This is a genomic window from Streptomyces xylophagus (genome assembly GCF_000716435.1).
In the GTDB taxonomy this organism is placed as follows: Bacteria; Actinomycetota; Actinomycetes; order Streptomycetales; family Streptomycetaceae; genus Streptomyces; species Streptomyces xylophagus.
In genome coordinates this window covers 1-57671 of record NZ_JNWO01000026.1, presented here as the reverse complement: position 1 = coordinate 57671, position 57671 = coordinate 1, and the positions used below count along the sequence as shown (strand labels likewise).

Here is a 57671-nt window from a genome sequence, read left to right as displayed (position 1 = left end):
CGACCCGGCGGACGCCGAGGTCCTCAGTCACAAGCTGCTCGTCCGCGCCGGCTACGTCCGTCGCACGGCCGCCGGCATCTGGTCCTGGCTGCCCCTCGGCAAGAAGGTCCTCTCCAACGTCGAGCGGATCGTGCGTGAGGAGATGGACGCGATCGGCGCCCAGGAGGTGCTGCTCCCCGCGATCCTGCCCCGCGAGCCGTACGAGGCGACCGGCCGCTGGGAGGAGTACGGCCCCGAGCTGTTCCGCCTCCAGGACCGCAAGGGCGGCGACTACCTCCTCGGCCCCACCCACGAGGAGATCTTCACGCTGATCGTGAAGGACCAGGCGTCCTCCTACAAGGACCTGCCGGTCATCCTCTACCAGATCCAGAACAAGTACCGCGACGAGGCCCGCCCCCGCGCCGGCATCCTCCGCGGCCGCGAGTTCCTGATGAAGGACTCGTACTCCTTCGACACGGAGGACGAGGGCCTCGCCAAGTCGTACGCCCTGCACCGCGAGGCCTACCAGAAGGTCTTCGCGCGCCTGGGCCTCGACTACCGCATCTGCGCTGCCACCGCGGGCGCGATGGGCGGCTCCAAGTCGGAGGAGTTCCTGGCCCCTGCCGAGGCCGGCGAGGACACCTTCGCGGACTGCCCGAACTGTGACTTCGCGGCCAACACCGAAGCGATCACGTACGAGTTGAAGCCCGTGGACGCCACCGGCGTGCCCGCGCTCGAAGAGATCCCGACCCCCGACACCCCCACCATCGAGACCCTCGCCGCCCACCTGGGCGTCGAGGCCTCCGCCACCCTGAAGAACCTCCTCGTGAAGGTCGACGGCGAGATCGTGGCCGTGGGTGTCCCCGGCGACCGCGAGGTCGACCTGGGCAAGGTCGAGGCCCATTTCGCCCCCGCCGCAGTGGAGTTGGTGACGGCGGAGGACTTCACCGGCCGCCCCGACCTGGTGCGCGGGTACGTCGGTCCGCAGGGCCTGGGCGAGAAGGTCACGTACATCGCCGACCTGCGCGTGGCCCCCGGCACGGCATGGATCACCGGCGCCAACAAGCAGGGCACGCACGCGAAGAACGTCGTCGCGGGCCGTGACTTCGAGGTCGGCGAGTACGTCGACGTGGTGGTCGTGCAGGAGGGCGACCCCTGCCCCAAGTGCGGCACCGGCCTCAAGCTGGACCGTGCCATCGAGATCGGCCACATCTTCCAGCTCGGCCGCAAGTACGCCGACGCCCTCAAGCTCGACGTCCTCGGCCAGCACGGCAAGCCGGTCCGCGTGACCATGGGTTCCTACGGCATTGGGGTCTCCCGCGCGGTCGCCGCCCTGGCCGAGCAGACCGCCGACGACAAGGGCCTGTGCTGGCCCGCCGAGGTCGCTCCGGCCGACGTCCACGTCGTAGCCGCGGGCAAGGCCCTCCAGACCGAACTCGCCCTGGACGTCTCGGAGAAGCTGCGCGCGGCCGGTCTGCGCGTCCTGGTCGACGACCGTGCCGGGGTCTCCCCGGGCGTGAAGTTCACCGACTCCGAGCTGATCGGCGTACCGAAGATCCTGGTCGCGGGCCGCCGCTCCGCCGAGGGCGTCCTGGAACTGAAGGACCGCAGGACGGGCGAGCGCGAGGAGCTGACCGTAGACGAGGCGATCGCCCGCCTCACCGCGTAAGCAAGCGCCGCGTAAGCAAGTGCCGCGTGAGCGGGGTCGATGGGGGCTTGTTGAAGCCTCAAGCAATTTAAGATTCCTCTCAGAGAGTTCTCGGGAGGCGTATGGGCGCCTCACAGACTTCTCTCAGGCTGTTCCCCGACCGTAGTGAGTGACAGAGCGTCACTGCGGAGGGGAACGGTCATGACAGTCAAGGAGCGTGGGGCCGCTGCGGCGGTCCGCAGAGGCAAGCGGCGCATCGCGGCGGCCACGGCAGCGGTCACGCTGGCGGCGGCGGCCGGGGTGTTCGCCCTGGTCGGCACGATGCAGTCGGCCGCGGACGCGGACACGACGGCGAGCAGCACCGGCACGACCAGTTCGTCGTCGCCGTCACCGTCGGCCTCTGCTTCCAGTTCATCCACGACGGACAGCTCGTCCTCGTCTTCTTCATCCTCTTCCTCCTCCTCATCTTCGTCGGACCTCCAGTCGTCCTCGTCCGGCGTGACGTCGTCCTCCGGCAGCTCCACCGACTCCACGTCGGGAGCGTCGTGATGAGTGCGATGACCACAGCGACCCCGCGCACGACGGCCGCCGCCGACTGGCACGCCCTGGGGACCAGCGTCCGGCTGGTCGTCACCGACCCGGCCCTGCTGGACTCCTGCAACCTGCTCCTCGCCCGGCACCTCGCCGAGGTCGACGCGGCCTGCAGCAGGTTCCGTACCGACTCCGAACTGGCCGCGCTCGACGCGTCGTTGGGCCGCCCGATCACCGTCAGCCCCCTCCTCGCCGAGGCCCTCGCGGTCGCCCTGCGCGCCGCCGAGGCGACGGACGGCGCGGTCGACCCGACGGTCGGCTCGGCGATGAACGCGATCGGCTACGACCGTGACTTCACCCTCGTCCGTGAGGACGACCGCCCGATCCGGCTCACCGTGAAGCGCGCCCCGGGCTGGCGCAAGATCGACCTGGACCGCGCGACGGGCACGGTCACCGTCCCGGCCGGCATCCAGCTGGACCTCGGCGCCACGGCGAAGGCCTGGGCCGCCGACAAGGCCGCCGCGATGCTCGCCGAAGTGGCCGGCTGCGGAGTCCTGGTGAGCCTGGGCGGCGACACGGCCGTGGCGGGGGAGCCCCCGGCCGGCGGCTGGAACATCCGCGTCCAGGACGTCACCGGCTCCGTCGACGAGACGCCCGCGCACGGCACGTACGCCACGATCGGCCTGCGCTCCGGCGGCCTCGCCACTTCCGGCACGGCCGCTCGCCGCTGGCGCCGGGGCGGCTACGAACTGCACCACATCGTCGACCCGCGCACCGGCCTCCCCGTCCGCAGCCCCTGGCGCACGGTCTCGGTCGCCGCGGCGACGAGCGCCGACGCCAACGCGGCGAGCACGGCGTGCCTGGTCAAGGGCGCGGGCGCGGAACGCTGGCTGACCCGCCTGGGCCTCCCCGCGCGCCTGGTCGCACAGGACGGCACGGTCGTCACGACCCCGGGCTGGCCGACCTCTCAGGCGGCCGCCGCATGAGCTCCGAGATCCTCTGGTACGCCAACCGCGCCACCGGTGCCGTCTGCCTCGTCCTGTTCACGGTCGTGGTCCTGCTCGGCATCGCGGTCCGCCTGCGCACCCGGCTCCCCGGCCTGCCCCGCTTCGGCACGGTGAACCTGCACCGCACCCTGTCCCTCTCCGCGACGGCCTTCCTGGCCCTGCACATCGCGATGGCGGTGATCGACGGATACGTGAACATCACCGTCGTCGACGCGATCGTCCCCTTCGTCTCCGACTACGAACCTTTCTGGCTCGGCCTCGGCACGGTCGCCTTCGACCTGATGCTCGCGGTCCTGGTGACCAGCCTCCTCCGCGAACGCATCGGCCACCGCACCTGGCGGGCCCTCCACTGGCTCGCATACGCCTCCTGGCCGGTAGCCCTGATCCACGGCATCGGCATCGGCACGGACACCGGCACCGACTGGATGACCTGGCTGACCCTGTCCTGCGTGGCAGCGGTGGTCGCCGCCTTCGGCATCCGCCTGGCCCACTCCGCCCGCGCCTCCCGCCGCACCCCCGCAGCCCTGCTCCGCACCGCCGAAGGAGCCCGCTCATGACCACCACGACCTTCACCGACGTCTACATGTCCCCCCGCCTCCTCGCCCCCGGCGGCACCGCGGCCGACCTCGCCACCCACGAACAGCGCTACGGCCCACTGTCCTACGGCGATCCCGACGGCCTCCTGAGAACCGTCGCCGAATCCGGCCTCACCGGACGCGGAGGCGCCGCCTTCCCGACGTACCGCAAACTGGTCGCGGTGGCCGACGCGAGCCGCCGCACGGGCCGCGCAGCCGTGGTCGTAGCGAACGGCGCGGAGGGCGAACCGGCCAGCCGCAAGGACAAGACGCTCCTTCGCCTCTCCCCCCATCTGGTCCTGGACGGCCTGCAGTTGGCGGCGCAGGCAGTCGGCGCGGGTGAGGCCCACCTGGCGGTGGAGGACGGCGCGTCCTACCTGGAATCGGCCCTGTCCCAACGCAACGACCCACTACCCGTACGAGTCGTCCGCCTACCCAAACGCTTCCTGTCCGGCCAGGCCTCGGCCCTCGCGCAATACGTCTCCGGGAACGCCCCGCTGCCCCGCCACCAACGCCCTCCGGTCCGCGAACGCGGGGTACACAAGGCCCCCACCCTCGTCCAGAACGTGGAAACCCTGGCCCACCTCGCCCTGGTCGCCCGCTACGGCGCCGACTGGTTCCGCACCGCTGGCACCCCCACGCAACCGGGCAGCACCCTGTGCACGTTGCACGTGCCGGACCGCGAAGTCCGGGTGGTGGAAGCCCCGTTCGGACTCCCCCTGAACAGACTGCTGCCTCTCCAGGGGATGTCCGCAGTCCTAGTCGGCGGCTACCACGGCACCTGGATCCCGGCCGCCGATGCAGCCCAACGCACCCTGAACGCGGCCGACTTGGGGGCGGGCGTCCTGGCCGCACTCCCCGCCAACCGCTGCGGAGTGGCGGAAACCGCCCGCGTACTGCGCTACTTGGCCCTCCAGTCGGCCGGCCAGTGCGGCCCCTGCCTCAACGGCCTCCCGCGCATTGCCTCCGCCTTCCAGACCCTGGCCACCCCGGGCTCCCAGGGCAACACCCGCCAGGACGTGGCCCGTTGGTCGGGCCTGGTCGAGGGCCGAGGCGCCTGCCACCACCCCGACGGCACGGTCCGCCTGGTCCGCAGCGCGCTGACCACGTTCGCCAGTGAACTCGACGCCCACGCAAGGGGCTTGTGCACGGCGACGGACCCCACCCCCCTGCTCCCGATCCCGAACGAGGCCCACTGACCATGGACCAACAGCAGATCGACATCGACTGGACCGCGTGCCAGGGACATGGCCTGTGCGCGGAACTGCTCCCCGACCACATCACCCTGGACGAGTGGGGCTACCCGCTGCTGGACGGCGCCCCAATCCCGCCCCGAACCCTGAAACGGGCCCGCAGAGCAGCATCGGACTGCCCAGTCCTAGCCTTGAAACTAAGTCCAGCTGCAGCGCCCCGATAGGGGCGCGGGGAACTGCGCGACCAGCCCCCACGCACCCGCAGAAGAAACACGACCTATAGCCACCCGGCAAATTCCAGCAACAACTCAGCATCCCGAGGCCGCCCCACCCGAAGCGCCCTCACCCCCGACTCAACAGCCCGGAACAACGTCCACCCCCGCAACCGCTCCTGATCCACATCCAAGGACTCAGCAAGCCGCTTAACCCGCCGCCGAGTCGTGGACGCCCCCGACGGCGTAGCGATCAGATCCTCCACCCGATCCCGCACCAACCGAGCCAGATCAAACGCACACTCACCCACCACCGGATCCGGCCCCACGGCCAACCACGGCACCCGATCCCCGGCCAACACCTTGCTCTGCCGAAACGTCCCATGCAGCAACCGCTGCTCCGGCGGCGCAGCCAACAACGCCTCACGCGCCTCGAGAGCCGCGCTCACCAGTGACGCCACCTCCGCGGACGCGCCCCGCATCGCCGCCGCCTGCCGTCCGGTCCGCTCGCTCACGGTCTCAAAAACATGGTCCGTCGGCGGCTCCACCCACAGCCGCCGCAACGTCCCAGCCGCCTCCAGCAACGCCTTAGCCTCCGGCAACGACCGCACAGACACATCGGGATGCAACCGCTCCAGCACCAGCACACCCTCACCGGCCGACGCCTCGATCAGCTGCACGGCACCCCGCCCGCCCCAGTGGGCGAGCGCGGCCCGCTCGCTCTCCGGCCGGGCCCGGCGCGGGGCCAGCTTCAGTACCGCCGGGGTCCCGTCAGGCCTCCGCACCAGCACGACCAGGCTGCTGCGCCCGCCCGGCACCTGCACCCGCTCCACAGTCAACTCGCGTAGATCAACGGCCTGTTGGGCCACCTCGGGCAGCTTCTCCAACCAGTCGTCACCGCTCGGTGCCGTCTCACCGAGCGCCCTCACCAGACGCTGCGGCGGTTCGAAAGCCATGCGCGAGTTGTTCCCTTCCTGCGGTCCTGCCGTCCTGCGTCCCCGTGCGGATCACGCTGTGGGTGTCACCGAGGCCGTGGGGGTCGCGGCCCGCTCGGCGAGACCTGGGAAGGGTACGCTCCCGCCGCGCCAGCGCACCGCCCGGACCGCCGCTTCGCGCAGCGCCTCGGTGGCCGTACCGCGCAGCCCGTCCGTCGAGGCCCGCACCAGGTCCGAGTAGACCCCGGCCACGCGGTCCTCCAGCTCCGCGGCGAGCCGTACGGCCGCGGTCGAGTCCGGCACCGGGAACGGCAGCGCGTACGCGGCGGACGCGGCCACGGGCTTGCCGCCCAGGTCCCGTACCTCGCGGACCAGTGCGTCCCGCCGGGCGCGGTGGGCGTCGTAGGCCGCCTTGGCCTCCGTGCGCCGGCCCTCGCGGATACGGCCGCCGACCACGCCGTAGCCGTACACCGCCGCGTGCTCGGCGGCCAGCGCCGCCTGCAGCGCGGTCAGTTCCGCGATCTTCTCCTCGCTCACTTGGCACCCTCCGTCAGCAGATACGCGTGCGCGGCGCCGGCGGCGGCCACCGAGGCCAGCAGCCGGGCCAGCTCACCGGGCAGGTCGAGCAGCGCCTTGGCCCGCCGGTCGGCGAGGGTCCGCTCGGCGGCGGCCAGCCCGGTCAGGGCGTCGCTCTCGGTCGCGGGCACGGCGGAAGCCGACGGCGAGGCAGTGGCCGTAGCGGACGTCGTGGCCGTAGGGCCACTGCTTCCGCCCCCGAAGGCCGTCGCATGCCGCACGACCTCCGCGCGGAGCGGGGTCAGGCGGTCCGTCAGTGTGGGGTGGGCGGCGATGACCGCGTCGTAGTGCCCGAGCAGGGTCTCGCTGTCGGTGGCCGCACGCGCGCGTGCGCGTTCGGCGGCCGACGGGCTGCCCGCGGTGTTCTCGGAGTCGTCCGCGTCGGTGGAGCAGCCCGCCAGAAGGGCGGCTCCGGCAGCCGAGGCGAGCAGGCTCCTTCTGCGCAGCCCCGGGAGGGTGCGCGGAGGTGGGGGGAACGGCACGGCAGATCGTCCTCGGGGGGCTCGTACGAACGAAAAGGCGGGCGAAAAGACGGGAGGGGCGGCATGCCCGTGATCACGGTACCCGCGCGCCTGCCCGACGGCAGTCACCGGCACCGGTCCGTCCGCAGGTGGACGGCAACACACCCTGGGACCGGATACCCTTTGACCAGACACGCGCCCTACCCACAACAGCACACGCGGCCGAGGAGTCACCCGGATGAGCACGACCCAGAGCGAGAGGCTGCGAGAACTGCTGGAACCGCTCGTCAGCTCCCAGGGACTCGATCTCGAAGAGGTCGAAGTGGACTCGGTCGGACGCAAGCGGGTGCTGCGCGTGGTCGTCGATTCCGACACGGGTGCCGATCTGGACCAGATCGCGGATGTGAGCCGCGCGCTCTCCGCGAAGCTCGACGAGACCGACGCGATGGGCGCGGGGGAGTACACCCTGGAAGTCGGGACTCCCGGTGCCGAGCGCGAGCTCACCGAGCACCGTCACTACGTACGTGCCACCGACCGGCTGGTGAAGTTCCAGCTGGCCGAGAGCGGCGAGCTGGTCGCCCGGATCATCGAGGTGGACGACGACGGCATCGACGTCGAGGTGCCCGGCGTGAAGGGGCGCAAGCCCACCGCCAGACGGCTCGCCCTCGCGGATGTCGTCAAGGCCCGCGTCCAGGTCGAGTTCAACCGCAAGAGCAAGAACGAAGAGCACGCAGAAGACACTGAGAACGAAGAGGAGGCGTAGCCGTGGACATCGACATGAGTGCCCTGCGGGGCTTGGTGCGGGAGAAGGAGATCTCCTTCAGCCTGTTGGTCGAGGCGATCGAGTCGGCCCTCCTCATCGCCTACCGCCGTACCGAGGGAAGCCGCCACCACGCGCGCGTGGAGCTCAACCGGGAGACCGGCCATGTGACGGTGTGGGCGAAGGAGGACCCCGAGGACCTGGAGGAGGGGCAGGAGCCGCGCGAGTTCGACGACACCCCGTCCGACTTCGGCCGTATCGCCGCCACCACCGCCAAGCAGGTCATCCTGCAGCGGCTGCGCGACGCCCAGGACGACGCGACGCTCGGCGAGTACGCGGGCCGCGAGGGCGACATCGTCACCGGCGTGGTCCAGCAGGGCCGCGACCCGAAGAACGTGCTCGTCGACATCGGCAAGCTGGAGGCCATCCTGCCGGTGCAGGAGCAGGTCCCCGGCGAGACGTACCCGCACGGCCTGCGCCTCCGGTCGTACGTCGTCCGGGTGGCGAAGGGTGTGCGCGGGCCGTCCGTGACGCTGTCCCGTACGCATCCCAATCTGGTGAAGAAGCTGTTCGCCATGGAGGTGCCGGAGATCGCCGACGGGTCGGTCGAGATCGCCGCCATCGCGCGCGAGGCCGGCCACCGCACGAAGATCGCCGTCCGCTCCACCCGCAGCGGCCTGAACGCCAAGGGCGCCTGCATCGGCCCCATGGGCGGCCGGGTGCGCGCGGTGATGGGCGAGCTGAACGGCGAGAAGATCGACATCGTCGACTGGTCGGACGACCCGGCCGACATGGTGGCCAACGCGCTGTCCCCGGCCCGGGTCTCCCGGGTCGAGGTGGTGGACCTCGCGGCCCGCTCCGCGCGCGTGACGGTGCCGGACTACCAGCTGTCGCTGGCGATCGGCAAGGAAGGGCAGAATGCCCGACTTGCGGCCCGGCTGACGGGCTGGCGGATCGACATCCGTCCGGACACCGAACAGCCGTCCGACCAGGGCGGGGAATAGATCTCGGCCGCGAGTGGCTGAGATCACGACAACAACCGTTCGATTCTTGCCCCAAAGGGGTGAGGTCGGTGCGGGGAGGTAGACTTAGCAGTGTCTGGCCGGACGCGAGCCCGCGCATGCCCTGAGCGCACCTGTGTGGGGTGCCGGGAGCGAGCGGCCAAGAAGGAACTGCTGCGCATCGTGGCGGTCGAGGGTGAATGCGTCCCCGATCATCGCGGTACGCTGCCCGGCCGGGGTGCGTATCTGCATCCCGCCCTGGTCTGTCTCGACCTGGCGGTACGCCGCCGGGCGTTCCCGCGGGCGCTGCGTGCCCAGGGATCGCTCGACACAAAGGCGTTGCGCCTCTACGTCGAGCAGGCAACACCGTAAGAGCGAGTCGTACGGAACCTCCGTGCGGCCCGGTATTCCGCGAGTTGGAAGTAGGTCGAGATTGCGATGAGCACTCGATGAGCACGCGATGAGTACGCCCATGAAGTAGCGACGGTCCGGACGCAACCCGGACCTAAAAGGAGCGAAGTGGCTAAGGTCCGGGTATACGAACTCGCCAAGGAGTTCGGGGTGGAGAGCAAGGTCGTCATGGCCAAGCTCCAAGAACTCGGTGAATTTGTCCGTTCGGCGTCCTCGACGATCGAGGCGCCCGTTGTACGCAAGCTGACAGACGCCCTCCAGCAGGGCAGCGGAGGCGGCAAGCCCGCCCCCGCTCGTAAGGCTGCCCCGGCACGTCCGGGCGCCCCCTCTCCGGCGCAGGGTGCCCGTCCGGGTCCTGCCGCCCCGCGTCCGCCGGCCCCGAAGCCGGTCGTCGCCGAGAGCGCCGCCGCGGCTCCCGCAGCCCCGGTCGCGCCCGCCGCACCGGCCTCCGTCGGTGGCTCCGGCCCCCGTCCGGGCCCGCGGCCCGCGCCGCGTCCGGCCCCGGCCTCGCCGGCGCCGACCACGCCCGAGTTCACCGCGCCTCCGGCGGCTCCCGCGGCTCCGGCCGCGCCTGCCTCCACCGGCGGTTCCGCTCCCCGTCCGGGCGCCCCGCGTCCGGCGAGCCAGGCTCCCCGTCCGGGCGGTGCCCGTCCGGCCGGTCCCGGTCAGGGCGGCCAGGGTCGTGGCGACCGTCCCGAGCGCAGTGACCGCGGCGACCGTCCCGGCGCACCGCGTCCGGCCGGTCAGGGCGCGCGTCCCGGTGCTCGTCCGGCCGGTCCCCGTCCGGGCAACAACCCGTTCACCTCCGGTGGTTCCACCGGCATGGCGCGCCCCGGTGCGCCCCGTCCCGGTGCCCCGCGTCCCGGCGGTCAGGACCGCCCGGGTGGTGCTCCCGGCGGCGCTCCGCGTCCGCAGGGTGCCGGTCAGGGCGGTCCCCGTCCCCAGGGTGCTGCGGGCGGTGCCCGTCCCGGCGCTCCCGGTGGCGCGCGTCCGTCTCCGGGCGGCATGCCCCGCCCGCAGGGCGGCGCTCCGCGTCCGGGCGGTGGCCCCGGTGGCAACCGTCCCAACCCCGGCATGATGCCGCAGCGTCCCGCCGCGGGCAGCAGCCCCCGTCCCGGTGGCGGCCCCGGTGGCCGTGGTCCCGGTGCCGGTGGCGGTCGTCCCGGCGGTCCCGGTGGCGGCGGCGGTCGTCCCGGTGGTGGCGGCGGCTTCGCCGGTCGTCCCGGTGGCGGCGGTGGCGGTTTCGCCGGTCGTCCCGCGGGTCCCGGTGGCGGTGGCGGCGGTTTCGCCGGCCGTCCGGGTGCTCCCGCCGGTGGCGGCGGTGGCCGTCCCGGCTTCGGTGGTCGTCCCGGTGGTCCCGGTGGCCGTGGTGGCACACAGGGCGCCTTCGGTCGTCCCGGTGGTCCCGCGCGTCGTGGTCGCAAGTCGAAGCGGCAGAGGCGCCAGGAGTACGAGGCCATGCAGGCCCCGTCGGTCGGCGGTGTGATGCTGCCTCGTGGCAACGGACAGTCCGTCCGTCTGTCGCGCGGTGCGTCCCTCACCGACTTCGCCGAGAAGATCAACGCCAACCCGGCGTCGCTCGTCGGCGTGATGATGAACCTCGGCGAGATGGTCACTGCCACGCAGTCCGTCTCCGACGAGACGCTGAAGCTCCTCGCGGACGAGATGAACTTCGTCCTCGAGATCGTCAGCCCCGAGGAGGAGGACCGCGAGCTGCTCGAGTCCTTCGACATCGAGTTCGGCGAGGACGAGGGTGGCGAGGAGTTCCTCGTCGCGCGTCCGCCGGTCGTGACCGTCATGGGTCACGTCGACCACGGTAAGACCCGACTGCTGGACACCATCCGCAAGACGAACGTCGTCGCGGGCGAGGCCGGCGGTATCACGCAGCACATCGGTGCGTACCAGGTCGCGACCGAGGTCAACGGCGAAGAGCGTCGCATCACCTTCATCGACACCCCGGGTCACGAGGCGTTCACCGCCATGCGTGCCCGTGGTGCCAAGTCGACCGACATCGCGATCCTCGTGGTGGCGGCCAACGACGGTGTGATGCCCCAGACGATCGAGGCGTTGAACCACGCCAAGGCGGCCGACGTGCCGATCGTGGTCGCGGTCAACAAGATCGACGTCGAGGGCGCCGACCCGACCAAGGTGCGCGGTCAGCTCACCGAGTTCGGTCTGGTGGCCGAGGAGTACGGCGGCGACACGATGTTCGTCGACATCTCCGCCAAGCAGGGTCTGAACATCGACGCCCTGCTCGAGGCCGTGGTCCTGACCGCGGACGCCTCGCTCGACCTGCGGGCCAACCCGGAGCAGGACGCGCAGGGCATCGCGATCGAGTCCCACCTCGACCGCGGCCGCGGCGCCGTCGCGACCGTCCTGGTCCAGCGAGGCACCCTGCGGGTCGGCGACACCATGGTGGTCGGCGACGCGTACGGCCGTGTCCGCGCGATGCTCGACGACAAGGGCGACAACGTGGAAGAGGCGGGTCCCTCGACCCCGGTCCTCGTCCTCGGACTCACCAACGTCCCGGGCGCCGGCGACAACTTCCTCGTCGTCGACGAGGACCGCACGGCACGTCAGATCGCCGAGAAGCGCGCGGCGCGCGAGCGCAACGCCAACTTCGCCCGGCGCGGAGTCCGGTTCTCCCTGGAGAACCTGGACGAGGCCCTCAAGGCCGGTCTGGTGCAGGAACTCAACCTCATCATCAAGGGCGACGCGTCCGGTTCGGTGGAGGCTCTCGAGTCCTCGCTGCTCCAGCTCGACGTCGGCGAAGAGGTCGACATCCGCGTCCTGCACCGCGGCGTGGGTGCGGTCACCGAGTCGGACATCGACCTGGCGACCGGCTCCGACGCGATCGTCATCGGCTTCAACGTCCGCGCTGCGGGCCGCGCGGCGCAGATGGCGGAGCGCGAGGGCGTCGACGTCCGGTACTACTCGGTGATCTACCAGGCCATCGAGGAGATCGAGGCGGCCCTGAAGGGCATGCTCAAGCCGGAGTACGAGGAGGTCGAGCTCGGCACGGCGGAGATCCGCGAGGTCTTCAAGTCGTCCAAGCTGGGCAACATCGCCGGTGTCCTGGTCCGCTCCGGAGAGGTCAAGCGCAACACCAAGGCGCGCCTCGTCCGCGACGGCAAGGTCATCGCCGAGAGCCTCAACATCTCCGGTCTGCGTCGCTTCAAGGACGACGTCACCGAGATCCGCGAAGGGTTCGAGGGCGGTATCAACCTCGGCAACTTCAACGACATCAAGGTCGACGACGTCATCGCGACGTACGAGATGCGCGAGAAGCCTCGCGGCTGATCGTCACAGCACGCGATCGGGGCCGGTCGGCGGGAGCAGAATTTCCGTCGATCGGCCCCGGCCGTTGCGTGTACGGTTCCTGTATCGGCGTCCGAGACCGGCGCCCATACCCCGAACCGGCGGGACATCCGGACACACATGTATGTGGGGACTCTGTCCTTCGATCTGCTCCTCGGCGACGTCCACTCGCTGAAGGAGAAACGCTCTCTCGTCCGTCCGATCGTGGCCGAACTCCAGCGCAAGTACGCGGTGAGCGCGGCCGAGACGGGCAGTCAGGACCTCCATCGCAGGGCCGAGATCGGGCTCGCGGTGGTCTCCGGGGACACGGGACACCTCACCGACGTACTGGACCGCTGCGAGCGACTCGTCGCCGCGCGGCCCGAGGTGGAACTGCTCTCCGTTCGACGCAGACTCCACAGCGACGAAGACTGAAGCCAGACGAAGACCGAAGCCGGACGAAGACCGAAGCAAGCAGCAAGACGTAGTTGCAGCAAGACGTAGTTACTAAGGAGACGGACCAGTGGCCGACAACGCGCGTGCCAAGAGGCTGGCGGACCTCATCCGAGAGGTGGTGGCCCAGAAGCTGCAGCGCGGCATCAAGGACCCCCGGCTCGGCACCCACGTCACCATCACGGACACCCGCGTCACGGGCGACCTGCGGGAGGCGACCGTCTTCTACACGGTCTACGGCGACGACGAGGTGCGGGCCGAGGCGGCCGCCGGTCTGGAGAGCGCCAGGGGCGTCCTGCGCTCCGCCGTCGGCGCGGCGGCCGGCGTGAAGTTCACGCCGACCCTCACCTTCGTCGCGGACGCCCTCCCGGACACCGCCAAGACCATCGAGGACCTCCTCGACAAGGCCCGGCAGTCCGACGAGAAGGTCCGCGAGGTCTCGGCGGGCGCCGCCTACGCCGGTGACGCGGACCCGTACAAGAAGCCCGGCGAGGACGACGAGGACGACGCCTCCGAATGACCGAGAAAACCCCGACGCCCGACGGCCTTGTCATCGTGGACAAGCCGTCGGGCTTCACCTCTCACGACGTGGTCGCCAAGATGCGCGGCATCGCCCGCACCCGCCGCGTGGGCCACGCGGGCACCCTCGACCCCATGGCGACGGGCGTGCTCGTCCTCGGAGTCGAGAAGGCGACAAAGCTCCTCGGCCATCTCGCGCTGACGGAGAAGGAGTACCTGGGCACGATCCGCCTGGGCCAGAGCACCCTGACCGACGACGCCGAGGGCGAGATCACGGGGTCGGTCGACGCCTCGAAGGTCACCCGGGACGCCGTCGACGCCGGGATCGCCAAGCTCAGCGGCGCGATCATGCAGGTCCCCTCCAAGGTCAGCGCCATCAAGATCAACGGCGTGCGCTCGTACAAACGGGCCCGCGACGGCGAGGACTTCGAGATCCCCGCCCGCCCCGTCACCATCTCCTCCTTCGCGGTCTACGACGTCCGGGACGCCGTAGCCGAGGACGGCACCCCCGTCCTGGACCTGGTGGTCTCGGTGGTCTGCTCGTCCGGCACCTACATCCGGGCGCTCGCCCGCGACCTGGGCGCGGACCTCGGCGTGGGCGGCCATCTGACCGCCCTGCGCCGCACCCGCGTCGGCCCGTACAAGCTGGACGCGGCCAGGACCCTGGACCAGCTCCAGGAGGAGCTGACGGTGATGCCGATCGCCGAGGCCGCGGAAGCCGCGTTCCCGCGCTGGTCCGTGGACTCCCGGCGGGCGAAGCTCCTGCTCAACGGAGTCCGTCTGGAGATCCCCGAGGAGTACACGGGCGTCGGCGCGGTCGGCGTCTTCGACCCCGAGGGCCGTTTCCTGGCCCTGGTCGAGGAACAGAAGGGCAAGGCCAAGAGCCTCGCGGTCTTCGCCTGAGTGACACCCCCGGAGACTTCTCCGGGGGTCCAACTCCCGCCCGTGGAGCGGCGGTCACGGGGTCCACGTTCCCGCCGCTCCACGGTCCCCCCTCGGTTCCCCCACCCCTAGGGTGTATCCAACCCTCCGCGTCTATTCACCCACCTGGGCAGGCGCTCGGAGTGAACCGAGGGAGCGGAAGGGGGCGCGTTCACCACGCGATCTGTCCCGCCGATCACGCCACGCCTACCGTCGAACACAGGGCATGGGTACGGCGGGGAGGTTCGACCATGGCGGGACGTGGCCCGCGGACGGGCGCCGGCCGTCGTACGCGGGAAGACACACGAGAAGGTACGCGGGCAGAACGGTCAACGCAGGTCGCCGCACCCGCTGTTGGCGACGCGACCGGCGCGGCGCCTGCTGCCGGTGACGGCGCCTGCGCTGCGCCCTCTGCCGGCGACGGGTCCCTGGTGCGCATCCGTGACCTGGCCGGGCGCCCGCGCGGCACCGGGTTCGTCGCCGATCACCACGGCACGGTGATCACCAGCCACGAGGCGGTCGACGGACTGCCCCGCCTGGTGCTACACGCCGCCGGCGACCGCACCTGCCTGGTGACCGCCGACGCGGTGACTCCACTGCCCGCCCTGGACCTGGCCCTCGTCCGCACCGAGGGCTTGGGCGTCGACCCCCTCCCCGTCACCGTCCGGAACCGTGTCGAGACCGGCACATACGTACGCATCGCCGCGGGCTGCTGGCGCGAGGCCCGTGTCCTGGGCGCGACCTCCGTGACCTACACGGCCACCGACCGTTTCCATCTCCTCGACGACGCCCTGGAGTTGGCGATCGGCACGGCGGGCCGGGACGCGCTGCGGCTGGGCGGGGGAGCGGCCGGCGGCCCGGTCCTCGACGCGGTGACCGGAGCGGTGGTCGGCGTCCTCGGCACGGCGCTGCAGTCCGGGCAACGGGACACGGGGTTCGCGGTGCCCCTACGCCAAGTCCGGGATGTCTGGCCCCCGTTGGGTGAACTCCTCGCCCGCAACGCGGCGACCGTGCCCGCGTACGGCGCCGACCTCAATCTGGCGGGAGTGCTGGAGCTGACGGCCACCTCGGTGGGGTCGGACGGACCGCCGGGGGCGCTCGCGGGGTTCGTCGGCCCCAGCCGTGACGCCGACGGCTCGTGCGTGGTGGAGCCCGTCGAACGCCCCTCGGTGGCACGGGAGTTCACCGAGTTCACTGCGAGCTCGGCCGCCGTACTCGGCCTCGTCGGGTCCCCGGGCAGTGGCCGTACGACCGAACTCGCGGCGCTCGCCGCGCGGCGCAACGGGGGTGCGGAACCGGCGCCCACGCTGTGGTTGCGCGGCGCCGATCTGCGGGACGGTGACATGTCGGTGGCGGACGCGGTGCGCAGGACGGTGGAGCGGGCGGCACGCATCGTCGCGGCGTCGGTCTCGCTGCCGGGAGCCTCCGGAGACCTCGGTGACGTGAGCCCCGAGCGACTGGCGCGGGTGGCGTGCGACGCCGGGCGGCCGTTGCTGCTGCTGCTCGACGGGCCGGAGGAGATGCCGCCGGTGCTGGCGCATCGGCTGGGTGAGTGGACTCGGGGGACGGGGGAGTGGTTGCGGGAGAGTGGGGCGCGGTTGGTGGTGGGGTGTCGGGCGGAGTACTGGGAAGGGGCGGGGTTTCCGAGGGAGTTGCTGTATGGCGGGGTTCCTTCTGGGGGGCTTGCGGCTGAGGAGGCAGGTCCGGATTGCTCTGCGGTGCCTGCGGCTGGAGAGGCTGGTCGGGGTCAATTCGGGGTGCCTGCGGCTGACGGTGGCGGTCTGGGTTGCTTTGGGGCGGCTGCGGCTGCGGCTGCAGGGGCTGGGCACGGTCAATTCAGGGTGCCTGCGGCTGACGGTGCCGGTCCGGCATTCTTCGGGGCTCCCGCACCCAACGCGGCCGGTCCGGCTTGCTCTGGGGCGCCCGCGCCTATCGACGCCGGTCCGCATCATTCAGCCCGTCCGGCGTTTGAGGACGAGGCCCCTTCAGGGCCGAAGCGGGGGTCTGGGGGCGCAGCCCCCAGGACGGTGCCCCCGGCATGCGTCCACCTCGGAGACCTGCGGCCCGACGAAGCCCGCCGAGCCCGCGCAGCGTACGGCGTTCCGGAGAGCGCCCTCGCCGACCCCGACGCCCGGCACCCCCTCACCCTCCGGCTCCTCTCCGACGTGCTCGCCGCGCTGCCGCCGCCCGCCGCACAGGGTGTCCAACTCGACCGTGACGATGTGTTCTCCGCCTACCTCGACCTCATGTGCCTCCGGATCGCCGTCCGCCTCGCCGCCGAGAACGGGCTGCGCGGCACCGCCGTACAGCGGCTCGCGGCGAAGGTGTCCGGGCAGGTGCACGAGGCGGCGCGGCGCAGTCTCGGGCCGGGGCAGGGGGAGTTGGACAGGGAGTCGTTCGAGGCGGTGTTCCCGTGGGGACCCGCACCGGCACGGCTCGGCGGTGGTACCGGGTGGGCGTCCGCCGTCCTCACCGAGGGACTCCTCGTGCCGGCCGGCAACGGATACCGCTTCGCCCACGAGGAGTTGGCCGACTGGATCCAGGGCATGCACCTCGACCTGGACGAGGCCCTGCGAGCGCTGGTGCACCGGTCCAGGACTCCAGGGGCCGGACATCCGCTCCCCGTACCGCACCACCGCATCGGCCCCGTCGTACAGGCGCTGCTGCTCCTCGCCCGGCAGCACGGCACCCGCCAACTGGCCGCGCGGCTGGAGGAGTTGGCGGAGGCTCTGAACGCCGACCCGCACTCATGGTGGGCGGCGCGGCTGCTGGCCGGGGTGCTGCTGCGGGTACCGGACGCGACGCCGTACCGCGGGGCGCTGCGGCTGCTCGCCGACCAGTTGGTGGCGCGGCGGGAGCAACAGGGCGGCGTACCAAGGGAGTTCGCACCGGAGTTCTGGTCCGCGCTGCACATCCAGGAGGCGGAGCGGTTCGCGTTGCTGCGGCGGCTCGTGCTCGCCGACGGTGCTCCGCAGGGCGGGACGATCGGGGCCCGATTCCTGGACACCGCCGCCGAGTTGCTCGTCGCCGACCCCACCGCCGTACAGCCGTTGCTGACGCGGTGGTTCGACGACGAGCGGCCGTTGCCCGCGACGCCGGACGCGACCGTGGCGACGGCCGCGCAGGCGCTGCTGCACACGCATCGGCGGCGGGCGTTGGACGATCTGACGGAGGTGCTCGTCGGCTGTGCGCACGGGCGGGCCGACGAACTCCTCGCCGTACTGGCCGAGGAGGAGCCGTCGGCCGTGTGCCGGGCCGTGGACCGGTGGGCGCACGACGAGCGGCCGGCCCGGCGGGTGGCGGCGGTGGCGTACGGACTGCGCACCGCCCCGCACGTACGGACCGAGGCCGACCGTGAACTCCTGCGCTACGCCGCCCAGTTCCTCCTCGCCCGCCCCGCCGACTCCACGCTGCACGGCGGCGCGCTCGCCCTCCTCGTCCGCGATCCGCACACCCGCGCCCGCCATCTCCCGCAGGCGCTACGGCACTTCGCGTCCGGCGACCCGCAGTTCCCGCCGAGCGCGCTGGCCGCCGCGCTGACCACCCACCCCGAACCGGTCCTCGACGCCTTCCGCGCCCGCCTGCACGGACCGCACGCGGGCGAGGCGATCCGCACCCTCGCCGACGTCACCACCCCCGCTCTCGCCCGCCGGGCCGCAGCCCTGGTGCGCGAGACCGTCGTACGGTGGCCGGAGACGGCCGCGCATCTCGGTGTCTACGTCGACCGGCGCCTCGACCACGGCCCCACCGCCCGGGCCGTCCTCCACCCCCTGGTCACCGGCCTCCTCGACGGCGGCCCGGAACCGGTCCGGACGGCCCTCGCGGGCGTGCTCGCCGCACCCGGCACTCCCGCCTCCCGCCCGCTGCGCCGCGAACTCCTGGAGTTCCTGCTCGCGCACGAGCACGACCCCGCCGTACTGGACGCACTGCTGCACGCGGCGGCGCAGCGCGACGACGACCAGATCCGCGACCTCGTCCATCGCACCGGCCGGCTGCTGGTCCGCACCCCCGCCGGCGCGACCCGCTTCGACCGCGGCCTCGTCGACCTGGGCCGCCACGTCCCCGGCTTCGCCATCCTGATGGCCCGCTGGCTGGCGGACACCCCGGAGGACTGGGCGGCGGTGGTCGGACCCAGCACGCGGCGCATGATCGAGAACCTGGCGGGGGTGGGGGTTCCCGCATAGCGGCCCTGGCACGTGCGCCCGGTCACAGCCTCCATGCCGATGCGGGGCGGAGGCCCCCGGCATGGCACCCTTAGACCTGCGTAAGAGGTCAATGACACAGGTCTACATACGGACACGGGTTCGATGAGGAGCGGTCACAGTGCAGCGCTGGCGTGGCTTGGAGGACATCCCTGAGGACTGGGGGCGCAGTGTCGTCACCATCGGTTCTTATGACGGGGTCCACCGCGGGCACCAGCTGATCATCCGGCACGCCGTGGAACGCGCGCGTGAGCTGGGCGTTCCCTCGGTCGTCGTCACCTTCGACCCGCACCCCAGCGAGGTCGTGCGCCCCGGCAGCCACCCCCCGCTGCTGGCCCCGCACCACCGCCGTGCCGAGTTGATGGCCGAGCTGGGGGTGGACGCGGCGCTGATCCTGCCCTTCACCAAGGAGTTCTCGAAGCTTTCCCCGGCCGACTTCGTGGTCAAGGTCCTGGTGGACAAGCTGCACGCGAAAGCGGTCGTCGAGGGCCCCAACTTCCGCTTCGGCCACAAGGCCGCGGGCAATGTGGCCTTCTTGATCGAGCAGGGCAGGACATACGACTTCGAGGTAGAGGTGGTGGATCTTTACGTGAGCGGTGCGGCGGGCGGCGGCGAGCCCTTCTCCTCCACACTGACCAGGCGGCTGGTCGCCGAGGGCGACGTCGAGGGCGCCCGCGAGATTCTCGGCCGCCCGCACCGGGTGGAGGGTGTCGTGGTGCGCGGCGCCCAGCGCGGTCGCGAGATGGGCTTCCCGACGGCCAACGTCGAGACCCTGCCCCATACGGCGATCCCGGCGGACGGCGTCTACGCCGGTTACCTCCACGTCGAGGGAGAGGCCATGCCGGCCGCGATCTCCGTCGGCACGAACCCGCAGTTCGACGGCACCGAGCGCACGGTCGAGGCGTACGCCATCGACCGCGTCGGCCTCGACCTGTACGGCCTGCATGTCGCCGTCGACTTCCTCGCGTTCGTGCGCGGCCAGGCGAAGTTCGAATCGCTGGAGGGCCTGCTGGAGCAGATCGCGCAGGACGTGAAGCGCTGCCGGGAACTGATCTCGGCGGACGCGGGAGACGCGGGCGACGCGGGGTAACTGGTCTCGTTCTCGTTTTTGTTTCTACGACGCCGAAGGGCGGCCGGTACCCACAGGTACCGGCCGCCCTTCGCGTGTGCCTGAGCCCGCTTACTGCTGCGGGGGTGCGGGCGGATAGGGAGGGGGAGTCCGGCCGTCGTCGGGCTGGGCGTAGCCGGGGTGTTGCGGGTACGGCTGCTGCTGCGGGGGGTAGGGCTGCTGGCCGTACGGCTGGCCGGGCTGGCTCGGCGGATACGGCTGGTTGGGCGCGGGCTGGCCGGGAGGCGGGCCCGTATACGGCTGCTGGCCGGCGGGGTACTGCTGCTGTCCCGGGTAACCCTGCTGTCCGGGGTACCCCTGCTGGCCAGGCATCGGCGGGGCCGCCACCGGCGGGGGGTTGCCGTCGCTCGTCCACAGGCCGTGCATCTGCTGGTGCCGTACGAAGTCCTCGGCGACCAGCGCCGCCAGGTTGAAGTACGACTCCCGCACCTTCGGCCGCATCATGTCGAGGTCGACCTCGGCGCCGGCGGCGAGATGCTCGTCGAAGGGCACGACCACGACACCCCGGCAGCGCGTCTCGAAGTGGCTGACGATGTCCTCCACCTTGATCATCTTTCCGGTCTCGCGCACCCCCGAGATGACCGTGAGCGAGCGCGAGACGAGATCCGCGTACCCGTGCGCCGACAGCCAGTCCAGTGTCGTACTCGCACTGCTCGCACCGTCCACGGACGGCGTCGAGATGATGATGAGCTGGTCGGCGAGGTCGAGCACACCGCGCATGGCGCTGTAGAGCAGACCGGTACCGGAGTCGGTGAGGATGATCGGGTACTGCTTGCCGAGGACGTCGAGCGCGCGCCGGTAGTCCTCGTCGTTGAAGGTGGTGGAGACGGCCGGGTCGACGTCGTTGGCGATGATCTCCAGGCCGGAGGCCGCCTGGGAGGTGAACCGGCGGATGTCCATGTACGAGTTGAGGTACGGGATCGCCTGGACCAGGTCGCGGATGGTGGCGCCGGTCTCGCGGCGCACACGGCGGCCGAGGGTGCCGGCGTCCGGGTTGGCGTCGATCGCGAGGATCTTGTCCTGGCGCTCGGTGGCGAGCGTGGAGCCGAGCGCGGTGGTGGTCGTGGTCTTGCCGACACCGCCCTTGAGGCTGATGACCGCGATCCGGTAGCAGGACAGCACCGGCGTCCGGATCAGCTCCAACTTCCGCTGCCGCTCGGCCTCTTCCTTCTTCCCGCCGAGCTTGAACCGCGAGGACGCGGCACCCGGCCGCCCGCTCTTCGCCTTCTGCTTCTTGTTGTTGAGCAGCCGGTCCGACGACAGCTCCACGGCAGCGGTGTAACCCAGTGGCGCGGCACCGGGGTTGATCGGCGCGCGCTGGTCGTGCTGCATGGGCTGCGGCCAGGCGGCGCCGGTGCGGGGGTCGATCGGGGGCTGGGGGTGGGGCTGTTGAGGGTGCGACTGGGACTGAGGGTGAGGCTGCGGTTGGGGGGTCTGCGGGGGGTGACCGGGGTAGCCGGGAGCGCCGGGGTGCTGGGCCTGCGCGGGGATGCCGGGCACGTCGGCCTGGGGAGCGGGGGCGGGCGGGAAGCCGTAGCCGCTCTGTGGGTCGGGTGCTGCGGGCGTGGGTTGGGCTTGAGGCGTCCCGGGCCCGGCCTGTCCCTGTTGCGGCGTCGCCAGGGGGAAGCCGTAGCCGCCGCCCTGCTGGTGCGGCGGGGCGGGGTTGGGCTGGGCCTGTTGTGCGGGCTGCGAGGGGAAGCCGTAGCCGCCCTGCTGGTTGGGAGGCGCGGGGTTGGGCTGGCCCTGTTGCGCGGGTGCGGGCGGGAAGCCATAACTACCTTGCTGGTCGGCCGTGTTGGGGGTGGGCCGGCCCTGCTGAGGCGGGGGCGGGGGGAAGCCGTAGCCACCCTGTTCGTTCGGTGCGCCTGGGGTGGGCTGGGCCTGCTGTGCCGGTGGGAAGCCGTAGCCGTCCTGGGGGTTCGGGGTGGGCGGTGCGTTCCAGGCGGCCGCCGGGGCGGGCTGCGGGGCCTGCGGCTGGAACGCGGGTTGCTGCTGGGGCGGCAACGGCGGCTGGGCCGGGGGTGCGACGGGCTGCTGCGGCACGGGTGGCATGGGCGGCTGAGGTGCTGCCATATCCGCCGCCGGCTGCGGCTGAGCTTGGGGCTGTTGCTGTTGCTGGGGCTGCGCGGGCCACTGGTCGGCCGGGGCTGGGGCGGCGGGCTGGTAGGAGGGCGGCAGGGGCGGGACCCCGGTCGGCGGGGTCGGCGGGCGGGACCAGGCCGGCGGAAGGTCCGGTACGTCAACGGCGGCATCCGTGGACGGAGCGGCTCCCTGGGGGGAGTCGGCCTCCGGCGCGGACGTGGGCGTCGTAGCGTCGGCGTTGTTCGACTCGTCGTCCGGGGCGTCGGCCGAGTCGGCGGGGTCTGCGGCAGGCGCCGGCGCGGAGGCTTCGGCACCGCTGTCGTCGCCGGTGGGCTCCGCGCTGTCCTCGTCCTGCGCGCTCACCTCGGCGGCGTCGGTGCCCTGGGTGCCCTCGGGGTCACCGTCCTCCGGCACTCCACCGTCGGGCGGAAGCACCTCACCGGCCGCCTCGCCCGCCAACTCCTGTTCCCCGGGACCCGATTCCGCACTTTCGGCACCTTCTACGATGCCCTCGGCGGGAGTCGGCTCCGGTGCGGCCGGAATCTCGGCGGGCTCCGACACCGCTTCCGGCACCGCAGCCCCCTCCGCGATCTCCCGCTTCAGCGCGCCGGAGGAGATCCGCATGGTCGCGCCGCCGACGAGGTCGCCGTGGTCGGAGTCCTCGTCGTCGTCCTCCTCGTCGGGGAGCGCGGGAGCCCAGCCGGTCGGGAAACCGGCGTTCGCAGGCGGGGCCGGCACCGAGAACGGGAGGCCGATCGGGGGCGCCGGAGGCGGCGGTGTGGCCGTACTGCCCGGCGGAGTCGGTGTCGGCGAGGCCTGTGCGGACGCGCCCGACGAGTTCTGCGTGTACCAGGCGGGCGGTGCGTAGTCGATCGTGAACTCGCCCGTCATCTCGATGGCGGACTCGTCGTCGGGCTGGTCATCGCCGGGTGTGGCCCAGCCCCCGCGGATCCCGTCCCGATCGCTGCTCACAATTCCTCCTGGTGTGGTCGAGCACCCTCGTGCCGTGCTGGGGCGACCGTTCGCACCATCCGATGCGCCGGGTTGTCCCCCTGGGGCCCCTGGGCGACGCACCATCCGCTCGCGGATACTCGTGACGTGCCCAGTCCCAGCCTAATCACGAAAACCGTGGACTCGGCAGGCCTGCCCGCCCCTTCGTGCACCACCGCACAACCGAGACCGGCGATAGCGGACCAAATCCCCCTGGGGATTGGCCGAATGGGATATTTGGGGCGCCGGTTTCCGTGCGGTCAGTCCATGCGGCGGGCCACGCCCAGCAGACCGACCTCCGCGTCCGTCGGCTGGGTCATCACGTACTGCCGGTCCCGCTCCGTGCACCACAGCGTGACACCGTCGGGCAGCGTCGGCAGGGTGTCGAGGTCGGCGCGCGGCAGGCCGATCACGCGCCCGATCTCCGCCGCCTCGTCCGGCGACACCCGCTGCACGCCGACCAGCCGCGCCTGACGCATCAACCGCGGTGCGACCGGGCTGAGATACGGCAGCAGCGTGAGCACGGACTGCCAGGGCGCCGACGTCACCCGCCCGCGCGGCGGCCGCATACCGCAATCCCGCACCACCAGCACCGGCGTACCGGCGGAGGCGCCCTGCGGGGGGACCCGGCCGACGTCGTACACCGCGAGGCCGTTCTGTCCGCCGCCCATCGCGTGCACCATCTGCATCCAGGCCTGCGGCCGCCCCGTCTCCACGGCGACGCGCGCGCCCGTGGCCGCCGCGCGCAGCGCCAGCACCTGCGCCGTCCACAGGCCGCTGATCAGCAGGATGTCGTACGGCGTCGGGCGGTTGACCCCGAGCACGGCCGGTTGGCCCTCGGGGTCTATGCCGACGACCACGCCGTCGTCCCCGATGGGCAGCGACAGCGCCTCCACCTGGTCGACGGGCAGTGCGTGCCGGGGATGGCGGGGGCCGAGCAGGCCGAAGCCGGCGCGGAGCCGGGAGGAGATGCTGACGGCCTGCGTGCCCTGAGGCTCCGTGGGTGTCATGGTCATCAGCGGGCACCTCCGAGGGGCAACGTGGCGAGAACGCCGGGGAGTTGTTCACGGTCCAGGCGGGCGAGGCCGGTGCGCTCACGCCGTGCCGCCTGCTCCAACTCGCGCCGGGCGTCGGTCAGTTCCTGGTTGCTGCGGCCGGTGATCCGCAGGTGCCCGGTGAGTGCCACATCCTGCCGCTCACCGCGGGCCAGCGTCAGACTGAAGGTCGTCGCCAGCGCGGGCACCGCCGTCAGTCGCGCCACCAGCTGCGCCAACGAGGTTCCGTTGTCGCCGAGTTGGGGCCAGCGGCGCACCCAGTAGGTGGTGTGCCGGCGGTTGTCGCAGCGCCAACTGCGGCTGGACTCCTCGGTCCGCCGCTGCGGCGCCTCGCTCCGCCCGGCCTGCGCGGTCACCATCGGGTTGGCGCAGGCGGAGGTGGCGATCGCGGCCGTCAACTCCTCCTCCGAGAGCACGTTGGCCCGCAGACCGGCACCGGACAGCCGGCTCGACAGGTGCTCCGCCGACCGCGCCAGACACTTCTGCGCGCCGACAAGACCGCCTCCGCGCGCGGCCACCGCTTCGGGGCACAGCTCGGGGTCGAGCTTCAGCGCGATCCAGGTGATGCGCACCGCGGGGGAGCCCGTCTGGGCCTGCAGCGGCGCGTAGTTGCTCACCACGACCGACTGCTGCGGCAGGTGCAGCGCGGGCGCGGGCTGCGTGTGCACCACGATCTGCGCCGACTCGAGACGGATTCCGTCGACGTCGAGGGTGTCCCGTACGAGGCCCACGGGCAACGGTCTGCGACCGCGCTCGGCACGCAACGCGCCCGCGTCCGACTCCACTTGGAGGACCGCGGTGAGGAAGTCGCCGTCGCCGACCATCCCGACCGGCCGCCGGTCGCGGTCGTCGCCGCGGTGGTAGCTGTACGTCCGCAGGTTCGGGTCGCACTCCACGGCGGGCGCGAGACCGGCGTCGGTCCCCGGGGGCACCGGGGTGCTCGCGGCCCGCCGGACCCGGGACCGCAGCGCCAGCAGCGTGCCCAGCCACTCCGGCAGGGAGCGCCCCCGGCGTCGTACGACAGCGAGGACCACGAGAAGCGCGGCGAGCACGCCCGCCGGCACGAGCGCCATCGGGCCGACGAGCCAGCCGGACACCACGAGGGCGGCGGCGAGCTCCAGCAGCACCAGCCGCTGCGTAGTGAACGAACCCCCGCGCCCCGAGCGCGACTTCAGATGCGGCGTGAAGGACCCCGATCCCGATCCGGAACCCGATCCGGATCCGGACATCGAACCCGATCCGGAACCCGGCATGGAACCTGATCCGGATCCCGATTGCGATCGCGACCGGTTCCGCGTTGCGGAAGCCATCACTCCAAACCCCCCGAACTCTCCCGAACTTCCCTGCGCTCCGGTCCCCTCAAGGCCAGAGCACCCTACCCGTGACACAAGCACACCCACGCAACAGGCATAGTAGGGGGCGGGTCTGACACCTGAGGTATCAGAGGCAATCGGGGGCTGTGGACGTATCTCCACAGGTCCTCCACGGCTCCGCACGGGGAGAGAGCGGACACAGATGGCATCACGGCGCGACGAACTCAACGCCTACACCTTCGCGAAGCGCCGCACGCTGGCGTCCTTCCTGCAGCCGTCGCCGACGGGCTCGGAAGAAGGTGCGCCGAAACCGCTGAGCGCGCTGGTGCCCGGAATCGTCGTCGGCGTGGTGATCCTCGCGGTGTTCGGCGGTATCGGCATGTTCAAGCCGACGGCTCCCCAGGGCTGGTCCGACGTCGAGTCGCACGTCATCGTGGCCAGCAAGTCGACCACGCGGTACGTGGTGCTGAAGACCGGCAAGGAGGCCCAGCTCCACCCGGTCCTCAACATGGCCTCCGCCAAGCTCCTCCTGGACCCCGGCAAGGACAGCGTGATCACCGTCGACGAGGACGTCCTCGACGGCGGCAAGCTCCCGCACGGCGCCACCATCGGCATCCCGTACGCCCCCGACCGCCTGCCCTCCCCCGACGAGGCCGAGGCGGCGAAGCGCTGGGCGGTCTGCGAGAGCCCCTCCGCAGGCGGCCGTTCCATCCAGAAGGCCGCGTTCGTGTTGGCCAAGAAGGACTGGTCGAAGACCGAGGGCGGCGGCAAGCTCTCCGGCGGCGACCTCATGTACGTCGTCGCCCCGGACGGCAAGACCCGGTATGTCGTCGACGCCAAGGGCACCGCCTACCCGCTGGCCGACCCCTCCGACAAGGAACTCCTCAAGGCCCTCGACACCCAGGGCCGCGCCCCGCAACGCGTCTCCCAGGAGTGGCTCGACACCCTCCACAAGGGCGACGCGATCGAGATCCCGAAGATCACCGGGACCCCTGGCACGAAGGCGAACGCCTTCGCCGCGGCGGAACTGCGGCCGTACGACAAGGTCGGTGAGGTCATCAAGGCCAACGACGGTCAGGCGCTGAAGTACTACGTGGTGCTGCCCGGCAAGGTCGCCCGCATCACGGAGTTCGTCGCCACGCTGCTGCTCAACAGCGGTGACCTCGTCCCGGCCGGACAGACGGGCGAGGCGCAGCCGGTCAGCCCGGGCGCGGTCGCCGACAGCACGACGTTCGAGGCCGACAAGAACTGGCCGACGTACATGCCGAAGACGGTCAACGACGGCACCAGCGCCACCGGCGGCCGCAACACGGTCTGCAATGTGCTGCGTTCGGTGGGCAGCGGCAACAGGACGACACTCTCCACCTGGGTGGGCACCACCTTCCCCGCCTCCCTCCCCACCGGCTCCTCCAGCGCGTACGTCACCGCCGGCTCCGGTCAGCTCTACCGCCAGGTCATGGGCACCGAGGAGGACGCGGGCCCGGTCTTCCTGGTCACCGACACGGGCCTGCGCTACGCCCTGCAGTCCAACAGCGACAGCACCACCGACGACAGCGGCATCGGTACGACGGCCAAGCAGCGCAAGGAAGAACTGAACGAGGCCAAGATCGCCCAGACCCGCCTCGGCTACGAGAAGGTCACCCCCGCCCGCGTCCCCGCCGAGTGGTCGACGTTCCTGCCGACGGGCCCACGCCTGTCGGAGGCGGCGGCACGGCAGCCGCAGGGTTCGTAGCGCGACGGGGGAGGACACCAACTCATGCTGATCACAGGGATGTTGAGGACCGGTACTGGTACCGGTACCCGTGGGCCGGCCCGCGCGGCGACTGGGCTGGCGACGGTCACGCTCACGGTGACGAGTGCGATGCTGGCCGTACCACTGTCGTTGTCCCTGGTGACCCCGGCGTGGGCGGACGACGGCCAGTGCACGTTCCCGTCGACCCTCTACGCGGGCCGCCCCTGGGCGCTGCAACGGGTCAACCTGGACGAGTTGTGGGCCCAGTCCACCGGCAAGGGCGTCAAGGTGGCCGTCATCGACACCGGGGTGGACGTCAAGAACCCGCAGTTGACGAAGGCGGTGGACGCGTCGGCGGGAGAGAACCTCCTGCCACCCAAGAACTCCAAAGGCGAGACGATCGACCGCGGCAACAACCAAGGCACCACCGACACGGTCGGCCACGGCACGCGCGTGGCGGGCATCATCGCGGCGCGCCCCGCCAAGGGGACGGGTTTCGTGGGCCTGGCACCCGACGCGACGATCATCCCGATCAAGCAGAACGACGCGGAGGGCGACGGCACGGCCGAGACCCTGGCGACGGCGATCCGTCACGCGGTCGACAAGGGCGCCGGCGTCATCAACATCTCCCAGGACACGGCGAACGCGGTGGCACCGGCCGACAGCCTCCAACAGGCCGTGGACTACGCCCTGTCCAGGAAAGTCGTGGTCGTCGCCTCGGCCGGCAACGACGGCCTCGGCGGCAACGTCCAGATCACCTATCCGGCCTCGTACCAGGGCGTCCTCGCCGTAGCGGCCTCCGACCGCAACAACGAACGCGCCTCCTTCTCCCAGTCCGGCGAGTTCGTCGGCGTGGCCGCCCCCGGCGTCGACATGATCTCCACGGTCCCGGGCAAGGGCCACTGCTCCGACAACGGTACGAGCTTCTCGGCGCCGTATGTCGCGGGCGTGGCGGCCCTGTTGAAGGCCAAGTACCCCCAGTGGACGGCCCAGCAGATCGTCGCCCAGATCGAACAGACCGCGGAACGCACGATCTCCGGCCACGACCGCCTCGTCGGCTGGGGCGTCGTCGACCCGGTCAAGGCCCTCACGGACGTCGACCCGGAACACCCCGTGGAAACCCCCAAGCCCGAGGGCGGCGTCGCGAAGGGCGAGGCGCCATCAGTGGCCCCCCTCCACTTCGGCGAAACGGCGGACGAACGGAACACGCGGCTGGGGACGTACGTGGTGGTGGGTGGGCTGGTTGTGGTGGCGGGGCTTGGGGGGAGCGCGGTGGCGGTGCGGGATGCGCGTCGGCGGAGGGGGCGGGTGACGGGTGCTGGTGGGGCGGGGAGTTGACGGGGGTAGAGGAGCGTGACCCCAGTTGTCAGCCCCGACACCCGCTCAGAGGGAGCTCCGCTTCTTGCAGGGCCCCTGTTTCTTGACCTTTGCCGTGTAGTCGGTGATCAGGCTCTTCATGGCCGACTCGTCCGACCGCGCAGGCTTCAGAACCTTGATGAGGGTGCTGATGTCCTCCTTCTGCACATCCGCTGCACGGCACTTGAGCAGTGAGACAGCGGCGTCGTCGACGTACGCGATGCTGGTGCCTTCCGTGAACTTCGGCTGTGTGACGCGGAGTTGGGTGTACAGGATGTGCCGCGCCGAGTCACCGGCGACGATGCGCTCCCTGCTCAAGGCCAGCACCATGACGTCGTCGACGTCGACTGTGCAGAGCAGCGCACCGTCGGTCGACCCCTCCGCCTGAGTGGTGAGCGTTTTGCCGGAGGCGGGCAGGAGCCGGGACAGCGCGTCGACCGGCACGGACACCCCGCACAGGGCTTTGGGCACCGTGAAGTCCCGGCTCGGCTTGTCCGCCGAGCAGCCGGCCGCGGTGACGGCGACGACAGCGGCGACGACTGTGGAGACACCCCGCAGGATGTATGTCTTGTGCCTCACTTCGCGTGACTCTCCGAGTTCCACAGAGCACCGTCCGAGTGGCTGACACCTGCGGCCGTGCGAATGGCACGCCTCAGATCGTCGGCTGTGTCGGAGTTGATGTGCTGATTGTTCACCAATGCGTTATTGAGCGCGGATTCGGCCGAATCGATGGCCGCTTCACGACCATTGCTGTATTGTTTTCCGGCCGCTAGTTCCGCTTCGGTCGTCGTGTCATGCTCAATGCTCTTCATGATGGACTCCTGGATGTCCTCGGAGGCCCATTCGAGAGGGGCGCCGGCAATGGGAATGCGTTCACCGACCTTCTCGATACCCATACCGAGGATGCGGTTCACCCATTTCTGCTTTTCGGCCGCTGCCTCGTTGAACGCAGTGTCCGACGCCGCGTGATACTCGTAGATCGCGTCGGCCCTGGAGTCGCTCATGATGCCCGCGATCGCCGAACCGGGCGCGACCACATCGCCCAGGCGTCCGTCCAGCGAGGCCGTCGAGTTGCTGCTGCCGTTGACGACGTGGTCCACGACCTCGGCGGTGTACGCCTGCTGCGCGCTCGTGATCGCCGAATATGCGTCTGGATCCTGCCCCACGACGCTCAGGAAACGAGCGGCGTGACCGCTGTCCAGACCGGCGGCGGCACCGAACGTCGGGAACAGGTCGCTGTTGGGGTCCTCCTTGTACATGGCCCGCTGGAAATCGCCCATGTACTCGGCGGTGATGTCTCCGAGGCTGTCGCGCATTCCGTACAGGGGACCCGATTCCTCGTCGTCCAGGTTGCCGTTCTCGTTGTGCCGAAGAAGTTCCGGATGCTCACCGAATTTGTCGACGATCTCACTGACCAGATGCGACCGGGCTTCCGTGTGCTTGATGGCATCACCGGAATCGTCGTCGTACGGTCGCCCGGTCGTCGCCGATTCCAGTGCATGCCCGAGCGCCTCGGGGCCGAAGGTGAGCGCGTTCTTCGTCTTGTCCTCGTCGGCGAGGATGTTCGCGTCGTTGGTGTCGACCGTCCAGTCGAAGTCCTCGTCCGTGAACAGATCGAGATACGAACTGAACCCCGGGTTGCCGGCCTTCACCGTGCCGTCCTCGTTGTACGCGGTCGGCGGCTGCGTGAAGAACTTCTCCGAGGCTTCGGGACTGTGACCGAGTGCTTCCAGAACGCTGTTGAGCGGGTCGTTCCCGGAGCCCAGTTGGCCTGACGGATTGAAGCCGTAGATGTCCCCCTGGCCGATGGCCTTGTTGTTGAGGAAGAAATACGGGTCCTTCTTGTGCAGTTGGGTGACGTGCTCGGCGATCGGGTCGAGGAACCGGGGGTCGTAGTTGCCGTAGCGCAGCAGTCCGCCGAGGACTTGGTAGCCGTACGGCTTGTTCCACTGGCCCTGCTCCCAGCCGATCTGCTGGGTGCCCAGCCGGCGGAACTCGGATCCCCAACTCGCGGGCAGATGCTGCCTGGTGTCCGGGTCCGTGGCGTTGGCCAGCGCGAACCCCATGTTCTGCTGCAGATCCTTCATGGCGTTCAGGCGGACCTTGCCGGCGTCGGGGCTCGTCCCGTCGATCGACATCTCGGCGTAGAACTCAAGTGTCTTCTCCGGCCCACCCAACCCCTGGTAGAACTCGGTCGCGAACTCCCCGTCCTTCTCCCGGCCGTTGAAGCGCATCAGCCGGTTGAACTCCTGGAGTTCCGCGTCGCTCATCTTGTCGCCCTTGTGGGCGAGTTCCAGGGCGCGTTCGGCCTGGGCGTCGTTCAGGGACTCGTATGTGCTGTGCCCCGCGTTGTGGGCGTCGCCGCCGTGGCTCTTGCGAAGCGCCCGGGCGACCGAGGCGTCGATCTCCGCGGCATGGGAGAGGAGCCGGTTGATCCGGTTCTCCAACTCCCGCTTGGCGTCGAGCTGTTCCTGCGTGCGTTCATCCGTGTCGCCACGGATGTGGGGGAAGATGCAGACGACCTTTCCGTCCCCGATGTCATTGACGCGTACCCCGAGAGCGCTCGCGTCCTTCCCCGCAGCGTCCTTGACCTGCTTCTGGAGCGAGACAAGTTCTGGATGCCCGTCGGCGAGCACCTGATAGATGCTGTTGGCCTCGGCGTGGAGATCCGAGACCTCCTTCGCCGTCTTCGCGATGAAGTCGCGGGTCACTGTCGCGTTGACGCCGGCCCACTGCGCGGATTCCGACTTCGCCTGCATTCCCTTGCGGGCGTTCTCCGCCGACGTCTTGAGGCTGTCGACGGTCTTCTTCCAGTCCGACACCGCGGTACCGAGCTTGTCGAGGTCGACCTCAACGAGGTCCGTGAAGGTGAGAGCCACAGCTGGTTCCCCTACTTGAAGTACTCGTTGAGTTTCGACACCGACACTGCCGAGCCGTCGCTGTTGCGAAGGACGGTGCCGATCTCGATGTCGTCCTCGGAATGACGCTTCTGGCTGTAGTCCAGGTGGTCGGAGATGTGAGCACAGGCCTGCAGCACGGACTTGACCTGGGACGTCCACACCTCGACGGTCGTCGCCAGGGCGCCGCCCGTCTCGAAACCACGTGACTTGAGGGTCGTGGCGGCCTGCGTCGTCGAGCCGGCACCGTCCTTGCCGGCCCCCGCGGTGGCGATGTCGGCGCCGGCATGGATGTCGTCGTACAGGATGCGAGCCTCATGCCCTACGGCCCCGAGGTCGTCCTGGTGCACGACGAGGTCCCCGGTGCCTCCGCCTCCGCCGTCCGGTGCCAGCTGATTGAGGCGCATGTGGGTCGGCTGCCGCTCAGCCGCTTGCGACTTGAGCTGCTCCCACTCTTCCCACGCCATGCATGGACCCCTTCCCCGTTTCCCCGTGTGCTCTGCCGCAGGTGCTTCCGCTCGGCGAACGTGACCGTCTCGACACCACCGCGCGGTCAAGTTAGCAACCAGGTCCGGGCAAAGTCCGGGTCATATCCGTAATGCCGTGATTGTTATCGCGTGAAGTTCTGGAGGAGATGGCTCGGTTGGCTGCGTCGGGCTGTGCCATCACCCGTCGGGCGACCGAACTGTTCAGCCTGGGGCGGAGGTTGCTGTGCGGACCGCCCACGCGATCGCCCCGTTCCGCTTGGCCCCGCAGTTTGCTCTTCACCCAATGGAAGTGCATGCGGTGGAGCGCATTGGCGTCAACGTGACAGCCGAAGTCTCAGGCTCCGGTTCATGGACCCGAGGCTCGTCCGGTCCGATCCAGGGGTGGCTCGGGTCGTGGAGGGTGAGCCCTCTGGTCCCCGCTGTCGCCCACTTGGCGGCGAGGGGGTGGTAGCGGTTCGTCGCGGCATCCGAAGGGGGTGGATGCAACGAGTCAGCGACTCAAGGGAGTTGCCCAGGTCGCGCATCGATCGCGTGTGGAAATTTGATGGAGATCGCGAGGGGTGAAGCTTTCGCGGGAGTCGGCCGCGGTCACGATTGGTCGGCCGGTGGCTGGGTACTGACCAGAGGTTGCGTGACTGGTGGGACCAAAACCGGTAAATCGGGCGAAGCGTGGCGTCTGGCCCGGTGTCGTAACTGAGTTGGCGCACGGGCCGGTTGGACCCGATGTGCACGTTGACTACAGTGGTAAACGCGTTGTCAGGCGTGGCTCGGTTTGCGATCGTACGGTGAGTGGACGAGATCGGCTCCGCCTGACCGCAGCCGATGGACGTACGGGGAAACGGGGAGGAGCGTCGTGCTTCCGGCAGACATGGTGGGGGGCGTGTCGGCTACCAGGGCGGCGAACCTGGAGGCCAGTAACGAGGCGTTGACCACCTTTATGAAGCGGGTGGACACGGTTCTGCGCGATCTTGAATCGTCGGCGGGTAACCCGACGCGGGTCGGTGCCCAGACGATCAACGCCGCGTCACTTGGTAGAGGGAAGGAGAGCATCTTCCCCGAACCGCACGACCTCTATCAGCAGTACAACAGCGTCCACCAACAGCTCACCTCACTGTCCAAGACCCTTCATCTACAGATTGAGGCGATCGGCATCGCAGTTCAGGGGGCGCATCGCGGCTTCGACAACCTTGAGGAGGAGCAGCGCCGGAGGTTCTGGGAGATCCAGACGGAGATCAAGGAGATCCGCGCTCCGGAGAAGGATGCCGACGGTCCGAAGACTGGTGCGAGGCTCTGACGATGACCGACAAGCACAAGGGCGATTTGGATCGGGTCTCCACGCAGAATTCCGTCACGGACTTCGCGCGGGGAGTCGAGGAGCGTCCGAAGGGCGGGCTCGTCAACAAGATCTTCCGTTCTGCGGTCGAGGCCACTCCGTTTGGCCAAGCAGTGCGGGATCGTACGGACTTCGACGGTCTGGACCTCGACCTCAATGAGATGCTTGACCTCGTCCGGCAGACCAACCCGGAAGACCTGGAGTCCTCGGGCAAGGCACTGTGGGACGCGCGTGATGCCATCAAGGCGGCTGCCGAGGAGCTCAGTGGACATATCGACAACGTCCACTGGGTGGGAGAATCGGGCAACGCCTTCCGCGATTGGGGTAGTTCGCTCGTTGTCGCGACGCACAGCCTGAGTGCCTTCGCTGGAGGGGCGGGCGATCAGATCACCGCCGCCGCTGTGGGACTGGCATCCGTGCGTGGCGCGATGCCGCCGCGTGATACGCGAGCGAATCCGAAGCGACCCACCGCCTTCACCGAAGTCGAGAAGACCGCGAGCAAACACGAGTACACCGCTGCGGTGCAGGTGGAGAAGCACCGCCAAGAGGCGATCAACCAGATGAATCGGTTGTCGTCCTACTACTCGGTGTCGAAAGAGCAGCTGCAAGTCTTGCAGAAGCAGGCTCCGACGTTCACTGACATGCCGGATGTAGGTGTACCCAAACCGTCTGGTTCTGACTACTTCACTCCTGTCGGCCATAACTCGAACGGGACGGAGCGGACCGTTACATCGGCGGTCGGTAGTCATCATGTGACGTCACCCGCCTCGGTCCACGCCAGTGTGCACAGCACTCGCGAAACACCAGCACTGTCGAAGGACGCCACCGGAACGACTACACCCGCCGATGTCCCTGTCCGGACCCATATCGACAGCGTCGGCACACTGCCACAGCCATCCCCGGTCGTACCCGTAACCGGCCACGCTCCGCCCGTCATGGGCACACCTGCGGTTGGCGGTGGCCCAGGGGGTGTGTTCGAGGGCGGCTACGGTACTTCGATTCCCAGTGGCATCTCAGGTAGAGGCGCTGGCGGAGCGGGTGGTTTCCGGTCACCTGCGTCCGCTCAGGGGCGAGCTGGTACGTCCAGCTCGGGCAACGTCGGCTCAGCGCGTTCCACAGGGCGAGGGCCCACGAGCCAGATGGGCCGCGCTACAGAGACCGGTCGGCCGTTGGCCAAAGGCACTCCCTCCGAGTCGAAGTCATCCCCCGTGGGCCGGGGTGTCACCGGCGGTACCCCGCGAGCGGAGGGAAGGGCAACGCCTCGGGCCAACGGTGGACCGACCACTGGTGCCGGTCGGGCGAACGGCGTGGTCGGGGGACGGCCTACGGCCACTGGTGACACTTCGGGGAGGAGCGGTTCGAGGATCCCTCGCGGCACCGTTGTCGGCGCCGAGGACGCGAGCAACTCTAGGACTGGAACCGGTCGGCCCGGACAGCGTGGCGTCATCGGAGCACCCGAGTCCACAGCCAGGACTGGATCGGGTAGGACCGCCACTCGTGGCGGACCGGGATCGTCCGAGGCGGTCACTGGCCAGCCCGCCGCACGTAACTCCGCCACTCGGGCTGAGCGCAACGGCATGACTCGTGGAGGCGCCGGCCTAGTACGGGGGTCCGGCAACCACGGGACGACTGGTGACAGAGAGAACGCGGAGGGCGCTGCGCGCCCCGACTGCCTTGTCGAAAACGAAGAAACACGCATGCCCACCAAGCCGCGGCACGATATGCCGCCGGCCGCCAACTGAGCGCGAGCGATGACATACAACGCTATGAAGTCAGGGACCAGCCGACGAGCCGAGCGGGCTGCGCTCCTCAAGACGCTATACGCGCAACGCGCGCGTGTCATGGGCGTGGCCGTCGGCGCCCTGGCTGTCGTGGGTGTGGGCTTCGTCCCAGGTGCCGCAGCCTCCGACGAGCAGTCGAAGCAGTGGTATCTGGATCCGATGAAAGCCGACCAGATGTGGAAGGTCAGCACCGGCAAGGGTGTCAAAGTCGCTGTCATCGACACCGGGGTGAACCCTGATACGGCGTCGTTGAAGGGACAGGTCTTGGCCGACGAGGTCCCCAAGGCGGTTTCGTACCACGCCACTATTGACTACGAGGGCCATGGAACGAGTATGGCCGAGTTGATCGCGGGCACCGGAGCGGACGGTGGCGTGAAAGGGCTGGCTCCAGGAGCGAAGATCGTCCCTTATCGCATCAAGCTTGAGGGATTGAAGGGCGCGGAAGAGAAGCAGAAGACGCCCGAGCCTGCGGACGCGATCAGGGCGGCTGCTGACACCGATGTAAAGATCATCAACATGTCCTTCGGTTCGGACTATGTCGATCCGGATGAGGAAGCGGCGATCAAATACGCTGCTTCGAAGGGCAAGTTGATGATTGCCGCAGTCGGCAATGCCGGTGAGGCGAAGGGGCACGTCGGTTATCCCGCGGCCTACCCCTATGTGCTCGGCGTATCGGCGATGGATAAAACCGGAACGGTGTCGAAGTTCTCCTCGTATGGGGGTTATGTCGACCTCACTGCCCCAGGTGAGGCGATTCCGGGATGGTGCGACGCCAACTTCCGCTCGTATTGCGATGGTCGGCAGGGCACGAGCCCGGCCGCCGCTATTGCTTCAGCGGCAGCCGCCCTGGTGTGGTCCGCTCATCCTGACTGGACGGTGAATCAGGTCACCCGTGCCTTGATCGACACGGCTGGGCGTGATTGGCCCAAGGACGATCCGAGTTCATACCTGGGCTATGGGGCCGTTCGTCCGCGCGAGGTTCTTGACAACGCTGGCTACGATGCCGGCCCAGCGAATATTGACCCACTCGCCAAGGAGAACGGTGGGGATCTGCTGGCGAAGTCCTCGACCGTATCCTCCTCCTCGTCCACCCCGTCCCCATCACCCTCGTCCCAAGCCCCTCAAAAGACCTCAACCGGCGGCACCTCAGCCGCCGAGTCCTCCAGCAACAGCGACAGCAACTCGCTCTGGATCGCCATCACCGCCGCAGCCGCAGTCATTCTCATCGGCGGCGCGGCCGCAGCCGTAGTGCGCGCACGACGGGCCAGGTAACCGGATATCCAGCCAGACCGCGAATCAGTCAACACAAGAAGGGTGAGCTGACCATGTCCAACAAGCAGAAGCTCGAAGATGCCGCAGTAGTCGATATCCAGAAGCAGATGCTCGACAAGTACGACGGCATCGCCAAGCGCGTGCACGGGCTTCAGGGTGTGATCGACGGGCTCGAAGGCCAGTGGCACGGTATCGGGCGCGCGGCGTTCGACAAGAAGCAGTACGAGATCAACGAGTCGCTGCAGAAGATCGGCACCATTCTCGGTGACGTCATCGAGGCGATGACCGCGACGCGCAACATCAAGGACAGCAAGGAAGACGAGGTGCGCGCGGCGGTCAACAAGATCGACCTCCAGGACGGCGCGCCGACCGTGCCCTCGTCCTCGCTGAGCTCCTACTGAGCCGCGCGTCATCACGTACGACCACGCCCACCAGCCCCATACGAACGAGACGAGGTAAACACGCATGAGCCGTAACTCCGACGGCCTTTCCGTCACTTATGACGGGCTGGACTTCGCGGCCACCAAGATCGGCAACGAGGCGAAGCAGCTGGAGCAGGATCTTCAGGAGCTCCGCGCGCTGGTCGTGAAGAGCCTGCAGTACTGGGAGGGTGACGCGCAGAACACCTTCAACGAGAAGCTGCACAGGTGGGACAAGGAAGCCAACGACATCCACACGGCGCTGACCGGCATCGGCCACGTCGTGTACACGTCGGGCGGTACCTACATGGAAGGCGACAAGAAGGCCGCCAGCTACTTCCAGTAGGGCGAGGATCGCAGCGGAAACCGGGGTGGGCGCGCGCGGGAGGCGCCCACCCCGTCGTTGGTCAACAAGAGACCGTATGGGCCGAGAATTCCATTGCGGGGACAGGTATCGCCGACGAAGTAACCCGCGACGGCACCACGGCCCTGCGTCTGATCGGGCCATATGCATCGATCACCGCGCCGGATGATCTCCGCAGTGGTATCTCAGTTGGTCCCGTAGCGCGGAAGCTCACCGGCGAATGTCCGAGTCGGCTGACACTCGCCCAGTTCGTAGGCCCGCTGGGTGATCTGATAGGCGAAGTCAGTAAGGGCCTGACGTAGTGCCAGCCCGTTGGTCCGGCTCTTCCCGATCACGCGCACTTCGGTGACGAGGGCGTAGGACTGTGAAGCTTCGGCCGCCTTGACGCCTCGTGGGACGCAAGGGGTGTATACGCTGGACATATGCGTCTTGGACAGCGCCTGGACGTCTTTGAGGGAAACACGCTCCACCTCCCCCTCATCTGCGCCGCCGTACCCCCGGTAGTAATCAGTCCACGCTTTTGCCGAGGAATCCTGAACCTGCACTTCGCCGGACAGGATTGAATCGCCACTGGTATAAATATGGCAGTAGAAAGAAAAATTCTTGCCAGGATTCTCTTGCTTCGCCCCCTCCTTTGCTGACCGGGTGTCAGGAAGCACGCGAATCACTGTCTCCCGATTTGCTGCGTTATCGCATACTTTACTCGGGAGGTGGTCGAGGCCTTTCGTGAAAACCTGCTGGTATCCGAACCAGCCTCCGCCCAGTAGGCCGAGGGCTGCGATGCCAAGGATGGTTCCTCTTGCTCTCTTCTTCATGGGGGGCAATATCCTCTTCCTTAACCGGTAGGGCGTTGCTTGAAATCATGCAGGATGGAATCGCTCGATTCCCAGCCCTCATTGACGGAATTCCGGATAAGATCGTCGGTCCCCTGTTTGGGTAGATCGACATGGTGGCGTTTCAGAGCATCATCGACCGACCACTGCGTCTGCTGGCTGACGGAGTCCTGTGTCTGGCTGAGATCCCGGCCCGTTCGGTACAAGGCCTCGTCCATCGCCTGGCCCACGTCAAGTTCCTTGCCGCTGACCATTCGATCGACGGCCATGCTGGCGACACCGCCGAAGAAGCCTCCACCGGCGGCTCCGGCCAGCGCACCGCCACCGGTCGCGGGTACGAGCGCGACGGATCCGATTCCGACGCCGGCGGACATTGCTGATTTAAAGAACTCGCCCTGCTGTGCAATAGCGTCGTTTTCATCCTTCGTGGACCCGATATCACTGCTGATATCTGCGTCTGCGACAGAACGTCCGACGATGCCTTCAATGATCCCAGCGTTTCGGCCGATGTCATGAAGAACTTGTTCGCGGCTTCCGTCGAACAAAGAAGGGTCGGAGAGGTGTGCGTCCAGGAGGCTGCCGGTGTAGATGCTCTCGCCGTAGCGAATTGCAGCCCTGCCTGCGGCATCTTGGGAAACCGCGGAAAGGAACCGCGTTGTGTCCCAGCGATTGAGGCCCGAGGGAGCGTCACTGTTCGTGACGAACACTGTTCCGGAGTTCGGGCCTCCAAATGCTTGGCTGATTTCAGGCATATAGGCTGCCGCCATATGTCCGAAACTGGCACCCATCTGCTTGCTCACAAGGCCTGCACCGCCGTCCGGGTCAGCCACGGCTTGCATGATGTTCGCCATGATCTTGACCTGCGCTGTGCTGTGCGGTGCAGCCTGCTGCGTCGGGTCCCCAGCCGGTACTCCGGTCACCGCAGCCTCCAGGGCGTGCCCCAGTGAAGTTCCTCGATCCGTGTACTTCGTGGTGCCGAACATGTGGTCGAGATCCGACTTGGAGTCGAAGGCGTGGGTTGCTGCCTCCGGATTGTGTGATAGGGCATCGAAAAGCCCTTCCAGAGGATCGCGACCGTTTCCCTTCCCGAATTCCAGATCGATCTGGTCGTAACCCTTGGTCCATAGGTTGTTGGTGCCAGACTCCCCTGCTCCCTTATCGGCCTTGAAAAGTTCGCTACGGTAGTCGTCAAGGAATTTGGTGTCGAAATGCCCTTGTCGCATCAGGCTGCTAAGCACCTGGGAGCCGAGAGCTCCGACCGGGCTCTTCATCGGGTTTGAAGGGTCGGTTACGAAGTTGGTGTTCCTTTCTTTGAGGACTTCCTTCTTCCAATTTTGCATGTCGTCGGAATCTGAGAACGATGCCGTGGCCAAGGTGAGGCCCAAGTTCTTTTGAAGGGTTTCCATGCGTGTGAGTTCTGTACCCCTGGCACCGGCGTGAAGTTCTGCCATGTCCGCCCAGAACTGAAGAGTTCCCTTTGCGCCTAGCCGCTTCGTGAACTGCTCTGAGAAAAGAGCGTCATTGTGGTAGTTCTCCAGGTACAGATTGAACTTGGTGATGTCGTCGAGCGACATCTTCTTCGGATCCTTGGCCATTTTGGCCATTTTGTCGGCGGCTTCAACGGCCTTGGCGGCGGAGTCGCGGTCCGCGTACGCGGCGTCGGAGAAGCCGTACTCGGCCTGGTCGACGAGGAGTTGGAGAACCTTGGCGGCGCTGTTGTCGCTCTCGGTGGCCTTGCTCAGGATGTGAGCGATCTCGGTGCGGAGTGCGTCGATGTCCTGCTGGCTGGTGGTGTCCGTCTTGCTGCTGGGGTCGGATGCCCAGTCGGGGCGGGTGTTCTGGGTGACCACGAAGGTGCCGTCGCCGGTGTCCACCACCGTCAGGTGCTTCTTGGCACAGCGGTCGATCGCACCGTTCAACTGGGTGCGGTAGTCGACGAGTTCACCGTGCGTGTCACTCAGGATCTTCGAGATCGAGTCGGCCTGCGTGTGCGCGTCGCCGAACTCGGTGGCGGTCTTGTCCACGAACTGACGGGTGACGGTGGCGTTGAGACCGGCCCAATTCGCTTTGTCCGCCTTGGCCTTGAGGTTGTTCTCAGCATCCTTCTTGAGATCGGCGAGTTTCTTCGTCATCTGCTGCCAGTCGGTGATGGCCTCACCGAGTTGCTGGAAGTTGCCGTACCGGAGTGTGTCGAGGTCCATCAGCTCTGCCCGTTCCGGTGGTCGAAGCCGTCGTCGAGGGTGGAGATGCTGCTGATGGAGTCGGCGATGTAGACCTCGTCCCTGGCGTGTGCGCCCTTGGTGTAGTCGAGGTGATTCGAGATGTGGGCGGTGGCGTCGAGCAGGGACCGGGTCTGTTCCGCCCAGCGTTCGGCGACGTGGTTGAGCGCGGCGCCGAGCGCGAAGCCCTGCTTCTTGAGACCGCCCGCCGCGGTGAGGGAGGCGGAACGGGCGTAGGTGCTGAAGTGGGCGAAGTCCTGGTGCAGCTGGTATGCGGCATCACCGACCGCGGCCAAGTCCTTCTGACTCACCCGCAGATCACCTTGCGGACTGTCCCCGCTCCCGCTGCCGCCCGGGTCCGCCGGCAACTGGTTGAGCTCCATCTTCGCCGAGTGCCGCTCCGCCGCCTGGGTTTTGAGCTGCTCCCACTCGTCCCACGCCATGCGTGGATACCTCCCCGTTTGTCTGCGTAAACCCCGCTAGTAAGGGGAGACGCTCCGTGAACCTGCCAACCCGCTGAACACAGATTTCAAGAGAGCCACAGATCTGGCCACGGCTCTTACGCCCGTCTATTGGCTGCGATGAGCGGTGAACAGCCTGGCTGGCTCACGACCGCCTGCGGTCGATCTTCTGACACGCAGCACCCGACGTGAGCCAGTGACGAGCCGACCTCTCAGAGTTCCGAGTCCACCAACCCCACCTGAACCAACGGCTTCCCCCGCTTCCGCGACACGAACACGCCCCGCCCGGCAGGCATCGGCCGCGGCCGCACCCCGCCCAGCAGGTCGCCCTCGGCCGGATCACCCGCCAACACCACGCCCTGGGCGCCGAGTTCCTTCATGCGTTGCATGAACGACTCGTACCCGGCACGCCCCGCGCCCGCCGTCGACCGGGCGATGATGAACCGCACGCCCACGTCCCGGGCGAACGGAAGCAGCTCCGTCAGGCCCGACAGCGGGTTGCCGCTCGACGTGGACACCAGGTCGTAGTCGTCGATGATCACGAACACCTGCGGGCCCCGCCACCAACTGCGGTCGCGGAGTTGCTGCGGCGTGACGTCCGACGTCGGCGTCCGGCGCTGCATCAGGTCGGCCAGCGCGTCCATGTGGTGCTGCATCTGGTTCGACATGGGGATGTACTCGGCCAGGTGCGAGGGCGGGGTCACGCCCAGCAGGGAACGCCGGTTGTCGACGACGAAGAGCTTGCAGGCGTCGCCGTCGTAGCGTTCGCCGAGGCGTTTGATGAGGAGCTTGAGCAGGTTCGACTTGCCGGACTCGCTCTCGCCGAAGACGAGGAAGAACGGGTCCTGGTCGAAGTCGACGAACACCGGCTCCAGGTTGTCCTCGTCGAGGGCGAAGGAGATACCGCGGTTCGGGAAGCGGTCGGCCGGCGGAAGCTGCGCGGCCGCGAACTCCCTTGGCAGCAGGCGCACTTCGGGCGCGCCCGGCTCCGGCCAGTGGCGGGCGACCTCGGCTGTGAGAGCCGTCGTCGCCTCCGCGAGATCCGTGTCGGAGGACAGGCCGTCGATGCGCGGGACCGCCGCCATGAAGTGCTGCTTCTGCGGGGTCTGACCCCGACCGGGCACGCCCGTGGGCACGTTGGCCGCGACCTTGCGGTCGAACTCGGAGTCCATCGGGTCGCCGAGCCGCAGCTCCAGGCGGTTCATCAGGTGGTCCTTCATGTTCGCGCGGACCTCCATGGAGCGCGAAGCGGTGAGGATCACGTGGATGCCGTATCCGAGGCCGCGTGCCGCGATGTCCAGCACGATCGGTTCCAACGCCTCGTAGTCCGTACGGAAGTTGCCCCAGCCGTCGATGACGAGGAAGACGTCGCCCCAGGGCTGGTCCGTGACCGAGATGTCGCCGCGCGCGCGGCGGGTGCGGAACTCCGCGATCGAGGAGATGCCCGCCGTGCGGAAGTACTCCTCGCGGCGGGTCATCACGCCGTAGACCTCGGCCGCCGTACGCCGGACCTTCTCGGGGTCGAGGCGGGAGGCCACCCCGCCCACGTGCGGCAGGCCGGCCACCGCGGACAGGCCGCCACCGCCGAAGTCCAGTGCGTAGAACTGCACTTCGTGCGGGGTGTGGGTGAGCGCGAACGACGCGATGAGCGAGCGCAGCAGCGTCGACTTGCCGGACTGCGGGCCGCCGAGGATCTGCATATGGCCGGCCGCGCCGCCGAAGTCGGTCCACAGCGGGTCGCGCCGCTGCTCGTACGGCTTGTCGACGAGGCCGACCGGGACGACGAGCCGCCCCGCGCCCTCGTAGCCGGGCTGCGTCATGCCCCGGCCGGGCACCGCGGCGAGCCCGGGCAGCAGCGAGTCGAGCGACGGCGGGCTGTCCAGCGGGGGCAGCCACACCTGGTGGGCGGCCGGCCCCTGCGCCTCCAGGCGCCGTACGATCACGTCGAGCACGGTGTCGGCGAGCGCGTCGTCCTTCTCCTCGGCCGCCTCGCTGTCCTGGCGCTGACGCGGCACGGGCGCGTACTGCACCGGCACCTGCGCCGCCGTGAACAGCACGGGCCTGCGATCGACGGGGAGCGGGCCACCGAGGGCGGCGGACTGCTGCGAACTCGTGCGGTACACCCCGGAGACGTACGCCGCCTTGAAGCGGACCATCTCGTCGGTTCCGTACTTCAGGAAGCCGGAACCCGGCACGTTCGGCAGTTCGTACGCGTCCGGCACCCCGAGCGCCGCCCGCGACTCGGCCGCCGAGAACGTGCGCAGACCGATCCGATAGGAGAGGTAGGTCTCCAGGCCGCGCAGCCGGCCTTCCTCCAGGCGCTGCGAGGCGAGCAGCAGATGTACGCCCAGCGAACGGCCGATGCGGCCGATCTGCACGAACATCTCGATGAAGTCCGGCTTGGCGGTGAGGAGTTCGCTGAACTCGTCGATCACAAGGACGAGGGACGGGACGGGCTGCAGGGGTGCGCCCGCTGCGCGCGCCTTCTCGTAGTCGTGGATGTTGGCGTAGTTGCCCGCGTCGCGGAGCATCTCCTGGCGGCGGTTCAGCTCGCCGCGGATCGAATCACCCATACGGTCGACGAGGGTCAGGTCGTCGGCAAGGTTGGTGATCACGGCGGCCACGTGCGGCATCTGCGCCATACCGGCGAAGGTCGCACCGCCCTTGAAGTCCGCGAGGACGAAGTTCAGAGTCTCCGAGGAGTGCGTCACCGCGAGGCCGAGGACCAGGGTGCGCAGCAGCTCCGACTTGCCGGAACCGGTGGCGCCGACGCACAGACCGTGCGGGCCCATGCCCTCCTGGGCCGCCTCCTTGAGGTCGAGCATCACGGGCCGGCCGTCCTCACCGAGCCCGATCGGCACCCGCAGCCGCTCCGCCGTCGAGCGCGGTCGCCAGGTCCGCTTCGGGTCGACGGAGGCCGCGTCGCCCAGGTTCAGCAGATCGGTGAACTCCAGGTTGGCGAGCAGCGGTTCGTCATCGTCACCGCCCGACACCATGCGCAGCGGCGCCAGTTGCCGCGCCAGTGCCTCGGCGGCCGCGTACGACAGCACGTCCGGCGTGCCCTCGTAGACCATGCCGTGCCCCGACTCCAGGCGGAGTTCCTTCGGGTGTACGACGATCGAGAGGTCGCCGCGTCCGCTGTTGAGGTCGCCGGGTACGACCTCGATGATCGTCACGCCCTGCAGGCCCTCGGGGCTGGCCAGGAACGAGGTCGGCGGCAGGGAGACACCGTCCAACACGACCACCAGGTGCGGCTGTTCGGGCACCGGCGCTCCGGCGGGGTGGAAACGCGGGCGGCCCTGGAGGCGGTCGGCCAGCATCTCCTCCAGCTCCATCGGGTCGGTCGAGATCAGCCGCCTGCTGCCGGCACCGTCCGCGAGACCCTGCGCCTGCGCGTGCGGCAGCCACTTGGCCCACTCCCACTCGGGCACCGACTCGCGCCCGGTGGCGACGGCGAGGACCAGGTCCTCGGGGGAGTGCAGGGAGGCGAGCGAGGCGGCGACGGCGCGGGCGGTACCGCGCACGGTGGCCGGTTCGCCGCTGATCGTCACGTGGTAGAAGGCGCGCAGCGAGACCGCCATCGGCAGGTCCTCGAGGGTGCCGTGCGTGGCCAGGAAGCGCTGCATGGCGCCCGCGGTCAGCGGCTCCAGCTGGTCGACCGGCGCGGTCTCCGGCGGGACCAGGGGAGTGGCCAGACCCTGGGGGCCGAGGCCCACCCGCACCTGTCCGAAGTCCTCGTCGTTCGTGCGGCGTTCCCACACGCGGCTGCCCTCGGCGACCAGCGCCCACAGTTGCTCCGGCGAAGGGTGCAGGTAGTACTGGGCGTCACGCTGGCCCCGCGCGGTCTCCAGGGCCGTACGACGGGTCTGCGACAGATAGCGCAGATAGTCGCGGCGCATGTCGGCCATCTGCCCCTGGGTTCCCCGGCGGTAGCGCACCAGCATCGAGACGCCCATCGCGACCGTCGACGCGATCATCACCATGCCCATGATCTTCATGAAGGGCCCGGCGTTGGAGTTGAAGAAGAACACCACGGATCCACCCATGCCGAGCATGGGCAGGAGCTGCATCAGCGCGCCCTCCTGCTGGCCGCGCGGAAGCTCCGGCGGAGCCTGCAACAGGACCTCGTCCGTGGGCACTTCCTTCGGCAGCGACCTCGGCGGGCGCTTGACGACGATCTGGCTCACTACGCACCAATTCCCTTGCCGGACCGAGTTGTTTCGTCCGCCGCCCCGTGTCGGGCGGACGCCGATCCGCACTGCGCGATCCTACTGACAACCACTGACAACGGCGGGCGGTAGGGTGCCCGTGAGACGTGTGAGCAGTTGCGAATCGTTCCGGGAAAACCGGGCAAATCCGCAGCGTTCGAAGCAGGCGAATCCCGTGGAGTCCCGGGCGCGACGGCGCCGTTGGCCGACGAGCCGGGTGGCACGGCACGATCTGCACAGCATCTTTACGGCGGATTCTTCACGACGGATGCGCGCGGGAGCTTCGCGGACCGTCCGTCATTGACGAGGGGGAACAGCAGGTGAGCATCACGGCCTCCGCGCCGACCGGCGCGACCGGCGGAACGGGCACCGGAGCCCCTTCCGCAGCGGGCATGGGCTTCGGCTTCTGCCGGGTCACCATCGTGGCGCCCGACAGCCGGATCGACGTGGCCCTGCCCGACGACGTACCGGTCGCCGACCTGTACCCGGAGATCCTGCGGCTGTCCCAGCAGAGCCTCGCCGAGGGCGCCCCCGTCGGCTACCACCTCGTGCGCCGCGACGGCACCGTCCTCGACGGCGCGCGCTCCTTCGCCGCACAGCGCATCCTCGACGGCGAACTGCTCACCCTGCGCCCCTTCGCCGACTCGCTGCCGCCCGCCGTCTACGACGACGTCTCCGAGGCGGTCGCCGCCGCCGTCACCCGTGACCGTGCCCTGTGGAACGGCGAGTTGACGCGCGCGGCCGGTCTTGTCGCGGCCGGCATCCTGCCCGCACTGCTCGCGTTCGTGGCCTGGAGCTCCCAGATCCACCACGACATGAACAGCCTCCAGGGCATCGTCGCCGCCCTCGCCGGCATTTTCCTCGTCACCATCGCCTGCGTACGCGCGCGTGTCTACGACGACCGGGGCTCGGCGGTCGCCCTGGGCCTGGGCGCGCTCCCGAACATCGCCGTGGCGGGCTCCGGACTCCTTCCCTTCTCCGAAGGAGAAGGCATCGGACGGCTCCAGTTCCTGCTCGCCTGCGCGGCCGTCCTCGTCGCCGCCGTCGTCCTCACCCTGGTGTCGCCCGGCGGCGACGGCCCCTTCGTGGCCTTCGTCTTCGCCTCCGCCATCGGCCTGTTGACGACGTTCGTCGCGATGCTCGCCCACCTGAAGCCCATCGAGACGGCCGCCGTCTGCGCCCCGCTCTCCGTGTGCGCGCTCGCCTTCCTGCCGGGCCTGTCCATGCGCTTCGCCCGCCTGCCCATCGGCTTCGAACCGCCCAACCCCAACCGCGGCTACGGCGACGGCGAACCCGTGACCCAGGAGCCCGTCGACGCCGAGCGCATCGCGGCCCGTGCCCGGCGCGGCCACGAACTCCTCGTCGGTCTGGTCGGCGGCTGCGCCCTCGTCTCCGTGGGCGCGTCGATCGTCCTCGGCTTCTCCAGCAACGTGTGGGCACAGCTCCTCGCCCTCGCCACCGGCGTCGCGATGCTGATGCGCGCCCACCTGTTCCGCTACACCGCCCAGGTCGGCGCCACCCTCGCCGCAGGCCTGGCCGCCCTCGTCTTCCTGGGCCTCGGCCTCGCCCTGAACCCGCCGCACGCGTACGTGCGGGACGCGTTCCTGGGTGACCCGAACTCCCTCGACATCCGCAGCGTCTGGCTCGCCGCGGCGGTCGCCGCGTCCACCGTTCTGGTCACCGCGATCGGCCTGATCACCCCGAAGCGCGGAGTCACCCCCTTCTGGGGCCGCTTCCTGGAGATCGCCGAGAGCTTCGTCCTGCTCACGCTCATCCCACTGTCCCTGGCCGTCTTCGACGTGTACGCGCAGGCACGGGCGATGACCAGCTAAGAGCCGTAGGCATGCGAATGGGGCGGCACACACGCGTGCCGCCCCTTTTTCCACGCCTACGACTACTGCTGCTCCTCCGGAGCCGGCTCCAGATCGAACTCGCCGTCCCGGGCGCCCAGCACGAAGGCCGTCCACTCCGCCTCCGTGTAGCGCAGCACGGTGTCCGGGTCGAGCGACGAGCGCATGGCCATCCCTCCGTCGGGCAGGTCGGCGATCTCGACGCGCTCCTCGTGATCCTCCGTGCCCGGCGCGCTGCGCCACTCGACGCCCGAGATGTCGAGGGCGTACAGCTCGTCCCGCTCCCGCTCCTTGCGTGCCTTGATCTCCTGCTCCGTCTCCGCCATGGCGAAGCGACCCCTTCCGGACGAACCGACGTGATCCACGATCCACATGTGGATGCGGATCACCCTAGTGGCCGTATCCGTGCCGGTCGGGGCCCTTCGTGGACCTTCACGGACCTGGACAGACGCATCCCCCCAGGCTGGTACGCTGTGTAGCGGCCGTTTGTGTACGCACCCCCGGAGCTCACCGCTCTGGAGGCAGCGCCCAGCGGATCCCCGCCTCCCGAGTTACGGAAGCTCCCCTGAGAAGTGGACCAGGGGCACTCGGTGGCACATCTCAGACTACGAGGAGTACGCGTGTCGCTCGACGCCGCTACGAAGAAGCAGCTCATCAGTGAGTTCGGTCAGAAGGAGGGCGACACCGGCTCCCCCGAGGTCCAGGTCGCCATGCTCTCGCGCCGCATCTCGGACCTGACCGAGCACCTCAAGACCCACAAGCACGACCACCACTCCCGTCGTGGTCTGCTGATCCTGGTCGGCCAGCGCCGCCGGCTGCTCCAGTACCTGGCCAAGAAGGACATCCAGCGCTTCCGTGCGCTGGTGGACCGCCTGGGCATCCGCCGCGGTGCGGCGGGCGCCAAGTAAGACGCCGTGAGGGGAGCGGGTCCCGAAACGATCGGGAGCCGCTCCCTTTGCCGTATGTGCGGAAACGTGCGGAGTGTCACTGCCGCTTTGTAGTGTGGTGGCACAACGCAATACGCACGACACAGCACGACAACGCACGACAGCACGACAACGTACGAAACGAACGAGGAGAAGCGCGCCTCGCAGCCGCCGGTCCTCGGTAGTGGCCCCCGGGCAAGACACCCCGGGTGCTTCGATCGAAGACCGGCCCGCACCAGACAGCGCTTCTCCGCCACCGTCCCCCCGCCACACGGGCGGGGAGGGACGAAAGACGACAAGTAACGGAGAAAACGCTAGTGGAGAACGAGACCCACTACGCCGAGGCCGTCATTGACAACGGCTCCTTCGGCACCCGCACCATCCGCTTCGAGACGGGCCGCCTGGCCAAGCAGGCCGCCGGCTCCGCCGTGGCGTACCTGGACGACGACACCATGGTGCTGTCGGCCACCACCGCCTCCAAGAACCCCAAGGACCAGCTCGACTTCTTCCCCCTCACGGTGGACGTCGAGGAGCGGATGTACGCCGCCGGCAAGATCCCCGGCAGCTTCTTCCGCCGTGAGGGCCGGCCGTCCGAGGACGCGATCCTCACCTGCCGCCTGATCGACCGCCCGCTGCGCCCGTCCTTCAAGAAGGGCCTGCGCAACGAGATCCAGGTCGTCGCGACGATCATGGCGCTCAACCCCGACCACCTGTACGACGTCGTGGCGATCAACGCCGCCTCCGCGTCCACGCAGCTGGCCGGTCTGCCCTTCTCCGGCCCGGTCGGCGGCGTCCGCGTCGCGCTGATCAACGGCCAGTGGGTCGCGTTCCCGACGCACACCGAGCTCGAGGACGCCGTCTTCGACATGGTCGTCGCCGGTCGCGTCCTGGAGGACGGCGACGTCGCGATCATGATGGTCGAGGCCGAGGCCACCGAGAAGACCATCCAGCTGGTCGCGGGCGGCGCCGAGGCGCCGACCGAGGAGGTCGTCGCCTCCGGTCTGGACGCCGCGAAGCCCTTCATCAAGGTGCTCTGCAAGGCCCAGTCCGACCTCGCCGCGAAGGCCGCCAAGCCGACCGGCGAGTTCCCGATCTTCCTCGACTACCAGGACGACGTCCTGGAGGCCCTCACCGCCGCCGTCCGCCCGGAGCTCGCCTCCGCGCTGACGATCCCCGGCAAGCAGGACCGCGAGGCCGAGCTGGACCGCGTCAAGGGTCTCGCCGCCGAGAAGCTCCTCCCGGAGTTCGAAGGCCGCGAGAAGGAGATCTCCGCCGCGTACCGCTCGCTGACCAAGTCCCTGGTCCGTGAGCGCGTCATCAAGGAGAAGAAGCGCATCGACGGCCGTGGGGTGACGGACATCCGTACCCTCGCCGCCGAGGTCGAGGCCATCCCGCGCGTGCACGGTTCCGCGCTGTTCGAGCGTGGCGAGACCCAGATCCTGGGCGTCACCACCCTCAACATGCTCCGCATGGAGCAGCAGCTGGACACCCTCTCCCCGGTGACCCGCAAGCGCTACATGCACAACTACAACTTCCCGCCGTACTCCGTCGGCGAGACCGGCCGCGTCGGCTCCCCGAAGCGCCGCGAGATCGGCCACGGAGCGCTCGCCGAGCGCGCCCTGGTCCCGGTCCTCCCGACGCGCGAGGAGTTCCCCTACGCGATCCGTCAGGTCTCCGAGGCCCTCGGCTCGAACGGCTCGACGTCCATGGGCTCGGTCTGCGCCTCCACCATGTCGCTGCTGAACGCCGGTGTGCCCCTCAAGGCCCCCGTCGCCGGTATCGCCATGGGCCTGATCTCCCAGGAGATCAACGGCGAGACGCACTACGTCGCCCTCACCGACATCCTCGGTGCGGAGGACGCCTTCGGTGACATGGACTTCAAGGTCGCCGGCACCAAGGAGTTCGTCACCGCCCTCCAGCTCGACACCAAGCTGGACGGCATCCCCGCCTCCGTCCTGGCCGCCGCTCTCAAGCAGGCCCGTGACGCCCGCCTCCACATCCTCGACGTGATGATGGAAGCGATCGACACGCCGGACGAGATGTCCCCGAACGCCCCGCGGATCATCACCGTCAAGATCCCCGTGGACAAGATCGGCGAGGTCATCGGCCCGAAGGGCAAGATGATCAACCAGATCCAGGAGGACACCGGCGCCGAGATCACGATCGAGGACGACGGCACCATCTACATCGGTGCCCAGGTCGGCTCGCAGGCCGAGGCCGCCCGCGCCACGATCAACGGCATCGCCAACCCGACCATGCCGGAGGTCGGCGAGCGCTACCTGGGTACGGTCGTCAAGACCACCACCTTCGGCGCGTTCGTGTCGCTGCTCCCGGGCAAGGACGGTCTGCTGCACATCTCGCAGATCCGCAAGCTCGCCGGTGGCAAGCGCGTGGAGAACGTCGAGGACGTGGTCGGCGTGGGCCAGAAGGTCCAGGTCGAGATCGCCGAGATCGACTCCCGCGGCAAGCTCTCCCTCATCCCCGTCATCGAGGGTGAAGAGAGCGGCGACGACAAGAAGGACGACGACGACAAGTGACGTCGACCAGCTCCACGACGACGGCCCGCACCTCCTCGGAGGCGCGGGCCGTCGCCCGTACCCAAACCCTCATCCAGGGCACCAACGGCATCGGCACGGTCCGTAAGACCACCCTCCCGGGCGGCCTGCGCATCGTCACCGAGACGCTGCCCTCGGTCCGCTCCGCGACCTTCGGCATCTGGGCACACGTGGGCTCCCGCGACGAGACGCCGTCCCTGAACGGCGCCACGCACTACCTGGAGCACCTCCTCTTCAAGGGCACGCACAAGCGCAGCGCGCTGGACATCTCCTCCGCGATCGACGCGGTCGGCGGCGAGATGAACGCGTTCACGGCGAAGGAGTACACGTGCTACTACGCGCGCGTGCTCGACACCGACCTGCCGCTCGCCATCGACGTGGTCTGCGACATGCTGACCGGCTCCCTGATCCGTGAGGAGGACGTCAACGTCGAGCGCGGCGCCATCCTCGAAGAGATCGCCATGACGGAGGACGACCCGGGCGACTGCGTGCACGACCTGTTCGCGCGCACGATGTTCGGCGACAACCCCCTCGGCCGCCCCGTCCTCGGCACGGTCGACACCGTCAACGCCCTCACCGCGGACCGCATCCGCCGCTTCTACAAGAAGCACTACGACCCGACCCACCTCGTGGTCGCGGCCGCCGGCAACATCGACCACGACAAGGTCGTACGACAGGTTCGTGCCGCCTTCGACAAGGCCGGCGCCTTCAAGAACGCCCAGGCCGCGCCCATCGCCCCGCGCGACGGCCGCCGCGCCCTGCGCACCACGGGCCGCGTCGAGCTGATCGGCCGCAAGACCGAGCAGGCGCACGTCGTCCTCGGCATGCCCGGCCTGGCCCGCACCGACGAGCGCCGCTGGGCCCTGGGGGTCCTCAACACGGCCCTCGGCGGCGGCATGTCGTCCCGCCTCTTCCAGGAGGTCCGGGAGAAGCGCGGCCTGGCCTACAGCGTGTACTCGTACACCTCCGGCTTCGCCGACTGCGGCCTCTTCGGCGTCTACGCCGGCTGCCGGCCCTCGCAGGTCCACGACGTGCTGAAGATCTGCCGCGACGAACTCGACCAGGTCGCCGAACACGGCCTGTCCGACGACGAGATCGGCCGCGCCGTCGGCCAGCTCCAGGGCTCCACCGTCCTCGGTCTCGAGGACACCGGCGCGCTGATGAACCGCATCGGCAAGAGCGAGCTGTGCTGGGGCGAGCAGATGTCCGTCGACGACCTGCTCGCCAGGATCGCGTCGGTCACCCCGGACGAGGTCCGCGCGGTCGCCCGCGAGATCCTGGGACAGCGTCCCTCGCTGGCCGTCATCGGCCCGCTCAAGGACAAGCAGGCGGCCCGACTGCACGACGCCGTCGCCTAACACCCGTCGTAAGGAAGCAAGAACGATGAGCAAGCTGCGCGTGGCGGTCCTCGGTGCCAAGGGCCGGATCGGCGCCGAGGCGGTACGAGCCGTCGAGGCCGCCGAGGACATGGAACTGGTCGCCGCCCTGGGCCGGGGCGACACCCTGGAGACGCTCACGGCGAGCGGCGCCCAGGTGGCGGTCGAACTGACCACCCCCGCCTCGGTGATGGACAACCTCGACTTCTGCGTCCGGAACGGCATCCACGCGGTCGTCGGCACCACCGGCTGGACCGACGAACGCCTCGCGCAACTGAACGGCTGGCTGGACGCCTCCCCACAGACGGGCGTCCTCATCGCGCCCAACTTCTCCATCGGGGCCGTACTCACCATGAAGTTCGCGCAGATCGCCGCGCCCTACTTCGAGTCGGTCGAGGTCATCGAACTGCACCACCCGAAGAAGGTCGACGCCCCGAGCGGTACGGCCACGCGCACGGCCCAGCTCATCGCCGAGGCGCGCGCGAAGGCGGGCACGGCCGCGGCACCGGACGCCACGGAGACGGCCCTGGACGGCGCGCGGGGCGCGGACGTCGACGGGATCCCCGTCCACTCCGTCCGGCTGCGCGGTCTGCTGGCCCACCAGGAGGTCCTGCTGGGCGGCGAGGGCGAGACCCTGACCGTCCGCCACGACTCCCTGCACCACAGCAGCTTCATGCCGGGCATCCTGCTCGGCGCCCGCCGCGTGGTGACGACCCCGGGCCTCACCTTCGGCCTGGAACACTTCCTGGACCTGGGCTGAGGCTCACGACATGCGCGCCAAACTCACCTACGCCGTCACGGCCGCCGTCCTGGTCTTCTACTTCGTCCTGGTCGGCAGCCGCGGCGTCATGCTCATACAGTCGGGCACGGTCATCACCGTCACCTTCGGGATCGCGGTCCTGATCCTGCCGGTGATCGGCATCTGGTTCCTCTGGAAGAACACCCAGTTCGTCCGCAGCGCCAACCGCCTCGCCGCCCTCCTCGACGCCGAAGGCGGCCTCCCCGTCGACGAGTTGAGGCGTACGCCTGGCGGCCGTATCGACCGCGACTCCGCCGACGAGGTCTTCGCCAAGCGCAAGGCCGAGACGGAGGCGGCCCCCGACGACTGGCGCAGCTGGTTCCGCCTGGCCGTCGCCTACCACGACGCCCGCGACACCCCCCGCGCCCGCAAGGCGATGCAACGCGCGATCGCCCTGCACGACGGCAGACCCGTCCAGGCCTGAACACCCGTACGCCGAAGGGGCCGCCCCGCACTCACTGCGGACCGGCCCCTTCGGCGTACGGGTGTTGTCGGCCGGTCAGCTCCGCCGATATTCGTCGGACCACACCTCGATGGAGTCCGCGGCCCGGTCGAAGGAGGAGGCACGCGCCAGGAAGTCGATGTCGTGCGTGGTCAGCAGCACGGGCACGTCCTCGGGAGCACGATCCTTCCGTACGAGGACCAGCGCCTGCCCCTGCACCGTGCGCGGCAGCCCGAGCCAGCGCACCGGCTGCTGCACCGTCCGCACCGCGACGATCCGATCCCACCGCACCGTACGAGTGAAGAAGAACCGCACCCTGCGCAGCCCGCGCGCGCTCACCCACACGCCCATGCGCAGCAGCCGCAGGGCGCAGAGGATGACGACCGCCGCGATACCGAGGATCACTCCGGCCTCGGACGGCGAGCCGGTCAACGCGATGATGACCGCCGCGAACAGTACGTACGACGCGAGCAGCAGCACGAGTGCCGCCACCGCCACCCGCCACGGTCCGGGCCGGTAGGGGCGCCGCCAGCGGTCGCGGTCGTCGAACGGCAGCGCGAGCTCGTCCGCGGCCTCGAATGCGCGGTCGGCCGTAAGGAAGGGCAGGGGCACGGCTGGTGTCCTCACTGAATCCATGCGTGGGCTGTGCCCGGTGAGGCTATCCGGCCGAGTTCCCGCTCACCACCATTGGGGGTCCGGATGAGTCATGGTCACCTCGGCGGCGGGTAATTGCCAGGTCAGCGGTTGTCGGCGGCCTGCGACTGTTGGTTCTGTGTCGAGAGGTTGTTCTGGGACAGCGCGGGCATCCCGAGGACCACGGCGCCCACGATTCCGGCGACGATGGTGAGGCCCAGGAGCCAACGCCCGGCTATCTGAGCGGCCGACGCGTGCTCACGGGGCGGCGGGGTGACATTGCTGCGGAACCGGTCGGTCTCGGCGATGAAGGCGAACGGGACGGGTTCGCGCCGACGGAACATCGGTGGTGCATCTCCCTTCGGGGATCGAATCGGGATCGAACGGGTGGCTCTCACCAAGACAGACGAGCGAACGCCCCAATTGGTGCCCTGTTTCACCGAATTCGCAGAAGTTCGCCAACGAATGTCGCGGCACGGCACCGAACGCCCCGATGTCAGTGCCGGGCCGTAGAGTGGGCGCCGCCCGAGAGACGTGATGGAAGGACCCTCCGAGCCGTGACCGACACCCCCGCCGACGACCTCAAGCCCAGTTTCCGCAGTGATGTCACCGTCGAGCTGGTCAAGCACACCGCGTCCGACGCCGACGTGCTCTTCGCCGCCCGCGTCTCGACGATCGGCGAGCAGTCCCTGGACGAGATGGGCAAGGACCCCGAGCGCTCCAAGGGTCTGATCAACTACCTGATGCGCGACCGGCACGGCAGTCCCTTCGAGCACAACTCGATGACCTTCTTCATCAGCGCCCCGATCCTCGTCTTCCGCGAGTTCATGCGGCACCGGGTGGGCTGGTCCTACAACGAGGAATCGGGAAGGTACCGGGAGCTCCAGCCCGTCTTCTACGTCCCCGGCGAGTCCCGCAAGCTGGTCCAGGAGGGCCGCCCGGGCAAGTACGTCTTCGTGGAGGGCTCCCAGGCCCAGCAGGAGCTCGTCGGCCGCACCATGGAAGACTCGTACCGCCAGTCGTACGAGGCGTACCAGGAGATGCTCGCCGCCGGCGTGGCCCGCGAGGTCGCCCGTGCCGTCCTCCCCGTAGGCCTCTTCTCCTCGATGTACGCCACGTGCAACGCACGCTCGCTGATGCACTTCCTCGGTCTGCGCACCCAGCACGAGCTGGCGAAGGTGCCGTCCTTCCCGCAGCGGGAGATCGAGATGGTCGGCGAGAAGATGGAGGAGCAGTGGGCGAAGCTCATGCCGCTCACCTACGCGGCGTTCAATGCCAACGGCCGTGTCGCCCCGTAGCGCACCTCTGTTTGCCGTTCGGGCACACATGTACGGATGGGCCGCGCGAAGTGTCCGTATTGCGGCATTTGGAGAAGTTCATCTAGCCTGATCAAACGGACCCGGCACTGCTTGAACCCCCGAGCAGGCAGTGCCGGGCTCCATATTTGTCACGACTTGTCGCCTGCCCCTAGGGCAGACCCCGCATTGAGCAGCGAGTAGCGTGTTACCCATGGCTCCGACCTCCACTCCGCAGACCCCCTTCGGGCGGGTCCTCACCGCCATGGTCACGCCCTTCACGGCGGACGGCGCGCTCGACCTCGACGGCGCGCAGCGGCTCGCTACCCACCTGGTGGACGCAGGCAACGACGGCCTGATCATCAACGGCACCACCGGTGAGTCCCCGACCACCAGCGACGCGGAGAAAGCGGATCTCGTACGAGCCGTACTGGAGGCGGTCGGCGACCGCGCCCACGTCATCGCCGGCGTCGGCACCAACGACACCCACCACAGCGTCGAACTCGCCCGCACGGCCGAACGCACCGGCGCACACGGCCTGCTCGTCGTCACGCCGTACTACAACAAGCCCCCGCAGGAGGGCCTGTACCGCCACTTCAAGACCGTCGCCGACGCCGCCGAACTGCCGGTCATGCTCTACGACATCCCCGGCCGCAGCGGCGTCCCGATCGGCACCGAGACCCTGGTCAGACTCGCCGAGCACCCCAGGATCGTCGCCAACAAGGACGCCAAGGGCGACCTCGGCCGCGCCAGCTGGGCCATCGCGCGGTCGGGCCTGGCCTGGTACTCGGGCGACGACATGCTGAACCTGCCGCTGCTCTCCGTGGGCGCGGTCGGCTTCGTCTCGGTCGTCGGCCATGTGGTCACACCTGAACTGCGCACCCTGGTGGAGGCGTACATCTCCGGTGACGTCCAGAAGGCCACCGAGATCCACCAGAAGCTGCTCCCCGTCTACACCGGCATGTTCCGCACCCAGGGCGTCATGACCACCAAGGCCGCGCTCACCCTCCAGGGACTGCCCGCCGGACCGCTGCGCCTCCCCATGGTCGAATGCTCGCCCGAGGAGATCGCCCAGCTCAAGATCGATCTTGCCGCCGGCGGGGTACAGCTCTGACAACAGACTTCACAACTCAATACGCAGGGCTTCGGCGCCTGCACCCCACATCCGATAACTGCATTTGCACGAACGTCATGCGCGCCACGTGCCCACAGGTACGTGGCGCGCATGGGTAGGAGAGTCTTTTGAGTCATCCGCATCCTGAACTCGCCCCGCCGCCCAAGCTCCCCGAAGGCGGCCTGAGGGTCACCCCACTCGGCGGCCTCGGGGAAATCGGCCGAAACATGACGGTCTTCGAATACGGCGGCCGTCTGCTCATCGTCGACTGCGGTGTGCTCTTCCCCGAGGAGGAGCAGCCCGGAATCGACCTGATCCTGCCGGACTTCACGTCCATCAGGGACCGCCTTGACGACATCGACGGCATCGTCCTCACGCATGGCCACGAGGACCACATCGGCGGAGTCCCGTTCCTCCTTCGTGAGAAGGCGGACATCCCGCTGATCGGCTCCAAGCTGACCCTCGCCCTCATCGAGGCGAAGCTCCAGGAGCACCGCATCCGGCCGTACACGCTCGAGGTCGCCGAGGGGCACCGCGAGCGCATCGGCCCCTTCGACTGCGAGTTCGTCGCGGTCAACCACTCGATCCCGGACGCCCTCGCGGTCGCGATCCGCACCCCCGCGGGCATGGTCGTCCACACCGGCGACTTCAAGATGGATCAGCTGCCGCTGGACGGTCGTCTGACAGATCTACACGCGTTCGCACGGCTGAGCGAGGAGGGCATCGACCTCCTCCTCGCCGACTCCACGAACGCCGAGGTCCCGGGATTCGTCCCGCCCGAGCGCGACATCTCGAACGTCCTGCGGCAGGTCTTCGCGGGCGCCCGCAAGCGCATCATCGTGGCGAGCTTCGCCAGCCACGTGCACCGCATCCAGCAGATCCTGGACACGGCACACGAGTACGGCCGCCGGGTCGCCTTCGTCGGCCGCTCGATGGTCCGGAACATGGGCATCGCACGGGATCTCGGGTATCTCAAGGTCCCGCCGGGCCTGGTGGTCGACGTCAAGACGCTCGACGACCTCCCGGACAGCGAGGTCGTCCTGGTCTGCACGGGCTCGCAGGGCGAACCGATGGCAGCCCTGTCCCGCATGGCCAACCGCGACCACCAGATCCGCATCGTCGCCGGCGACACGGTGATCCTGGCGTCGTCCCTCATCCCGGGCAACGAGAACGCCGTCTACCGGGTGATCAACGGCCTCACCCGCTGGGGTGCCAACGTCATCCACAAGGGCAACGCCAAGGTCCACGTCTCCGGACACGCCTCGGCCGGCGAGCTGCTGTACTTCTACAACATCTGCAAGCCGAAGAACCTGATGCCGGTCCACGGCGAATGGCGCCACCTACGGGCCAACGCCGAGCTGGGCGCCCTGACCGGCGTCCCGCACGACCGGATCGTCATCGCCGAGGACGGCGTGGTCGTCGACCTCATCGAGGGCAAGGCCAAGATCTCGGGCAAGGTCCAGGCGGGTTATGTCTACGTCGACGGCCTCTCGGTCGGCGATGTCGGCGAGCCGGCGCTGAAGGACCGCAGGATCCTGGGTGACGAGGGCATCATCTCGGTCTTCGTCGTCGTGGACTCGTCCACCGGCAAGATCACGGGCGGCCCGCACATCCAGGCCCGCGGCTCCGGCATCGAGGACTCGGCCTTCGCGGACGTGGTCCCCAGGATCACGGAGGTCCTGGAACGCTCGGCCCAGGACGGCGTGGTGGAGCCCCACCAGCTGCAGCAACTGGTCCGCCGCACCCTGGGCAAGTGGGTCTCGGACAACTATCGGCGCAGGCCGATGATCCTCCCGGTCGTCGTGGAGGTCTGACCGTCGTACGACCCCTCGTACGCGTGAACCTGGAGCGGGCCGCCTCGATTTGCATCGAGGCGGCCCGCTCCAGTACGTTTACGGCTCCGCCTGAGGGGGAACCCGGACACTTCGCGTGTACGGGGGCCACTCCCGAAGGGCCGGAAAATCCGACTCAGAACTTCTGATAAAGTCGGAACCGCCGGAAAGGGAAACGCGGAAGCGGAAACCTGGAAAGCACCGAGGAAATCGGAACCGGAAACGGTCTGATAGAG

Annotated in this window: 46 protein-coding genes (1 of these 46 running past the window's edge); 29 read left to right on the top strand and 17 right to left on the bottom strand. The window is 69.1% G+C overall.

Annotated elements, in window-relative coordinates; translation table 11 throughout:
* Positions 1-1648, top strand: the 3' portion of a protein-coding gene (locus OO70_RS40665) for a proline--tRNA ligase (RefSeq protein ID WP_043683541.1). Its footprint begins 56 nt before the window's first position; 1648 of the gene's 1704 nt are visible here — the last part of the coding sequence; its start codon lies off the left edge, out of view; the stop codon is at positions 1646-1648.
* A 110-nt stretch (positions 1649-1758) separates the two neighbouring features.
* On the opposite strand, the gene OO70_RS40660 is transcribed toward OO70_RS40665, so the two are convergent.
* Complete coding sequence (locus tag OO70_RS40660; protein WP_043683538.1) at positions 1759-2160, bottom strand: hypothetical protein; 402 nt, start codon at positions 2158-2160, stop codon at positions 1759-1761.
* 24 nt (positions 2161-2184) lie between these two features.
* Here OO70_RS40660 and OO70_RS40655 point away from each other — a divergent pair, with 24 nt between their 5' ends.
* Genes OO70_RS40655 through OO70_RS53100 form a run of 4 tightly spaced genes read left to right on the top strand, consistent with a single transcriptional unit; the run spans position 2185 to position 5157 of the window.
* Positions 2185-3144 (top strand): FAD:protein FMN transferase, encoded by a 960-nt coding sequence (locus tag OO70_RS40655; protein ID WP_043683536.1) that lies wholly within the window; start codon positions 2185-2187, stop codon positions 3142-3144.
* Positions 3141-3722 (top strand): ferric reductase-like transmembrane domain-containing protein, encoded by a 582-nt coding sequence (locus OO70_RS40650; protein WP_043683533.1) that lies wholly within the window; start codon positions 3141-3143, stop codon positions 3720-3722. The genes OO70_RS40655 and OO70_RS40650 overlap by 4 nt, the downstream gene beginning before the upstream one ends.
* On the top strand, positions 3719-4939 hold the full coding sequence (locus OO70_RS40645; RefSeq protein ID WP_043683530.1) for an NADH-ubiquinone oxidoreductase-F iron-sulfur binding region domain-containing protein: 1221 nt from the start codon (positions 3719-3721) through the stop codon (positions 4937-4939). The genes OO70_RS40650 and OO70_RS40645 overlap by 4 nt, the downstream gene beginning before the upstream one ends.
* A gap of 2 nt (positions 4940-4941) precedes the next feature.
* On the top strand, positions 4942-5157 hold the full coding sequence (locus OO70_RS53100) for a ferredoxin (RefSeq protein WP_078651746.1): 216 nt from the start codon (positions 4942-4944) through the stop codon (positions 5155-5157).
* A 53-nt stretch (positions 5158-5210) separates the two neighbouring features.
* Here OO70_RS53100 and OO70_RS40640 read toward each other — a convergent pair whose 3' ends face one another.
* Genes OO70_RS40640 through OO70_RS40630 form a run of 3 tightly spaced genes read right to left on the bottom strand, consistent with a single transcriptional unit; the run spans position 5211 to position 7138 of the window.
* Positions 5211-6101, bottom strand: a complete 891-nt coding sequence (locus tag OO70_RS40640; protein ID WP_043683527.1) for an aminoglycoside phosphotransferase family protein — start codon at positions 6099-6101, stop codon at positions 5211-5213.
* A gap of 51 nt (positions 6102-6152) precedes the next feature.
* A complete protein-coding gene (locus tag OO70_RS40635; protein ID WP_043683524.1) occupies positions 6153-6617 on the bottom strand; it encodes a ferritin-like domain-containing protein in 465 nt (154 codons plus the stop codon).
* Positions 6614-7138, bottom strand: a complete 525-nt coding sequence (locus tag OO70_RS40630; protein WP_043683521.1) for a hypothetical protein — start codon at positions 7136-7138, stop codon at positions 6614-6616. Before OO70_RS40630 ends, OO70_RS40635 begins: the two co-directional genes overlap by 4 nt.
* 217 nt (positions 7139-7355) lie before the next feature.
* Between OO70_RS40630 and rimP the strand changes: the two genes are divergently transcribed.
* The 9 genes from rimP to OO70_RS40580 all read left to right on the top strand — a co-directional run bounded on the left by rimP (position 7356) and on the right by OO70_RS40580 (position 19771).
* Positions 7356-7880 (top strand): ribosome maturation factor RimP, encoded by a 525-nt coding sequence (gene rimP, locus OO70_RS40625; RefSeq protein ID WP_043683518.1) that lies wholly within the window; start codon positions 7356-7358, stop codon positions 7878-7880.
* Between the two features lie 2 nt (positions 7881-7882).
* Positions 7883-8881: a transcription termination factor NusA gene (nusA, locus tag OO70_RS40620; RefSeq protein WP_043683515.1), complete on the top strand. Its 999-nt coding sequence runs from the start codon at positions 7883-7885 to the stop codon at positions 8879-8881.
* A gap of 90 nt (positions 8882-8971) precedes the next feature.
* On the top strand, positions 8972-9250 hold the full coding sequence (locus OO70_RS40615; protein WP_078651745.1) for a YlxR family protein: 279 nt from the start codon (positions 8972-8974) through the stop codon (positions 9248-9250).
* 147 nt (positions 9251-9397) lie between these two features.
* On the top strand, positions 9398-12589 hold the full coding sequence (infB, locus tag OO70_RS53095; RefSeq protein WP_078651744.1) for a translation initiation factor IF-2: 3192 nt from the start codon (positions 9398-9400) through the stop codon (positions 12587-12589).
* Between the two features lie 138 nt (positions 12590-12727).
* Positions 12728-13021, top strand: coding sequence for a DUF503 domain-containing protein (locus OO70_RS40600; RefSeq protein WP_019064765.1), 294 nt, complete (start codon positions 12728-12730; stop codon positions 13019-13021).
* A gap of 88 nt (positions 13022-13109) precedes the next feature.
* Complete coding sequence (rbfA, locus tag OO70_RS40595; protein WP_043683505.1) at positions 13110-13559, top strand: 30S ribosome-binding factor RbfA; 450 nt, start codon at positions 13110-13112, stop codon at positions 13557-13559.
* Positions 13556-14461: a tRNA pseudouridine(55) synthase TruB gene (gene truB / locus OO70_RS40590; protein ID WP_043683503.1), complete on the top strand. Its 906-nt coding sequence runs from the start codon at positions 13556-13558 to the stop codon at positions 14459-14461. Before rbfA ends, truB begins: the two co-directional genes overlap by 4 nt.
* 269 nt (positions 14462-14730) lie before the next feature.
* Complete coding sequence (locus tag OO70_RS40585; protein WP_106971852.1) at positions 14731-18663, top strand: trypsin-like peptidase domain-containing protein; 3933 nt, start codon at positions 14731-14733, stop codon at positions 18661-18663.
* Positions 18664-18802: 139 nt separating this feature from the next.
* The gene (locus OO70_RS40580) at positions 18803-19771 is read left to right on the top strand and encodes a bifunctional riboflavin kinase/FAD synthetase (RefSeq protein ID WP_043683497.1); all 969 of its coding nucleotides are present in this window, start codon (positions 18803-18805) and stop codon (positions 19769-19771) included.
* Positions 19772-19861: 90 nt separating this feature from the next.
* Here the strand turns inward: OO70_RS40580 and OO70_RS40575 are convergent, their stop codons facing one another.
* The 3 genes from OO70_RS40575 to eccE form a co-directional block, all read right to left on the bottom strand.
* The gene (locus OO70_RS40575) at positions 19862-22864 is read right to left on the bottom strand and encodes an SCO5717 family growth-regulating ATPase (RefSeq protein WP_043683494.1); all 3003 of its coding nucleotides are present in this window, start codon (positions 22862-22864) and stop codon (positions 19862-19864) included.
* A 278-nt stretch (positions 22865-23142) separates the two neighbouring features.
* Positions 23143-23898 (bottom strand): hypothetical protein, encoded by a 756-nt coding sequence (locus tag OO70_RS40570; RefSeq protein WP_043683492.1) that lies wholly within the window; start codon positions 23896-23898, stop codon positions 23143-23145.
* Complete coding sequence (gene eccE, locus OO70_RS40565; protein WP_407702872.1) at positions 23898-25166, bottom strand: type VII secretion protein EccE; 1269 nt, start codon at positions 25164-25166, stop codon at positions 23898-23900. Before eccE ends, OO70_RS40570 begins: the two co-directional genes overlap by 1 nt.
* Positions 25167-25452: 286 nt before the next feature.
* On the opposite strand from eccE, the gene eccB reads away from it, so the two are divergent.
* Positions 25453-26982, top strand: a complete 1530-nt coding sequence (gene eccB, locus OO70_RS40560; RefSeq protein ID WP_043683486.1) for a type VII secretion protein EccB — start codon at positions 25453-25455, stop codon at positions 26980-26982.
* Between the two features lie 129 nt (positions 26983-27111).
* Positions 27112-28320, top strand: coding sequence for a type VII secretion-associated serine protease mycosin (mycP, locus tag OO70_RS40555; protein ID WP_051742065.1), 1209 nt, complete (start codon positions 27112-27114; stop codon positions 28318-28320).
* A gap of 45 nt (positions 28321-28365) precedes the next feature.
* On the opposite strand, the gene OO70_RS40550 is transcribed toward mycP, so the two are convergent.
* Genes OO70_RS40550 through OO70_RS40540 form a run of 3 tightly spaced genes read right to left on the bottom strand, consistent with a single transcriptional unit; the run spans position 28366 to position 31702 of the window.
* Positions 28366-28917 carry a hypothetical protein gene (locus tag OO70_RS40550; protein WP_043683483.1) on the bottom strand — a complete coding sequence of 184 codons (552 nt, stop codon included), beginning with the start codon at positions 28915-28917 and terminating at the stop codon, positions 28366-28368.
* Positions 28914-31217 carry a hypothetical protein gene (locus OO70_RS40545; protein ID WP_043683480.1) on the bottom strand — a complete coding sequence of 768 codons (2304 nt, stop codon included), beginning with the start codon at positions 31215-31217 and terminating at the stop codon, positions 28914-28916. Before OO70_RS40545 ends, OO70_RS40550 begins: the two co-directional genes overlap by 4 nt.
* An 11-nt stretch (positions 31218-31228) precedes the next feature.
* Positions 31229-31702 (bottom strand): hypothetical protein, encoded by a 474-nt coding sequence (locus OO70_RS40540; protein ID WP_043683478.1) that lies wholly within the window; start codon positions 31700-31702, stop codon positions 31229-31231.
* A gap of 874 nt (positions 31703-32576) precedes the next feature.
* On the opposite strand from OO70_RS40540, the gene OO70_RS40535 reads away from it, so the two are divergent.
* The 4 genes from OO70_RS40535 (at position 32577) to OO70_RS40520 (ending at position 36874) form a co-directional block, all read left to right on the top strand.
* Positions 32577-33017, top strand: a complete 441-nt coding sequence (locus tag OO70_RS40535) for a hypothetical protein (protein ID WP_043683477.1) — start codon at positions 32577-32579, stop codon at positions 33015-33017.
* A gap of 1880 nt (positions 33018-34897) precedes the next feature.
* Positions 34898-36109, top strand: a complete 1212-nt coding sequence (locus OO70_RS40530; RefSeq protein ID WP_051742068.1) for a S8 family serine peptidase — start codon at positions 34898-34900, stop codon at positions 36107-36109.
* Positions 36110-36162: 53 nt separating this feature from the next.
* Positions 36163-36510, top strand: coding sequence for a WXG100 family type VII secretion target (locus tag OO70_RS40525; protein ID WP_043683474.1), 348 nt, complete (start codon positions 36163-36165; stop codon positions 36508-36510).
* 64 nt (positions 36511-36574) lie between these two features.
* Positions 36575-36874 (top strand): WXG100 family type VII secretion target, encoded by a 300-nt coding sequence (locus tag OO70_RS40520; RefSeq protein WP_043683472.1) that lies wholly within the window; start codon positions 36575-36577, stop codon positions 36872-36874.
* 203 nt (positions 36875-37077) lie between these two features.
* On the opposite strand, the gene OO70_RS54860 is transcribed toward OO70_RS40520, so the two are convergent.
* The 4 genes from OO70_RS54860 to OO70_RS40500 form a co-directional block, all read right to left on the bottom strand.
* A complete protein-coding gene (locus OO70_RS54860) occupies positions 37078-37707 on the bottom strand; it encodes a hypothetical protein (RefSeq protein WP_158711575.1) in 630 nt (209 codons plus the stop codon).
* 20 nt (positions 37708-37727) lie between these two features.
* Positions 37728-39926: a hypothetical protein gene (locus OO70_RS40510; protein ID WP_043683467.1), complete on the bottom strand. Its 2199-nt coding sequence runs from the start codon at positions 39924-39926 to the stop codon at positions 37728-37730.
* Entirely contained in the window at positions 39926-40387 is a 462-nt protein-coding gene (locus OO70_RS40505; protein WP_043683463.1) for a hypothetical protein, read from the bottom strand. The genes OO70_RS40510 and OO70_RS40505 overlap by 1 nt, the downstream gene beginning before the upstream one ends.
* 230 nt (positions 40388-40617) lie before the next feature.
* Positions 40618-44592 carry a type VII secretion protein EccC gene (locus OO70_RS40500; protein WP_043683460.1) on the bottom strand — a complete coding sequence of 1325 codons (3975 nt, stop codon included), beginning with the start codon at positions 44590-44592 and terminating at the stop codon, positions 40618-40620.
* 341 nt (positions 44593-44933) lie between these two features.
* On the opposite strand from OO70_RS40500, the gene eccD reads away from it, so the two are divergent.
* A complete protein-coding gene (gene eccD, locus OO70_RS40495; RefSeq protein ID WP_234337048.1) occupies positions 44934-46445 on the top strand; it encodes a type VII secretion integral membrane protein EccD in 1512 nt (503 codons plus the stop codon).
* A gap of 62 nt (positions 46446-46507) precedes the next feature.
* Here the strand turns inward: eccD and OO70_RS40490 are convergent, their stop codons facing one another.
* Positions 46508-46789: a DUF397 domain-containing protein gene (locus tag OO70_RS40490; RefSeq protein ID WP_043683626.1), complete on the bottom strand. Its 282-nt coding sequence runs from the start codon at positions 46787-46789 to the stop codon at positions 46508-46510.
* A gap of 294 nt (positions 46790-47083) precedes the next feature.
* On the opposite strand from OO70_RS40490, the gene rpsO reads away from it, so the two are divergent.
* The 5 genes from rpsO (at position 47084) to OO70_RS40465 (ending at position 52543) form a co-directional block, all read left to right on the top strand.
* On the top strand, positions 47084-47371 hold the full coding sequence (rpsO, locus tag OO70_RS40485) for a 30S ribosomal protein S15 (protein ID WP_019064787.1): 288 nt from the start codon (positions 47084-47086) through the stop codon (positions 47369-47371).
* Positions 47372-47706: 335 nt separating this feature from the next.
* On the top strand, positions 47707-49926 hold the full coding sequence (locus tag OO70_RS40480) for a polyribonucleotide nucleotidyltransferase (protein ID WP_043683457.1): 2220 nt from the start codon (positions 47707-47709) through the stop codon (positions 49924-49926).
* Complete coding sequence (locus OO70_RS40475) at positions 49923-51302, top strand: M16 family metallopeptidase (protein ID WP_043683455.1); 1380 nt, start codon at positions 49923-49925, stop codon at positions 51300-51302. Before OO70_RS40480 ends, OO70_RS40475 begins: the two co-directional genes overlap by 4 nt.
* Positions 51303-51327: 25 nt before the next feature.
* Positions 51328-52080, top strand: a complete 753-nt coding sequence (gene dapB / locus OO70_RS40470; protein WP_043683452.1) for a 4-hydroxy-tetrahydrodipicolinate reductase — start codon at positions 51328-51330, stop codon at positions 52078-52080.
* A gap of 10 nt (positions 52081-52090) precedes the next feature.
* Positions 52091-52543 (top strand): tetratricopeptide repeat protein, encoded by a 453-nt coding sequence (locus OO70_RS40465; RefSeq protein ID WP_043683451.1) that lies wholly within the window; start codon positions 52091-52093, stop codon positions 52541-52543.
* Positions 52544-52618: 75 nt separating this feature from the next.
* On the opposite strand, the gene OO70_RS40460 is transcribed toward OO70_RS40465, so the two are convergent.
* The gene (locus OO70_RS40460; RefSeq protein ID WP_043683449.1) at positions 52619-53173 is read right to left on the bottom strand and encodes a PH domain-containing protein; all 555 of its coding nucleotides are present in this window, start codon (positions 53171-53173) and stop codon (positions 52619-52621) included.
* Between the two features lie 125 nt (positions 53174-53298).
* A complete protein-coding gene (locus OO70_RS40455) occupies positions 53299-53538 on the bottom strand; it encodes a hypothetical protein (RefSeq protein ID WP_043683447.1) in 240 nt (79 codons plus the stop codon).
* 213 nt (positions 53539-53751) lie between these two features.
* On the opposite strand from OO70_RS40455, the gene thyX reads away from it, so the two are divergent.
* The 3 genes from thyX to OO70_RS40440 all read left to right on the top strand — a co-directional run bounded on the left by thyX (position 53752) and on the right by OO70_RS40440 (position 57417).
* Positions 53752-54492 carry an FAD-dependent thymidylate synthase gene (thyX, locus tag OO70_RS40450; protein ID WP_043683444.1) on the top strand — a complete coding sequence of 247 codons (741 nt, stop codon included), beginning with the start codon at positions 53752-53754 and terminating at the stop codon, positions 54490-54492.
* A gap of 211 nt (positions 54493-54703) precedes the next feature.
* Positions 54704-55603 carry a 4-hydroxy-tetrahydrodipicolinate synthase gene (gene dapA / locus OO70_RS40445; RefSeq protein ID WP_043683442.1) on the top strand — a complete coding sequence of 300 codons (900 nt, stop codon included), beginning with the start codon at positions 54704-54706 and terminating at the stop codon, positions 55601-55603.
* Positions 55604-55731: 128 nt separating this feature from the next.
* Positions 55732-57417, top strand: a complete 1686-nt coding sequence (locus OO70_RS40440; protein WP_043683439.1) for a ribonuclease J — start codon at positions 55732-55734, stop codon at positions 57415-57417.
* Positions 57418-57671 lie beyond the last annotated feature (254 nt).

What these genes read in the sequence shown, in the direction of transcription:
- OO70_RS40655 (WP_043683536.1), top strand. Translation starts at nt 2,185, where the DNA reads ATGACCACAGCGACCCCGCGCACGACGGCCGCCGCCGACTGGCACGCC.
- OO70_RS40650 (WP_043683533.1), top strand. Translation starts at nt 3,141, where the DNA reads ATGAGCTCCGAGATCCTCTGGTACGCCAACCGCGCCACCGGTGCCGTC.
- OO70_RS40645 (WP_043683530.1), top strand. Translation starts at nt 3,719, where the DNA reads ATGACCACCACGACCTTCACCGACGTCTACATGTCCCCCCGCCTCCTC.
- OO70_RS53100 (WP_078651746.1), top strand. Translation starts at nt 4,942, where the DNA reads ATGGACCAACAGCAGATCGACATCGACTGGACCGCGTGCCAGGGACAT.
- OO70_RS40640 (WP_043683527.1), bottom strand. Translation starts at nt 6,101, where the DNA reads ATGGCTTTCGAACCGCCGCAGCGTCTGGTGAGGGCGCTCGGTGAGACG.
- rimP (WP_043683518.1), top strand. Translation starts at nt 7,356, where the DNA reads ATGAGCACGACCCAGAGCGAGAGGCTGCGAGAACTGCTGGAACCGCTC.
- OO70_RS40600 (WP_019064765.1), top strand. Translation starts at nt 12,728, where the DNA reads ATGTATGTGGGGACTCTGTCCTTCGATCTGCTCCTCGGCGACGTCCAC.
- truB (WP_043683503.1), top strand. Translation starts at nt 13,556, where the DNA reads ATGACCGAGAAAACCCCGACGCCCGACGGCCTTGTCATCGTGGACAAG.
- OO70_RS40585 (WP_106971852.1), top strand. Translation starts at nt 14,731, where the DNA reads ATGGCGGGACGTGGCCCGCGGACGGGCGCCGGCCGTCGTACGCGGGAA.
- OO70_RS40570 (WP_043683492.1), bottom strand. Translation starts at nt 23,898, where the DNA reads ATGACCATGACACCCACGGAGCCTCAGGGCACGCAGGCCGTCAGCATC.
- eccE (WP_407702872.1), bottom strand. Translation starts at nt 25,166, where the DNA reads ATGTCCGGATCCGGATCGGGTTCCGGATCGGGATCGGGGTCCTTCACG.
- eccB (WP_043683486.1), top strand. Translation starts at nt 25,453, where the DNA reads ATGGCATCACGGCGCGACGAACTCAACGCCTACACCTTCGCGAAGCGC.
- mycP (WP_051742065.1), top strand. Translation starts at nt 27,112, where the DNA reads ATGCTGGCCGTACCACTGTCGTTGTCCCTGGTGACCCCGGCGTGGGCG.
- OO70_RS40540 (WP_043683478.1), bottom strand. Translation starts at nt 31,702, where the DNA reads ATGGCGTGGGAAGAGTGGGAGCAGCTCAAGTCGCAAGCGGCTGAGCGG.
- OO70_RS40530 (WP_051742068.1), top strand. Translation starts at nt 34,898, where the DNA reads ATGGGCGTGGCCGTCGGCGCCCTGGCTGTCGTGGGTGTGGGCTTCGTC.
- OO70_RS40525 (WP_043683474.1), top strand. Translation starts at nt 36,163, where the DNA reads ATGTCCAACAAGCAGAAGCTCGAAGATGCCGCAGTAGTCGATATCCAG.
- OO70_RS40520 (WP_043683472.1), top strand. Translation starts at nt 36,575, where the DNA reads ATGAGCCGTAACTCCGACGGCCTTTCCGTCACTTATGACGGGCTGGAC.
- OO70_RS54860 (WP_158711575.1), bottom strand. Translation starts at nt 37,707, where the DNA reads ATGAAGAAGAGAGCAAGAGGAACCATCCTTGGCATCGCAGCCCTCGGC.
- OO70_RS40510 (WP_043683467.1), bottom strand. Translation starts at nt 39,926, where the DNA reads ATGGACCTCGACACACTCCGGTACGGCAACTTCCAGCAACTCGGTGAG.
- OO70_RS40505 (WP_043683463.1), bottom strand. Translation starts at nt 40,387, where the DNA reads ATGGCGTGGGACGAGTGGGAGCAGCTCAAAACCCAGGCGGCGGAGCGG.
- OO70_RS40490 (WP_043683626.1), bottom strand. Translation starts at nt 46,789, where the DNA reads ATGGCGGAGACGGAGCAGGAGATCAAGGCACGCAAGGAGCGGGAGCGG.
- dapB (WP_043683452.1), top strand. Translation starts at nt 51,328, where the DNA reads ATGAGCAAGCTGCGCGTGGCGGTCCTCGGTGCCAAGGGCCGGATCGGC.
- OO70_RS40465 (WP_043683451.1), top strand. Translation starts at nt 52,091, where the DNA reads ATGCGCGCCAAACTCACCTACGCCGTCACGGCCGCCGTCCTGGTCTTC.
- OO70_RS40455 (WP_043683447.1), bottom strand. Translation starts at nt 53,538, where the DNA reads ATGTTCCGTCGGCGCGAACCCGTCCCGTTCGCCTTCATCGCCGAGACC.
- dapA (WP_043683442.1), top strand. Translation starts at nt 54,704, where the DNA reads ATGGCTCCGACCTCCACTCCGCAGACCCCCTTCGGGCGGGTCCTCACC.